The sequence below is a fragment of the Cognatishimia sp. 1_MG-2023 genome (assembly GCF_030548175.1).
In the GTDB taxonomy this organism is placed as follows: domain Bacteria; phylum Pseudomonadota; class Alphaproteobacteria; order Rhodobacterales; family Rhodobacteraceae; genus Cognatishimia.
In genome coordinates, this window is sequence record NZ_JAUORX010000008.1 from 57,143 (window position 1) to 99,122 (window position 41,980).

A 41,980-nucleotide genomic window follows, 5' to 3' on the forward strand; every position below is an offset into this window, starting at 1 on the left:
GTTGATGCCTTTCCGGGGCTGACAGAGTCCGAAGGCTGGCAGCGTGTGGCTGAAAGTATTCTTGCGACACCTGCCGAGGTATTCCCACTAACGCGAGGCGCGGCAGACAAAAGGATGAATAGTTTGCAGCGATCCTTGGAGAATTTATCAAATTCTGGGCTATAATTCCGGCAATTTAGCTAGTGAGTATGGTCCTCAAGGATAAATTTGTCTGTATTTGTAGGGTTTTGGCTATTCTTTAACTCTCCTTAAAGGATCGTCGTGTAATTCTTTTAGTAAGACCAACAAAACAAAAAAAGAACTGAGGCTACCGTTATGTCGATTTCCAGCGCATTGCAGACCGGGGTCAGTGGACTCAAGGCAAACTCCCAGGCAGTTGGGGGAATTTCAGAAAACATCGCAAACGCGAACACAGTAGGCTATCGCCGCGGGTTCGCGCAAATGGTTACAACAACGGCGTCTGGGGGCAACGGCTCTGGCGTGTTGTCTGTGGAAGCTCGCGAAACATTGGACATCAACCGATCAGGTGGTTTGATCTCTACAAACTCTTCAACAGATATGGCCGTTAGTGGGAATGGTTTCTTTGTGGTTTCCGTAAATCCGAATGAAACTGTGCAGACAAATTACCATCTAACGCGCGCTGGGGCCTTTTTGCCCGATGCTGATGGTAACCTGAAAAATGCGGCAGGCTTCTTCCTATCGGGTTTTCCTTATGATGCGAATGGATCGATCGGCAACGTTGATCGTAGCTCCTTTGGTTCCATGGAAACAGTTAACGTTGGTAACGTTAGCCTTTCCGCCGCCCAAACGACAACTATGTCGGTTGTGGGTAACTTGCCGTCACAAGATACCGGCCTAGCGACGCCGGGTGCGCCGTTTCAAACCTCATCTGAAATGTTCACGGGCTTGGGTGAGACCCAGCGCCTAGACTTTAGTTGGCAGCCCACGTCCAACGCCAATGAGTGGACCGTTACATTAAACGACCACACGGGCACGGCGCTTGGATCCGTTACCGTGGAATTCAATGACTCCGGTTCACTTGCTGGTTCACCAGCAACGTATTCTGGTGCAACATCCGTTGCTGTTGCTCCATCGGCGTTTGCTTTTGATGCAGCAACCGGACAGGCAACAATCACCATAAATAACGGCACAACTCCGCAAACCATTACGGTTGATCTGGGTGAACCTGGTTCTTTTAACGGTGTAACCCAGTTTGCTGGTGACTTCTCTCAATCCTTTGAGCGTGATGGTTCCAGTGTTGGCGAGTTAATCCGGACAGAAATTGATGAAGCAGGTACGCTGTTTGGGGTTTTTGACAACGGCATTCGGCGTCCATTGTATGAAATCCCGGTTGCGGTTGTAGACAACCCAAATGGTTTGCTTGAAGAAAAGGGCAACGCGTATAGCTTGTCTGGTGAAACTGGTGCCTTCTTTGCGCTGCAGGCAAACAGCGGTTCTACCGGGGCAATCAATTCGAATGCACTAGAAGGTTCGAATGTTGATATTGCAGAAGAAATGACCGATTTGATCCGAGTCCAACGAGCCTTTTCAACCAACGCAAAAGTCATCACCACCGTTGATGAAATGATGGATGAGACAACCCGTCTGAAGCGATAAGCGGGAATGACTAACGGACGTTCCAAATGAGCCTTTCAGGTGCCCTTTATACCGCCGCAGCGGGATTGAACGCGAACCAGAGCTTGTCTCGGGTGACAGCGGGCAACGTGGCCAATTCCATGACCGAAGGCTACGCGCGCAGGAATGCGGTGTTGGTCAGTTCATCATTGGGCACGGGTGGCGTTTATGTCGCCGAGGTGCGCCGCGAGGTGGATTCGGCTCTAATTCGCATGTCGCGCAACGAAAATGCCAAAATGGCCGAACAACAGGCTGTTCATGAGGGCCTGCGCGATTACACATTGTTCTTAGGTCAGCCCGGCGATGGGACGTCTCCTGCAGAAAAATTTGCAGGGTTTAACAGCTCAATGACAACATTGGTGAATATGCCATCCTCGACTGCGGCGCAGCAGGGGGTGATCTATGCCGCCGAGGACATGGCGACCTCTATTCGCGATGCAAGTGACAGGCTGGCGGGCATCCGTGCCGATGTTGATATGGAGATCCGATACGAAGTTTCTGATCTAAATGATCTTTTGTATACGTTGCGCGATTACAACCTTCGAATGCGCGACTTTGAGCCGGGAAGTTTTGAGGCGGCAGCATATCAGGACCAAGTTGATCAGGCCTTGGATAAAGTCTCTGGCATCGTTGATATTCGCGTGACCAATACCTCAGATGGTTGGGTTAACGTCTTTACCACTGGTGGTGCTGCACTATTGGAGGGGGACCGCGTTCAAGATGTCACCTATAATGCAGGTGACGGAACTCTTTTCGCCGGGACGCAGGAAATCACTGCGCATGATCCGTCTGTACGCGGTATCGAACATGGGAGTTTGGCTGGGTTTTCTAGTCTAAAGCGTGACATTATTCCCGAGTTCCAATTGCAGCTGGATGAATATGCACGCGGCATCATCGAAGCCTTTGAAGGTGCAGATGCATCATTGACAGCTGGTCAGGCTGGCCTCTTTACGGACAATGGATTTGCTTATGATGCCGCTAATCTTGAGGGCTTGGCCTCGCGCTTGCGGGTGAATGAGGCTGTGCATGCTGGCTCTGGCGGGTCTGCTTGGTTGGTGCGTGATGGTCTTGGTGCAACGGCTCCTGGTGCGGCGTCTAGCGTTGTGCAAATTCAGGCGTTTATTGACTCGTTGAATGAACCAATGGGTGCGGCTGCCGGGACCGGTATCAATAGTAACGTCACGCTCGCTGACTACGGTGCAGAGGTCGTGACCGCACAGGGCACTGCCACCTCTCGCGCAGAAAAGAACTTTAATGCGGCGCGTTCTGCAGCTGAAGTTATCCAAGCGTCACGACAGAATGTCGAAGGCGTGAATATTGACGAAGAAATGCAAAACTTAATGATGATCGAGCAGAGTTTCGCGGCGAATTCTAAGATGCTAACTGCGGTCGCCGAAATGCTCGATACATTATTAGCAGCGGTATAGGGAGGGTCTTATATGACCTGGCTAGCGACAAGAATGTCGACCTATCAGATGAACTATTTCCTGCGCAGCGGTGTGTCTGAGGCCTCGCTTGAATTGCAACGTGCGGGGCAGGAGTTATCGACTGGGCGTCGTGCAGATATTTTCGGTGATCTGGGGCCGCGGGCCGGTGTCGCGATCACGATGCGCGCACGCGAAGAAAGCACGCAATCCTATCTGTGGTCCAATAATGTTCTGGAAAACAAGCTAGAGGCGACTTTGGCTTCTGTGGAAACGATCAGAGATTCCGTTCAAGACGTGCTTGAAACAGTTATCCTGAACAAGTCCAAGCCGACGACAAGTGCTGACGCAATGCAGTCACAAGCACGCGCCGCTTTAGAGACTGTTCTTGCAACGTTGAATGTAAACTATAACGGTGAACATCTTTTTGCAGGGATAGCGAGCGATAGCCCTCCGATGAACCGATGGGACGCTGTAAATGCAACCACGGGTTTGTCTCCAGAAGGGGTTATGAATGCAATCGTCGGTACAGGTCCGACCGATCAAGCCACTGCCCTTAGTATGATTGCCGAGTTGGATTTGGCGTTTAGCTCGCAGCATACTGGTAACCCCAACTACAATTTTGAATCGACATTCTACCAGGGGACACCTGAATTAGATGGTCTCGGCCAACCTAGCGAGCGTATTTCTGGTCGCTTGGATGTGGGGCAAGTGCTGCCTTATGGCGTTCAGGGGAATGACGAAGGCATTCGTGATATCATCAAGGGGTTGGCGATGGTTGTGTCTGTTGACCTATCAACCATGACCGATGAAGACGCGTATGGTGCTTGGATGGATGAGGCGACAAGTGCTCTTGCTAATGGTGTCCAGAGCACATTGGATGATGCAGCGCAGATAGGTTTTAACCAACAGGTTGTGGAAAAGGCCAAAACCCGACTAGAGGCCCTTTCGGTAATCCAGCGTACTCAGATTGCGACCTACGAAAACATAGACCCTTATGAGGTCGCAACAAAAATGTCGGCCCTCGAAACGCAACTCCAGGCGAGTTATAGCGTTTCAGGCCGACTTTCTGGTCTCTCAATACTGAATTGGTTGAGGTAACTGGTTAGGGCGCGCTAGGCGCGCGCCTCAACCGGTGCGATTTGAGCAAGGTTTTCAAGTGGAACGTCAATTGTTTCGGGCGTGCTCAGTTTATAGCCGCGGCCATGAATAGTCTCGATGTACTGCGCGCCACTTTCGGCTGCGGCAGCAATCTTTTTACGTAGTTTGCAGATGTAGACATCAATCACTTTGTCAAAAGGCTGATCCGCGCTCATTCCATAGACCGCATCATAGATGGCGTTCTTTGAAATCACCTTGTTCGAATTCAAAGCAAGGTGCTGAAAGATCGAATGCTCACGCTTGCTGAGCTTGATCCGTGCGCCAGAAACCAATGGATCGCGACCATCAAAATACGCCGTGACTTCACCCACGATCACGCTCTCGGACGCGTGGCCATGAGAGCGGCGAACGATTGAATTTATGCGCGCAAAGACTTCGGAGCCTTTGATTGGACTAACGATAACGTCATCCGCACCCCGATCAAGAGCGGCTGCCGTATCGGCTGAGTTTCGAAAATCTCGCAATACAATCAACGGATTGTCACATCCAGAGGTGCGGATGGCGCGGATTTGTTTGTGTGTGTTGGGCGACTCTCCAATTAGGATCGCTCGATGTTCACATCCGGGCTGCGTCAATGGCGCAAGCCCAGTTTCAAAAAATTCCTCGCCGACAAAAAGTGGCTGTAAGCCGACATTTTCTAACTCTGACGCGAGGGATGCCCGACGCTTTTCACGTGGTTCAAAAACATAGGTACGCATGGCGACCGCAGCTCCACTTTATTTATGTTATTCATTATCGCTAGCAAGGATAAAAAATCTATTCAACAATAAAAGGAAAAATAACCAAGATTAATTTTTAATTAAAGCAAGGTTAAAGAAAGATAATTCAAGTTTAAGTGCGGGTTAATATAGACGAGACAAGAATAAATTGTTAATCTTTGGGTGGGCATAGAGGAAAGATCCTATGGAGCAGTACCAAAAATTTCCCAAACGCCTGTACGCAGGGTTAGGGCGCATTCTAATGGTGGTTGGAATGCTCTCCTTCGCCGTGTCTGCGGCAGCAGAGGTGCGGATCAAGGATATTGCGAGCTTTGAAGGTGTGCGCGAGAACCATCTGATCGGTTATGGGCTTGTTGTTGGCTTAAGTGGAACGGGCGATAAGCTGTCTAATAGCCCGTTTACCCGTGAATCCATGCGCGGGATGCTGGAACGCTTGGGTGTTGCCAACATTGATGCGAACCTGCTGAAAACCAAAAACACTGCGGCCGTCATGGTAACGTCCAAATTACCACCGTTTGCACGCCGAGGAGCGCCAATTGATGTCACTGTTTCTTCGTTAGGTGATGCATCCAGTTTGCGCGGGGGTACGCTTTTGGTGACCCCGTTGTCTGGTGCGGATGGCGAAGTTTATGCAGTTGCTCAAGGGGCCATTGCCGTTTCAGGTTTCAGGGCCGAAGGCAACGCAGCAACGATTACCGAGGGAGTGCCAACAATGGCACGCATCGACAATGGCGCCATTGTCGAGCGCGAAGTTGGCTTTAGTTTGAGCGAGCTTAATAGTTTTCGGATAGCCTTGCGGACCCCCGACTTTACGACAGCCACGCGTATGCGTGATGTGGTCAATATGGAACTGGGTGCGCAATACGCTAACGTCTTGGATCCTGGCACTGTGGAAGTACAGGTCGAAAATAAGGCGAATGTTGCAGAGTTTGTTTCTGTTATTGAAAACCTAACCGTTACTCCCGACTCCGTCGCACGTGTTGTTGTAGATGAGAAATCAGGTACAATTGTAATTGGGTCAAACGTGCGGATTGGCCAAGTTGCCATCAGCCAGGGTGGCCTAACAGTCAAAGTGCGTGAACGGTTTAATGTTAGTCAGCCGGAGCCTATTTCGATTGGCGGAACAACTGTTGTCATCCCGGACACCGAATTGGATGTCGAAGAGAAAGATAGCAAGTTCACGATCCTAGAAGGCGATGTCAGTCTGCAGGATTTGGTCGACGGCCTGAATGCGATTGGGGTTGGCGCGCGGCAAACCATTTCAATATTGCAGGCTATTAAGTCCTCTGGTGCACTGCATGCGGACTTGGAGATTATCTAATGGTTGAAATTACCGGAATGTCCACGCTGTCGCAGGCCAAAGTGCATCAGCAGTCGCAAGCATTAAGTGAAAAAGAACTGGAATCTGCAAAAGAATTCGAAGCAGTGTTCCTAGCCCAATTCGTTGATGAGATGATGAAGACTGTTGATGTTGGTGTGTCCACAGGCGGCAAAGATGGTGAGATGTGGCGTTCTTTCATGTCAGATGCATTGTCCCAGGGTTTGGTTGATCGGGGCGGCTTGGGTTTGGCTGCGAATATTGGTCAGGTGATTTCAGCTTATAAGCGGCCTTAAGAGTCTGAAGGAGGCTTAACAATGATTGCAGCGCGTCAATTCAGACTAGGTGAACGTCAGAAAAAAGGCGGAGTAGGTGAGCCTACCGAGCGAGACATTCAAAACATCGACGATTTCACTGGCAAAATTTCTGAAGCGATTGATTTGCTGCGAAAGGAAATCAACGCAATAAATGAGGGCAACTTAAATATTGTCAGTGACCTATTTGAGGATAAATCGAATATCCTAAAATGGTTAGAGTTGAAGATGCCTTTGGTTGAGCCATTTATTCGCAAAGATGCTGCGTTGGCACGCAAGCTTCCGGACCGGTTGGATGAATTTAAATCCGCTGTTGAAGAAAATTCATCGCTTTTATCGAGAATGGCCACCGCAGCAGGAACCGTTGCTCGTGAAATCGAAAAGGCTACACAAAGGCATAGTTTAAACGGGCTTTATGGAAAATCCGGGCAAAAGATTTCTGATCCAAATGCTCCGAAAATGACAATTGATCGGGAGTTTTAGGATTTGGCCACAAAAATGCCAAATTCGTAAACCGCGCTTTAATCGTGATTCCTATATTGTCAGTATTGGTAATAAACCAAGTTCAGTCAGAAGACTGATTTTATAACCCGAGATATGAGGAGAACATTAAATGTCGTCCATTCTCACAAACCACTCCGCAATGAACGCCCTTCAGACCTTGAACATGGTCAACAAGGGTTTGAACCAAACACAAGACCGCGTTTCCACGGGCTTGCAAATTAGCTCTGGTAAAGACAACGCCGCTTACTTCGCGATTTCTGAAACGATGAAGGGCGACAGCGGCATGCTGAAGGCCATTAACGAAGGTCTCACATCCACCAAGAACTCAGTTTCAACTGCACGCTTGGGTGCTGAAACGGTGAAGGACCTGGCTAACCAATTCTCAGAACGTGTTGCTTTTGCGCAAGGTGGCGGTATTGATCTAACAGAAGTCCAAGCAGAATTGGACGGTTTCGTTGATCGTATCGACGCCGCAATTACTCAAGCCACATTTAATGGTGAAAACCTCGTCGAAGGTACGGCCACTCAGACAGCTGTAACTGGTATTACGCGTTCAGCGACTGCTTCGGATTTTGAAGTGACAACCGTTTCGTTTGACGAAGTTGATCTTCGTGCAATTCATGCTGCTCTTGATGCGATTGATATTTCTGGCGGTGTTACCACCACTGACTTACAAACATCTGAAACACAGTTAGGTAATGCGATTTCCGCAGCAACGTCTTTGGGCGTCACTGAGAAAACTCTCGAAGGGCAGCAAGAATTCTTGAGCGCGCTAACGGACACACTGGACACCGGTGTTTCTGCGATGGTCGATGCAGATATGGAAGAAGAAGCGGCGCGTTTGCAAGCGTATCAGGTTCAGCAGCAGTTGGCGACACAATCGCTATCTATTGCGAACCAAGCGCCGCAGAACATCATGTCGCTATTCCGTTAATCGGTTAAGGGGTTGGTTCTTTACAGGGCTTTCCGAAACGATTGATTCTCTTAAATTCTCCATTTTTGGAGATAAGCCGGCTGCCGAAAGGTGGCCGGTTTTTTGCTTTCTTGTATTTTTGCATCGCTTTTTTGGCGATGTTTGACGGGTAATATGGCGTGATTTAGGCGCCTAGTGCTCATTTAAGTTTTTGAAATTAAATGGCTAAATCTAGAAATTTATCAGTTACACCGCAGCTGCCATATTCTGGTCATATTTGCCATTAAATGAACAATTTGCGTAAACTGGGCTTTAACCTCGAGGCCTGTACCTTAACTGCAGGTTAACAAAACCGACTTCAGTCAGAAGATTGAACAAAACTCGAGAAAATGAGGAGAGCATTAAATGTCGTCCATTCTCACAAATAGTTCTGCAATGAACGCCCTTCAGACCCTTCAAAACGTGAACAAGGGTCTTAACGAAACTCAAAGCCGTGTGTCTACAGGTCTGCAAGTCAGCTCTGGTAAAGACAATGCCGCCTTCTTCGCAATTTCTGAAACGATGAAGGGTGACAGCGGCATGCTGAGCGCCATCAATGAGGGCCTCACATCTACTAAAAACTCTGTCTCCACGGCGCGTCTAGGTGCTGAGACAGTTAAAGATTTGGCGTCTGATTTCTCTGAGCGCGTTGCATTCGCACAGGGTAGCGGTGTTGATCTAGCTGATGTTCAGTCCGAGTTGGATTCACTGGTGTCTCAAATCGGTGCCGCGATTTCACAATCGACGTTTAATGGCGATGATCTGGTGTCTGGCGCTGCGGCAACGCAAACTGTCGTGTCTGGTGTAACTCGTTCAGGTGGTACATTTGCAGCAACGACAATTTCCTTCGACTCTGTTGATTTGGGTGCAATTGAAACCGCCCTTGGTGCAATTGACCTGACAACTTCTACCGATCTCGCAGCAGACCTAGCGTCTGCAGAAGGCCAACTAGGCGCAGCGATTTCGGCGGCCACATCTATGGGTGTTGCTGAGAAAACGCTTGAAGGTCAGCAGGAATTTCTAGGTGCACTTACAGATACGCTAGACCAAGGTGTATCTGCGATGGTTGACGCGGATATGGAAGAAGAAGCAGCACGGCTGCAAGCGCTTCAGGTTCAGCAGCAGTTGGCAACACAGTCATTGTCTATCGCGAACCAAGCGCCGCAGAATATTCTGTCGCTGTTCCGATAATGACTTAGCGCGAAAGCTCCTTCAAAGGCTTTCCGTAACGATTGATCTAAGTAAATTCTCCTTTGATGGAGTTTGGTCGGCTGCCTTGTGGTGGCCGACTAATTGGTTAACTGGCTACACCAAGGTCAATGGGAACATCTATTCCTGCTTCTAATAGCATCCGAAATAATTCCGCAAAGCTTTGATCTGATGGCAGTTTTTCGGACTTTCTTTGTGCAAGGAAGGTATCTGCCACCTTGTGAAACTGGGCCGCCGCGTCAATTTCAGGATCGGTTCCGGGCTTGTAGGCACCAACGCGGATCAGATCTTCCATATCTGCGAACTTTGCCAGTGATTTCCGTGCTTCATGCATGATTTTGTATTCTTCATCTGAATGACACGCGGGCAGCATGCGTGAGATCGAGCGTTGAATATTGATTGCCGGATAGCGATTTTTCTCGGCAATGTTGCGATCCAAAACCAGATGGCCGTCTACGATGCCGCGGATTGCATCGGCTATCGGTTCGTTCATGTCGTCTCCATCCACGAGGACGGTGTAAATTGCGGTGATGTCGCCTTCGCCCTCTCGTCCCGGACCTGCGCGCTCGAGTAAGTGGGGGAGTTCCGAGAAAACCGTTGGCGGGTATCCTTTGGTGGTTGGTGGCTCGCCACTGGACAAGCCAATTTCACGCTGAGCCATGGCGAAACGGGTCACACTGTCGAGTAGTAGTAATACCTGTCGACCTGTTGAGCGGAAATGTTCAGCAACAGTAGTTGCAGTTAGGGCTGCTTGCTTGCGCAACAAGGGGGCTTCATCACCTGTAGCAACGACCACGACAGACCTGGCCATGCCTTCTGGGCCGAGGTCTTCCTGTATGAATTCCTGAACCTCGCGACCACGTTCGCCAACTAATCCGATGACAATAACGTCGGCATTTGTGTTGCGAGCAAGCATAGCCATGAGAGTAGATTTACCAACGCCGGATCCTGCGAAAACGCCCATGCGCTGGCCTTGGCAGAGGGGTGTGAAAACATCTATGCATTTGATTTGCGTCTGTAATTTCTGACCGACACGTCGACGGCCAAATGCCGGTGGGGGGCCGTTGCGCCCTGTTGAGCGATTGCGACCTCGCTTAAAGTTCGGGGCTAGAGACAGTGGTTTTCCTAGGCCATCAACGACTGTTCCGATCCAGCTGTCGTCTGGGCAAATCCCCTGTTCGTGCTGTATCAATTCTACGGGGTCACCGACGGCCACTCCGTCCCAAGTGCCAAATGGTAGCAGTCGTAAGCCGTCATGGTTTGCGCCTACGACTTCTGCCAAAATGGGGCCGCGTGACCCGTTAACCATGCAGCGCTGTCCGATGCCTACAGCACGTTGCAGCCCGGCTACGGTAAGTGACATGCCGACAATGGATTGAACCCGCCCGCAGATGGATGTGCATTCCAGCGAGGCGATCTTGTTTTTCAACTCCAAAAAAATCTTGGACACAAGAATAAATCCTCTGTTAATCTTTGCTATACTTGCTATAATCCATAATAAGCAGCAGGAGTCCATGATGAATTTGGATGCACCCAATCTATTTGAACTTGCGTCACACCGTCTAAAATGGCTCTCGGACCGGCAAAAAGTTGTGTCCGAGAATATCGCGAACGCGGACACGGCGGGGTATCGGGCGCGGGAGGTTGAGGGGTTTGATGAATATTTGAGAATTGCGGATGGGGTTGGAGAATCCCCGGATGTTGCGATTTTTGAAGCTGAGACCGTTTGGGGCGAAGATCTTTCGGGGAACAACGTTTCGCTCGAAGAACAATTGCTTCAAGCCACTGAAACTGCAGGGCAATATCGTGTTGCCGCCAACCTTTACCGCAAGGCGCACGATATGATCCGTGCAGTCAGCGGTTAATAAACGGAGGGACACATGGATTCATTAACCTCTATCGCCGCAATCGCCTCGAGTGGTTTACGGGCACAGGGCGAGCGGATGCGCGTCGTGTCAGAGAACGTCGCGAATGCTGGCTCTACAGCGAATGAACCCGGTGGCGAACCGTATCGTAGAAAGCTTATTTCTTTCAGCGAGTTGCTGGACGATGGGACGGGTAATTCCAAAGTCGAAGTCGCGGACATTTCCCGCGATATGTCGGATTTCACAGTGCGGTATGAGCCACATCATCCGGCCGCGGATGAGGCCGGTTTCGTTAAGCTACCGAACGTGAACCCTTTGATTGAGATGAGCAATATGCGGGAAGCATCCCGGTCCTATGAGGCCAATATGTCGATGCTCGAAAATGCGCGATCCATGCGTAACCGTTTGATAGATTTGATGGAATAGGGCTGAATTATGAGTGACTTCTCTTCGATCCGCCCAAATGCGATTGTTCAGGGCGCCTATGGCAAGGCGCAAAACCTTAACGATGCGACCTCTACCCAAGACTCTGAAAAGAAACAAAATTTCGGAGACATGCTGCGCGATGCTGCCGCACAATCGGTGCATAACGTGCGCCAAGGCGACGAAGTTGCGACGCAAGGGTTAACGGGGCGGGCGGGCATCCAACAAGTGGTCGAAGCGACCATGACCATGGAAAGCACTGTGCGGGTTTCCGTTGCCGTGCGCGACAAAATTGTTGAGGCATATCAAGAAATTATGCGGATGCCGATCTAAGGATCGCAGCTGTAATTCCCAGGAAGGAACACGGGGTTGGACACCGCAAGCGCATATGACATTTTGCGGCTGACGATTGATACAATCCTCATCGCCTGCGCGCCGGTTTTGGCCGTCGCATTAGGCGTAGGCCTAATTATTTCGTTTATTCAGGCACTTACGCAAATTCAAGAAATGACGCTGACCTTTGTTCCAAAGATCATCGCGATTTTTGGCGTCTTGGCGTTAACACTTCCATTCATCTTCGGCACATTAACCCGTTTGTCGGATCGGGTATTTGATCTGATCGTCAGCGGGGGCATCTGATATGGCCGGTTCGTTACCTAAACGAATCGTACGTTTCGTACGTTTCACGGCTCGAATTGTACAATTCAGTTTTTTGCTTTTGGGTGCGGGAATCGCGCAGGCTGACCTATTTTCCGGCTTTTACACCAGCAAGGCTCCCCAAAATCAATCCTTGGCCGTTCCAGTCCAAACCGAAACAACAGGTGCAAGGTGTATTGCGGCTATTCTTGGTGCGCAGCAGCGCTATGGCATTCCTGACAATTTGCTGTTGTCGATTGGTATTCAGGAAGCGGGCCGCAAAGGTCCAGCGGGTTTGGCTGTGTGGCCATGGACGGTTAACGCAAATGGTGAAGGCGCATTTTTCAAAACACGCCAAGAGGCGCAGGATTGGGTGCGGGAAAAGCAGGGGCAGGGGATCAACAGCATTGACGTTGGCTGTATGCAGGTCAATTTGCGCTGGCACGGCGATCAGTTCCCGCATCAAGACGCCGCGTTTGATCCTATGTTGAATGCCGATTATGCGGCGCGGTTTTTGCTGAGCCTGAAAAAACAAACAGGCAGCTGGCAAAAAGCGGCGGGGCGCTACCATTCGGCAACTGAGAAATATCAGAAACGCTATTTGGCTAGCTTGGCCCGAAACCAAGGCGTGGTCGCGCGTGACTTTGCGCGCCTAAGCGCGCTTGCCGGCCAAGTTGGTGCGGTACAAGTGGTTCAAGCCGTCGTGCCAGAAGTGAAAGCACCACCCGTTTTCTGGGGTGGAGAAGCTGGTTCTAACTATTCAATTTATTCCAACGCTCCGCTGCAACCGATCTTGCCGCAATATCGCGAGGCGTTCTGAGGTATTATGGCCGTAAGTGATACAGATACCCCAAAAGCCGGCGGCAATATTGCCGGTCTGATGGCAAACCGCGACGTCGCCTTTGCGCTTGGCGTTGTGATGATTTTGGGCATGTTGTTTGTGCCGCTGCCCCCGATCCTGTTGGATTTCGGATTGGCGGCGAGCCTGTCTTTGTCTGTCTTGATCTTGATGGTGGCCTTGTGGATTCCACGGGCGCTGGATTTTAACTCTTTCCCGACGCTGTTGCTGGTTGTGACCATGTTACGGCTGTCGTTGAACGTATCGTCAACGCGGCTGATCCTTAGCGAAGGGCACAACGGAACGGCGGCGGCTGGTAAGGTTATCGAAGGGTTTTCGCGGTTCATCGTTGGTGGTGATTTTGTCATCGGGATCGTGATCTTCTCGATCCTCGTGATCATCAACTTTATCGTTATTACCAAGGGTTCGACCCGAATTGCCGAAGTCGCGGCACGGTTTAGCTTGGACGCGATGCCGGGTAAGCAGATGGCGATTGATGCCGACCTTGGCGCGGGCATGATTGACGAGCACCAAGCGCGGGCGCGGCGGACGGAGCTTGAGGAAGAGAGCTCTTTCTTCGGTGCGATGGACGGTGCGTCGAAGTTTGTGCGCGGGGACGCGGTTGCCGGCCTGATCATTACGTTGATCAACGTGGTGGGCGGTATTTTGATTGGCGTCACCAGCCGCGGCTTGTCGATTGGCGAGGCGGCGAATAACTACACGGTTCTGACCATTGGTGATGGTCTGGTGTCGCAAATCCCAGCGCTGATCGTTTCGTTAGCGGCTGGTTTGTTGGTGACAAAGAGCGGCACCAAGGGTGCAGCGAACGAAGCGGTTCTGAAGCAATTGGGCAACTTCCCACGGGCTTTGTACATGGCGTCGGCGTTGTGCTTTGCGGTTGGGTTTATGCCGGGGTTTCCGTTCCTTGTGTTTGCGGGATTGGCCGGCGCCATGGGGGCGTTGGGCTATTTCATGCAGGGCCAATTGGCGGAGCAGGAAAAAGACCGTGTTTCTGAAGAGGCGGACAAGGCAAAGGCGGGCGAAACGCCGGTTGATCCAATTCAGGAAATGCTGAAGCTGGATGATCTGCGTTTGGATTTGGGGGCGGCGTTGGTGCCGCTAATCACCTCGGCCGATGCGGCACTGCCTGGGAAGGTGAAGAGCCTGCGCAGTCTGTTCATCAAGGATTTTGGCTATGTGATCCCGCCTGTGCGGATCAAGGATGACACAACGCTGCCGGCGATGACCTATGCGATTTCCTTGCATGGTGTTGAAACGGCGCGCGGTGAATTGCGGCCGGGGGCGATGATGATCATTGAGCCGAATGGTGCGGATGTGGATATTCCGGGTGAACGCACGCGGGAGCCGACGTTTGGATTGAACGCGATTTGGGTGGATCAGAGCCGTGCTTCGGAAGCGGAAGCGCGGGGGATGACGGTGGTTGATCCTGAGAGCGTGGTGACGACGCATCTGACGGAAGTGATCAAAGAACACATGCCGGAGCTGCTGACCTATGCGTCAACGCAGGAGTTGGTTGAGGGGCAGACGAAGGAATATCAGAAGCTGCTGAGCGATATTTCCAACAACGCGCCGATGGTGTTGATGCAGCATGTGTTGCAGGCGTTGTTGTCAGAGCGGGTGTCTATTCGGAACTTGCCGAAGATTATTGAGGCGGTTGCCGAGGCGTCTGGGACAACGAAGAACGTGAAGATCATCGTTGAACATGTGCGGGCGCAGTTGAGTAAGCAGATTTGCCAAGCGCTTGTGGATGAGAACGGGTATGTGCCAGTTGTGACGCTGGGACAGACTTGGGAAATGGAAATGCAGAACGCAATTTCGCGGAACGGTGAAGAGGTGAACTTTATTATGTCGCCGCAGCGGGTGCAGGATTTTGTGCTGGCGGTGCGTAAAGAGATTCAGCAGTTCGCGGCGAGTGATCAATGGCCGGCTTTATTGGTGGCGCCGGATACGCGGCCCTATGTGCGGTCGATCCTAGAGCGGGTTAGCCCGATGACGCAGGTGATTTCGCATAACGAAGTGCATCGTAAGGCCTCGTTGAAGACCGTGGCGACGATTGGTCCATAAGCGATGACGCTGGACAGCTACATTGCGACGCTGATTTTCGGATACATTTTGGTCGTCGCGCGCATTGGCAGCGCGATGTTGTTCCTACCGGGGTTTGGCGAGACACAAATTCCGCTGCGGGCACGGCTGTCGTTTGCTTTGGTTCTGTGTCTTGCGCTGTATCCTGTGGTGCCCGTGGTTGACCGTCAGCCGGATACGCCATCGGCGATGTTCTTGTTATTGCTGGCCGAGGCAACGATTGGCCTTTGGATTGGCCTGACCGCGCGAACGCTTTTGTCAGCGATGCAATTCGCGGGCTATCAGGTGGGGCAGGTGTCGGGTTTGGCGAACGCTTTTGGCCCATCGCTTGGATCGTTCGAAGGCGCGACGTTGATGGCGACGCTGCTGCTGGTCGCCACGGTCGCCTTGTTGTTCATCACCGACACGCACCACATCATTCTGCGTGGGTTGATGGAAAGCTATACAGTCTTTCCGCCCGGCGTGATCATGGCGGGTGATTTGGCACAGCAGATTGTGCATGCGGCCAGTCGCAGCCTTTACATTGGGGCCTCTATTGCGGCACCCTTTTTTGTGATGGGTGTGATCCTGAACCTTGGCATGGGCCTTGCGAACCGGATGATGCCGCAGTTGCCAGTTTTCTTTGTCGCAGCCGCCATTTTGATTGGCGTAGGTTTGATCGTCCTTGCTGTGGCTGCACCCTCTATGATCGAGTTTTTCTTGGCTGAACTTGTTACGTGGTTCGGCACCTTTAGGTTCTGACGCATGTCTGACGAAGACCAAAGTAGTAAGACCCAGGAGCCCACCGAGAAAAAGCTCCGTGACGCGCGCAAGAAAGGCGACGTGCCCAATTCGCGTGAGACCGGCAACATGATGGTTGTCGTTTCGATGATCGGGATTGTGACCTTTGGCCTGCAATGGCAAGCACCGGCTTTGGTTGATGCATTGGCGACATTGGTCGACAACGCGGGCCGTATTCATGTGGGTGTTGAACGCCCCGGCGTGGCGACCTTGGGCACAGTGTTCTGGGAGTTCATCGCACGGGTGACAGCCGCCTTGGTGCCGATCTTTGGCCTGTTGATTGCCGGCGCGTTGTTTGGGGTGTTGATCCAAGGCGAAACAGTGTTTGCGCTGGATCGGATAAAACCTAAATTATCTAAGATTTCGGTGAAAGAGGGTCTAAAACGCCAGTTTTCGGCCAACACTTTGGTCGAGTTTGTGAAGAACTTGATTAAGGTTTTGGTTGTTGGTGGCTTGGCGCTGTGGGTGACGAATACTGCGGTGCGTGGGATTTGGGCTTCGCCCGGATTTATCCCAGAACATCTGCCCGGATATATGGCGGATGCTACGCGTAAGCTGCTGATCGCTGCTGCGATGTTTCTTGTGCCCGTGGCAATCGTGGACATCCTTTGGCGGCGCTTTGATTGGCGACGTAAGCAGATGATGTCGATGAAAGAGATCAAGGACGAAATGAAAGAGTCCGAAGGTGATCCGATGATCAAAGGCAAGCGGGCACAATTGCGGCGTCAGCGGGCCCAGCAACGGATTGCGGCAGCGGTGCCGACCGCAAGCGTGATTTTGACCAACCCGACACATTTTGCGGTGGCCTTGAAATATGAACAGGGTGTCGATGTGGCGCCGGTTTGCGTGGCGAAGGGTACGGATTTGATGGCGCGGCAAATTCGAATTCTGGCGGCAGAACACGAAGTGCCGGTTGTTGAGAACAAGCCACTGGCACGATCGTTGTATGATGTGGTTGAAGTCGACAGCCCAGTACCTGTTGAACATTGGGAAGTTGTTGCCGAAATCATTAGCTTTGTCATGGCCTTGCAACGCGATCCAAAACGTAAACCGCCTGTGGGATCGAGTTTGCGGACTGATATTGACTAGCATTGTTTGGCGAGTGAATTAGGTATTAAATTCACATAATCATCATTATATGCGTAGCGTCGCCGAAGTTGTGTATGGCGCATTGCGGACAAGCCGCATAAGTTGGAGCTGTCTTTAGTATCGCCCTTTTGGGATCCATCAATGCGTCATTCTTTCCTTATTAAGCTGGCATTTGCCATCTGCCTTTTGGCGACCCAATCTATTGGGGACGTACAGTTTAAGGTTCAGTCTCCGGAGGCTTCGTTGAAAGGTGCGCTGATGGCGAATTCGCAATTGGCGTCGGCCGAACAAGTAGCGGCCATTCCTGCACAGGATTTGATTGCGACGGCGCGGGCTGAGTATAGCCGATTGTTGGCGGCCTTGTACGAACGTGGTTATTTTGGTGCGGTGATCTCGATCCGCTTGGATGGGGTCGAGGCGGCCTCTATTTCACCGTTTGCGAAAGTTCGGTCTGTGAAGAACGTCGATATTCGCATTGAGTCTGGTGAGCCGTTCAAACTGGGCCGTGCGGTGATTGCGCCGTTGGCACCGGGGACGGCCCCGGTAGAGGGATTTGCCACCGGACAAGTTGCGACGACGCCATTGTTGCGACGGGCTGTGGCGCAGGGCATTGAGGATTGGCGCGCACAGGGGTTTGCGAAAGCTGAAGTGGCTGGGCAAACTGTGACGGCCAATAATCGCCAAGCTGTATTGAACGCGGATATTCGATTGACGCCGGGGCAAGTGGCGCGGTTTGGGGAATTGAAGCCAACTGGGTTGGAACGGATGCGGCCCGCACGCGTGCGGGCCATTGCTGGCCTACCCAAAGATGAGCGGTTTCACCCCGATACGACCGAGCGTGTGGCAGAACGATTGCGCGATACTGGGGCGTTTTCGTCTGTGTCCCTGAGAGAGGGTGTGTTGTCTGCGGATGGCGTTTTGGATGTGGACGCGGAGTTTGTGGAAGCGCCATTGCGGCGGTTTGGATTTGGGGCTGAGCTTGCGTCAACAGAAGGGCTAACACTGAGCGGGTTTTGGTTGCATCGCAACGTGTTTGGCGGTGCTGAACGATTGCGGTTTGATGCCGAGATTAGCGGGATCGGGGGCGATAGTGGCGGTGCGGACTATGTGGCCGGTGTGCAGTTTTCACGGCCGGCGACGTTTACGGCGGATACGACGCTGGGTCTGGGGTTGCAGTTGGAAAGCTTGGATGAGCCGAGTTTTCAGCAGGACAGTATTGATGTCACGGCGACCCTAACGCATCGCTTTTCTAAGCAAGTGACGGGGTCTGTCGGCGTTGAGATTGACCGGTCAAAAATCACGGATTCCTTATCAACTCGGCGGGTGACGTTGATTTCATTTCCAACCGAAATCACGTGGGATACGCGGGATGTGGCGCTGGATGCGCGCAAGGGTTGGTATTTGAGTGCGGGTGTGCAGCCATTTGTGATTGCATCAAGCAGTGGTGGCGCGCGGGCGACGTTGGATGCGCGGAGTTATGTCTCGCTTGGGGCGTCGGGAAAGACACGGTTGGCGGGACGGTTGCAGTTTGGCACGATTGAGGGGGGCGATGTTACCTCCCTTCCCCCGGATTGGTTGTTCTTTTCGGGTGGGTCCTCCACGGTGCGCGGGCTGAGCTACCAGTCACTGGGCGCGACGCAGGCGGGTGTTCAAACGGGGGGGCGCAGCTTTGCTGGGGTTTCGTTGGAAGTGCGCCGGGATATTACGGATAAATGGGGTGCGGCGGTGTTTACGGATGCGGGCTATGTCGCAACGGATTCCTTTTTGGCGGGTGCCGGTGATTGGCACGCAGGTATCGGGATTGGGGCGCGGTATAAGACCCCGATTGGGGCTATTCGCGTGGATGTGGCAACGCCGATCCGGCGGGCTGGGTCTGGCGGGAATGTTGCCTTGTACATCGGGATTGGACAGTCGTTTTGATGCGGGTTTTGGTCATAGGTTTGATCTGCCTTGGGGGTAGCGTGGTTTGGGGGCAAGAGCCGGCCGAAGAGCGGTCTCGGCTGGTGTTGTTGCTTGAGGATACGCTTTCAGATGGCAACGCGCGCGAGGTGCGGATTGAAGGCTTTCAGGGCGCTTTGAATTCGACTGCCAGCCTGACAAAACTGACGATTGCTGATGCTGATGGGATTTGGTTGACGATCACGGATGCAGAGCTGGTTTGGACGCGATCTGCCCTGCTGCGCGGTGCGTTGGAAATTGACAGCCTGAAGGCCAAGCGGGTTGAGCTGACGCGTTTGCCAGTGAGTGACGCGGCTGCCGTTTCGCCAGAAGCCACGCCGTTTGCTTTGCCAGAATTGCCGGTTTCTGTGCGGTTGGGTGCGCTGGAGCTTGAGGAGTTAGCGCTTGGCGTGGATGTCATGGGTTTGGCGCTATTGGCAACGGCGTCTGGTAACGCCGACCTTGCCGAAGGAAACGGCAGCGCGGCTTTTGAAATTACGCGATTGGATGGCCCCGAGGGGCAATTCACTTTGGCGGCTGCCTATGACAATGCCACGCAAGATCTGGACCTGTCCTTGAAGATCAAAGAGGATGCTAAGGGTGTTTTGGCGACCTTGGCAAATCTTCCCGGAGCACCAGCGTTAGAATTTGTGGCCGAGGGTGCGGGTCCGCTGGATGCTTTGACGGTTGATTTGGACCTGTCAACAGATGGCGTTTCGCGGATGGCGGGTGAGATCGTTTCAACGCGGGTTGAAAGCGGTGATCAACGGATTTCTGCGCGGGTTTCGGGCGATTTGAGCGCGCTGTTTTTGCCGGAATATCAGGAGTTCTTTGGGCCTAAAGTTTCGTTCGAAGGTGATGTTGTGAACATCGCGACGGGCGGAGTGTCGGTTGAGTATTTCGCCGTTACGACGGCAGCGATGGCTTTGACTGGTGCTGCGGAACTGAATGCAGATGGGCAGCCGAAAAGCTTTTCTTTGCGCGGTGGATTGGGTCGGGCTGACCAAGGATTGATCCGGCTACCTTTGTCCGGATCGCCGGTTGATGTTGGGGCGGCCAAGGTCGATCTGCGGTTTGATGCGGCCCAAGGTGCGGCGTGGGATGGTCAGTTTTCATTTCGTGACTTACGTACAGCGCAGGCGAATGTCGCGACCGGAACCTTGGCGTTTGATGGTACAATTGATCCGGTCGATGCCTCATCCGTTAAGGCCTCTGTTGCGGCGCAGTTGGCGGGGTTAGCGTTACAGGATAATGCACTTCAGGCTGCAATAGGGTCGAATGCAGAGTTGCGCTTGTTGGCTGATTGGCAACGTGGTGATCCGCTGAAATTGCAGAATATTCGGTTTTCTGGCGATACCGCATCCTTTACCGGCGATGCGCGGATCACTGCGGCGGATAGCAAGGTTTCAGTCGGGCTGGAGGTTGATGGTTTATTGCCTGACCTAACGCCATTTTCGGATGTTGCTGGACAGCGTTTATCTGGTGCTCTGACGGCGCAGCTGGCGGGTGATGTTGAGCTATTGTCAGGTGGGTTTGACGTGACCCTGACGGCCGAGGGGCAAGACCTGAGTTTAGCGCAGCCAATTGCGGATCAGCTTCTGGCCGGCAAGAGCACGTTGCAGGCAGATGTTGTGCGTGACGAAAACGGATTGGAATTGCGAAGTTTAGCTGTTGATAGCCGCGAGCTGTCTGCACAGGCGAAGGGTGTTTTATCCTCGGGCCCGAGCCGATTGAATGTGACATCGGAATTGCGGCGTGCAGCTGTGATCAGTGAGGCCCTGCCCGGCGGTGTTTCGTTGACGGCGGCCTTGTCGCGCGCTGCAGAGGATATGCCGTGGAATGTAAGCGCCGAGGCGCAGGGTATTAGCGGATTGCGAGCGGATGTTTCGGGGCGCATTGGGCTGCCGAACCAAGCGGTCGCTTTGTCAGCGGTTGGATCGTTGCCTCTTGCGTTATCTGATCCAATTGTGGCGCCGCGGTCTGTGCGCGGGGTTGCGAATTTTGATTTGAATGTGTCCGGGGCCCCTACCCTTGCGTCGACTTCAGGGACATTTACGGGCCGAGGTCTACGGTTGTTTGATCCGTCTTTGGGTGTGAGCATTGATGATGTTTCGGTAGATGGCCGTATTGATGGCGCGCGGGTGCAAGTGTCTGTGGATGGCACGCCGCAAGGCGGCGGTACGCTGTCGGTGAACGGATCGGTTGATGTGTCACGACCGGCCTTGCCGGGGTCATTTGACATCGCTTTGGCGGGTTTGCGGTATCAAGATGCAGATGCGTTTGAGACCGAGGTTGATCGCGGGTCGTTGCGATTGTCTGGCGAGTTGGCACAAAATAGCCAATTGTCTGGGCAATTGATCTTGGGCCAAACCGATATTTTCCTTGAGGGGATCGCGTTTGGATCAGCCGAACCGATCCCGGAGATCAGGCATATTGGTGAAACAACGGCGCAGCGGGCGACGCGGCGCAAGGCGGGCTTGTTGAAAAGCAAAGGGTCTGGGGCGGGGCCGCGGATTGGGTTGGATTTGGATATTCAATCGCCCTCTCGAATCTTCATCCGAGGACGTGGATTAGATGCGGAATTGGGTGGCGGTATTCGTATTGGCGGCACCAGTCAGGATGTTGTGGCCTCTGGTCAGTTTGATCTGATCCGGGGGCGGTTCATCTTGCAGGGTCAGCGGTTTGATTTGTCAGAAGCGTCGATCTTTTTGCGGGGTAGCTTTGACCCTTATGTGCGGTTGGTGTCGTCAACGACCGTTGAGGACACGGTTATTTCGGTGGTGCTAGAGGGGTTGGTGTCAGAGCCGGAACTGCGGTTTGAATCGGTGCCTAGCCTGCCCGAAGATGAAATTTTGGCGCGGTTGTTGTTTGGGCGGGCCTCGACCAGCCTGTCGCCGGTACAGGCGTTACAATTGGTCGATACGATCTCTGGTCTTGCAGGAGGGAAGACTCTGACGAGCGTGTTGCGCAAGTCTTTAGGTGTAGATGATTTTGACCTGACAACGGATGAGACCGGTGAGACACAGTTGCGCGTTGGTCGTTACATTTCTGAGAATGTGTATTCGGATGTGGAAATCGGGTCTGGTGGCGAAGTCGAGCTGCAGCTGAACTTGGATTTGACACCCGGCTTGACCGCGCGTGGTAGCGTGTCGTCAGAAGGTGATAGCAGTATTGGGATATTCTTAGAGCGTGATTACTAAGCGCTCTTGTGGAGTTAAAATAGGGCCGACTCTCTGTTGAGATGTCGGCCCTATTTTTTAGTTGTTTTGGCCGATTGATTTTGCAGCGGCTAGGGCTTGTTGGATGACGGCGTCGTCCCCGATGTGGTTAATCAGAACGAGGATGAGGCGTGCATTCAATGCTTGGCTTTGCTCGTCTGACAGGCCTTCGTGGGCGTCAATCAGTTGAGCATAGGTGTTATCAGCATTTACCAGGTTTGGGTCTGTGATCAGGTTAGACATGGTTTACTCCTTGCCACAGGCTTTGCGTAGCGCGGCGCGTACGGACGTTTCATCGAAAGTGCTCCAACGGGCCGCGACGTGTTGGTCTGGGCGGATCAAGTAAACACCTGACTTTGCTTCGCCGAGATAACGTTCCGAAAGCATGCCTGTTGCGTCATCTTCTGCAGTCAGAGCCACACGACGCATGGAAATCCCTTCGTCCTCTAGGCTATCGGGCGCGTCGGCGTTGATTGTCAGAAGGATGAACTCATCCCCCAGCAATGATAGCAAATGCTTGTCTTGTAGAGGTGCATCTGGGCAAGGGCTGCCAACGCGTGTGCGCGTTGGACCGCCCGTTAAGGCATCTTGGCCATTTAGAGACAGATCATCATATGTGCATGGCAGGGACAGACGACCTGAATTCACCATCGGGCGCGCAAAGGGGAACTGCTGCGCTAAGTCGAGAACCGCGTTGCGGAACGTGTGGCTGACTTTGGATTTTGGCGTGATGAAATCGGTCGCTCGCGTCGAGTTTAGGATATTTTCATCGGCGCCATAGACGCGCTCTTCGGAATAGCTATCCAACAGCGATTCAGGCGCTTTGCCGTTTATCACGAGTCCGAGTTTCCAGCCGAGGTTGTCGACATCTTGCATGCCAGAGTTTGCGCCACGTGCACCGAACGGTGACACCTGGTGCGCAGCATCGCCTGCGAAGAGCACGTTTGCATGGCGGAAGGTTTCCATGCGTTTGCACTGGAATGTATAGATCGAAGACCACACGATATCGTATTCGATCCCTTCGCCAAGCATGGCGTCCAGGCGCTTACGAATGTTCTCTTCTTTCATCTCTTCTTTGCGATCAGCATCCCAACCGATTTGGAAATCGATGCGCCACACGTCGTCCGGCTGTTTGTGCAGCAAGGCTGAAGCACCAGACTTGAAATATGGCTCAAACCAGAACCAGCGTTCTGTTGGGTATTCTGCCTTCATACGAATGTCGGCGATCAAGAAGCTGTCTTGGAAAATGCGGCCCTCGAAGTCGAGACCCAGCATGCCACGCAATGGCGAACTTGCGCCGTCGCAGCCAATCATCCAGTCAGCTTCAAGTGTGTAGGGGCCTTCGGGTGTCATGGCCGTGATTTCGACGTAGCCGTCATGTTGTTTAACAGCATCAACCCGGTTTTTGCCGCGGATATCAATCGGCGCGCCGTTGGCGACGGCCGCTTCGATTTGTTCGTACAAGAACTTTTCAAAGTACGGTTGTTGCAAGTTGATAAATGCTGGGTTCTTGTGGCCCTCTTCGGGCAACAAGTTGAAGTCAAATACTTGGCGGTCATCATGGAATACCTTGCCAACATTCCATACGACGCCCTTGTCGACCATAGCTTCGCCACAGCCGTAGCGATCCGCAATGTCCAATGTGCGCTTTGCGAAACAAATCGCACGGCTGCCCATTCCGATGCCCTCGTGGTCGTCCAGCAGGACAACTGGGACGCCTTGGCGCCCCAGATCGAGGGCGGTCCCGAGTCCAACGGGACCGCCGCCCATCACCACAACGGGATGACGTACAGGTGTTACCGCATCTTGATCGACCGACCGCTCATAGGGATAGAGTTTGAAGGCCAGTGTGTACCGATCTTGAATCATCTGAGATCCTCCCGTCATCGTGTTCTGATTAGCCTTGAAGTGCATTCCACATGTCTTTGTCGCGCTGAGCGGTCCAAACACGTGGGGTATCAATGCCTTGTGCTTCGTCATAGGCACGCGCAACGTTGAACGGCAGGCAATGCTCGTAGATTGCAAAGTCTTTGAACTTTGGATCGCATTCTGCGCGAACTGCATCCCATGCTTCTTTTAGGCTGCCGCCACGGGCCACAACGCGTTCAACTGGCTTATAGGTAGAGCGCACGAAATCTTCTGTTGCTGCCAATGCCTTTGCCACCATTTCTGGGCCAACCAGCGCGTCGCCGCGGCCTGGAGCGATGGATTTTGGCTCGAAGGATGCGATGTTTGCGAGCGTGTCTGCCCAGTCACCAAAGTGGCCGTCGCCGCAGTAGCATGCAGAGTGATATTCAACGATGTCACCAGTGAACATGACTTCCTGATCAGGAACCCAAACCACAGCGTCGCCTGCTGTGTGTGCACGACCAAGGTGCATGATGTCTACGCGGCGGCTGCCGAGGTACACTGTCAGGCTGTCGCTGAATGTTGTGGTTGGCCATGTCAGGCCTGGGATTTCTTCGTGGCCTTGGAATAGGCGTGGGAAGCGGTCAAATTCGCTGTCCCAATCTTCTTGGCCACGTTCCGCAACCATAGAGCGGGCAACGTCAGACATGATGATTTCACGTGCGCCGTAAGCGGATGCACCCAACACGCGAACGGCGTGATAGTGGGTCAGAACAACGTGGCTGATTGGCAGGTCAGTTACAGTGCGAACGCATTCGATAACTTTATTCGCCAAACGTGGTGTTGCTTGTGCTTCGACGATCATCACGCTTTCGTCGCCGATGATCACGCCGGTGTTTGGGTCACCTTCAGCGGTGAAGGCGTAAAGACCTTCGCCCACTTTGGTAAAGCTGATTTTCTTTTCTTCTAAGTCGCCTGCAGAGGCAAATGCTGTAGCCATTTCGGTCTCCATTCCCGGCGGTGCCGGTGTCCTAAGTTCGCTATGTGCCCCGTCTTTGGGGCAAGAGATTATTTTGCCCAGTCAGGCACGGCCGGAGCTGGTAAAATTTTGCCGGTAACGTCACCAAATCCGACACGGTAGCCGTCGCCTTTGGCAGAGCCGCGCAGGGCTACGGTGTCGCCATCTTCGAGGAAACTGCGGGTTTCGCCGGTGTCCAAAGTAAGTGGCTCTTTGCCGCCCCAGCTGAGTTCAAGGAATGAGCCGCGGTTGGTTTTTTCCGGGCCTGAAATTGTACCGGACCCCAAAAGGTCACCAACGCGCATGGAACAGCCGGATGTTGTGTGGTGACATAGCTGTTGAGCGGCGGAATAGTACATTTCGTTGTAGTTTGTACGCGCAACGATTGTCTCGTCTTTGCCTTCGGGTTGCAGGGCAACTTCGAGGTCGATGTCATATAGCATCGGTTTGGACTCGGTCAGATACGGCAGCAATGGGCGCTCGCGTTCTGGTGTTGTTGTGCGGAATGGTTCCAAGGCCGCACTTGTCACGATCCAAGGGCTGATTGACGTTGCCGTCGCCTTTGCCTGGAATGGGCCGAGCGGCTGATATTCCCAAGCTTGGATGTCGCGCGCGGACCAATCGTTAAGAAGGACATAGCCAAAGATGTTATCGTCTGCCTGATCGACAGAGATCATGCCATCAGAAGCTGTACCAACGATGGCACCCATCTCTAGCTCGATGTCAAAACGTGCACTTGGTGCGAAGCGAGGAAGCTCGTCATTCGGGCCTTTGAGCTGACCATTTGGACGCACAACGTCTGTGCCGGACACTACGACGGACGACGCGCGACCGTTGTAGCCGATTGGGATTGATAGCCAGTTTGGCGGCAATGCGTTTTCAGGGCCACGGAACATGGTGCCCACGTTCATCGCGTGGTTTTTACCTGCGTAGAAGTCGGTGTATTCTGCAACGGTAAACGGCATGTGCATTGTGGCATCTGCCTGTGCGACCAGGTTAGGAGCAAAAGTAGCTTCTTCTGCAGCGCCTTCAGCCAAAGCCGATTGCAATGTGGTGCGCAGGGCGTCCCAAACAGCAGGGCCAGCAGCCATTACGTCATTCCACGCAGCCTTTTGCAGCAATGGGCCACCGGCAAGTGTTAGTTTTCCAGCAGCTTCGAGTGCCGTTACGTTTAAGATTTGGTCGCCGATTGCGACGCCGCAGGCTGCCGCACCACCCGTTGAGAACACGCCATATGGCAGGTTGTTCAATGGGAATTCAGTTTCGGCACTATTTGCGCTGGATACCCAGCTTTTGAGCAAAGTCATCATATATCCTTATCGTTTCCAGTTGCCTTCAGGCGTGCCGTCAAAGTGCTTTTCTAGGTTGTCCCAGCAATCAATATAATCGTCTTGTAGGGGTGCTTCTTTTGCAGCGAATTCGGTCAAGTGTTGTGGGAAGCGCGTTTCAAACATGAAGGACATTGTGTTCTCCAGTTTCTCCGGGCCAAGGTTTGAGTGTGTTGCTTTATCAAATGCTTGTTTGTCTGGACCATGGGCTAGCATCATGTTGTGCAAGCTGATGCTACCGGGCGCAAAGCCGTCTGGTTTCGCGTCATATTCGCCGTAAATATTACCCATCAATTCAGACATGACGTTCTTGTGGTACCAAGGTGGACGGAAGGTGTTTTCCATGGTCATCCAGCGTTCACGGAACAGCACGAAGTCGATGTTCGCGGTGCCCTCGTGGCCTGATGGAGCTGTCAAAACTGTAAAGATTGATGGATCAGGATGATCGAACAAAATTGATCCGACTGGGCAGTAATCGCGAAGGTCGTATTTGCAAGGCGCGTAATTACCGTGCCAAGCCACCACATCCAGTGGAGAGTGGTCGATAAATGTTTCGTGGAATTGGCCCTGCCATTTGATCACAACGCGGGAGTGTGCATCGCGGTCTTCGAATGCAGCAACCGGAGTTTTGAAGTCGCGGCGGTTGGCCATGCAGTTCGCGCCAATTGGGCCACGGCCAGGTAGATCAAGTTTCTGGCCGTAGTTTTCGCAGACAAAGCCACGGGCCGGTCCATCAATAACTTCGACACGATAGACCAGCCCGCGTGGGAGGATGGCGATTTCTTTTGGTTCAATCTCGATCACACCAAGCTCGGTACAGAACCGCAGGCGACCTTCTTGTGGCACAACCAGCAACTCTGAGTCGGCTGAGAAAAAGTACTCATCAACCATGGACTCTGTGACCATGTAGACGTGGCTGGCCATACCAACCTGTGTGTATACGTCACCAGCGGTGGTCATGGTGTGCATACCGGTAATCCAAGTTGCACCCTCTTTCGCGTGTGGAATTGGGTTCCAGCGGTACTGACCAAGTGAGGTAATATCCTCAATTACGTTTGGAGCAGATTTCCACATTGGTACTTCGATTTTTTCGAACCGACCGATGTGTTTTACGGAAGGACGGATGCGGTAGCACCAAGAGCGCTCGTTTTGGTGGCTTGGGGCAGTAAAAGCTGTTCCAGACAGTTGCTCACCGTACAAACCATAGGCGCATTTCTGTGGGCTGTTCATGCCGACTGGCAGCGCGCCTGGTAGGGCTTCAGTTTCAAAATCATTGCCAAATCCTGGCATGTAACCAGGTGTGATGCCTTGGGTGTTTGTGGCCCGGATCAATGTTGATTCACTCATGATGGTCCTCTTGAAAATGCCGCGGTCAGCGCTGTGTATTTGTTGCCCCTAAAATTCGTTGCAAATGAAACGATGTCAAGTTTTTTGTTGCAAGTGAAACCATTTTTCCCGCAGTTTAGAGCTGACAGGCCTGCTATTGGAGCGTGACGATGAGAAAGAATCTGCCAGAATTTGATTTGGACAGTTATCTGCCATACCAATTTTCTGTTATTTCTTCGTATCTTAGCAACAACCTTGCAACTCAGTACCGAGAACGGCACGGCATTTCTGTGCCCGAATGGCGCATTCTGGTGAATCTTGCTTATTCGGACAGTCTCTCTGTTCGAGACATCCAATGGCGGGTCAGCATGGACAAATCCAAAATCAGCCGAGCGGTCACTCGCTTAGATTCGGCCGGATATTTGACGAAAAGAACTGACCCGGAAGACCGCCGTTTGCTTGAATTGGCCCTGACGGAAAAAGGCTATGAGCTGGTCGCTGATTTGGTTCCCATTGCGAAACGCTTTCAAGGAGAATTGCAGGAGCGCTTAAGTACCAAATTTGCACCGCTTAAATCCGCCTTGGACGACATAATGAAAGAGATAGAAAAATGATTAAACTTTATGACTACTGGCGTTCTTCTGCGAGCTATCGGGTGCGGATTGCCTTGGGGTTGGCAAATCTCGAATGGGAAACCGAAATCGTAAATTTGCTGGATGGGGACCATAAGAGCGATACCCATTTAGCCCGTAACCCCCAGGGTCTGGTTCCTGCACTTGAGATAGACGGGCTGATGATGACGCAGTCCGTCGCGGTCATCGAATACTTAGATGAAACGAGATCGCTCGGCCTATTACCACAGGCACCAGCAGACCGTGCAACAGTGCGTGCGCTGGCATTTGCTGTCGCAATGGAAATCCACCCCGTCTGTAACTTGAACGTGGTAAAATTCGCGGTGAGCCAATCCAATGAGAACATTGAAACCAAACAATGGATGCAACATTTCATTACCAAGGGATTGGTCGCTTTGGAAAATATGCTAGATGGATCTAAGTATTGCTTCGGCGAAACCGTGACTTTGGCAGATATTTGCCTTATGCCGCAGCTGTACAACGCAGAACGTTGGGGTGTTGATTTGACTGAAATGCCAAAAATACGCGCTGTTTCTGCAGAACTGGCCAAATTGCCGGCCTTTGACCAAGCCCACCCCGATCAGTCTCCACATTAGGGGGCTAACGGACACAGAAAGACGCCCGATGAATAAACAAACCAATTCTGGATCCTATGACCTAAGCGACTTCCTGCCCTATTTAATGACGCAGGCTGCGGATCAGTTGAGCATGGAATTTCAAACGTATTACCGTGAGAAATACAAAATGCTTCGCACAGAATGGCGGGTTGTCTTTCATCTGGGCACCTTTAGTGAGTTGACGGCAAAAGATATTTGCGAGCGTGCTCGCATTCACAAGACCAAGGTATCTCGCGCTGTAAGCGCATTGGATGAAAAAGGCTATTTAACCCGCAAGATCGACACGAATGATCGGCGTCATACTGTTTTGCACCTTACAAAGGCCGGTGAAGAGGTCTTTGTCGACCTGCGCGATGCGGCCATGGGGTTTGACGCGAAATTGCGTGAAGAGCTGAGCGATGAGGACTTTGAAGTCCTTCATCGCCTGCTTTTAAAGTACGCTAAGCTTTAACCCAAATAGGCTTGTTCCAAGATCGAACGATCTTCTTTTAATTTTTCCGGTGTGCCAGAAAATTTCAAACGGCCTTGGGCAATAACGTGCGCTTGATCTGCCACGTCCAATGCAAGTTGGGTGAATTGTTCAATCAACAAAATGCCCATTCCTTTGGCCCGTAGATTGCGTACGACACCCACCAGTCGTTCAATGATAACCGGCGCAAGGCCAAGGCTCATTTCATCAAGCAACAGGTATTTGGGGCGCGACACGAGTGCTTGCGCAATAGCGACCATCTGCTGTTGACCACCGGACAGGGATCCGGCCGCCTGCTGAGACTTTTCACGCAATTCCGGGAAAATTTCTAACGCGTCTTCGACTGAAGCCTCTAGTTCTGCGTCGCTTAATTCAGGACCAGCGGCGCGTAGGTTATCAATGACCGAAAGACCAGGCAGTGTTTGATGCCCTTCTGGAATGGCTGCGACGCCTTGCGCACGGATGGTTTGCACCCCTTTGCCGGTAACATCGGCGTTTTCGACCAGAATTTGACCGGTCACCGGCAATACCCCCGCAATACCAAGGACCAATTCAGATTTCCCGGCGCCGTTTGGCCCAAGCAAGGCAACGATTTGTCCCGGTTCAATTGTTAGGGACACTTGGTCGATAACGCGTCGTGTTGGGCCTTCGATAGTGACATCTTTGAGTTCTAACATTTGGCTCTCCTTAGCGACCCAGATAAGCTGTTTTCACAACTTCATCGGCCAAAACTTCATCTGTCTGACCAAAGGCAATGAGTTTGCCGAAGTCCAAAACAGCGGTCGACGCGCAGACATCGCGGATGAGATCAACGTCGTGATCCACAAGCAAAACCTGTGCACCAAATTCCGGGTGAATGCCTGTGATAACTTCGCGCAGATGCTGCATTTCAGATTCAGAAAGGCCACCACCCGGTTCATCTAGCAAGACGATGCGTGGGGCACCTATTAGACATTTCGCGATTTCGGTCATGCGCCGCTGATAGGGGTTCAATGTAGACCCTTTGCGGAAGCGGATATCAGAAATACCTACGTATTCGAGTGCTTTGGACACGGCACCTTTGCGCTGGGACGCGGGGATGCCTTTGCCGTCGAGCACCGCCTTTAGGTGATCTTCGACTGACAGGTCCGGCACAATTTGGACCTTTTGGAATGACCGGGCTAGGCCCCAGCGCGTGCGCAGGTGTGGCGCGAGGTCGATAAGGTTTGTGCCATTGACCGTGATGGAACCATTTGCGACGTTCACAAAGCCCGAAAAGGCGTTTGTGAGGGTCGTTTTTCCGGCTCCGTTCGGGCCGATTAGCCCAACTACATCATCTGCAATTTTGAGTGTGACTTGATCCAGCGCAACAACGCCACCGAATTTGACCGTGATATCTTGAATCTCAATCATCGGATTTTTCCTTATTGAATGCGCCGAGGATCTGGCCCGCGATGCCGTGTGGCGCGGTCATGATGGCGTGCATCAAGGCGCCGCCAAAAATAATCAGAGCAATATCGGCACTTAGCCCCCAATCGTTGAACAAAGCTGGCAGCAATTTGTACAGCAAGCCCGCAAACACAGCCCCGAGCCAGCTGAATGCTCCGCCAACTACGGCGAGGGCGAAGAGGAGAATTCCCTCGCCGGCGAGAAAGCTGCGTGCATCCAACTGGCCAAGTGCTCCGGCTAAGAGTGCGCCCGCGATACCTGCGAGCAAGCCCGACAAGGCAAAGGCCCAAAGTTTGTAGAACGTGACATTGATCCCTGCCGCCATTGCATTGGCTTCTGATTGTCGTGTCATTGCCCACGCGCGACCTGGGCGGCCTGCTTTATGAAGACCAATCAAGGCAAAAGATAATCCGAGAGCGATCAGTACATAGCGAAAATAGGCTTCATCTGTTTCAGCGAACGCAGGTCGTCGAATAGATGCCGCAGATTTTTGTGCGACACCCCAGAAACCTTCGCCACCATTCGGGAATTGAAAGGCGTTGAACATGATCTGAAAGAGTGCTGCGACCATCAAGGTGACGAGCGCGAGGTATAGGCCCCGCATGCGTAATGCTGGCAGCGCAAAGAGCGCACCAATAAGACCCGTTAAAATACCCGAGCCTAGAACAATTAAAGTGACAGGAAGTGCAGTGCCGTAGTTCAGGCGCAATGCGATCCAGCCGCCAATACCGATTAGGGCGATTTGTGCCAAGTTGATTAGACCGAGCTGGGCGTAGACCAAGGATACACCGCTCGCCGCTAGTGCGAAAATCGCAGCTGACGTCAGGACTTTGACCCAAAGGGCGCCCGCGAACATGGGTAGTAGGATCACTGCCAGTAATAAGGCTACGAGACCGACAAGCGTGGATTTATGCGTAAGGAGTTGCATTGGATTAATCCTTTGTCGCGAATGTTAAGTTGGTGCCGCGTTGCATCCAAAGGATGACCAAGCCAGCGATCACAAAGGGTGTCATGGCCCGTAACGGTGCGAGGGGTTTGTAGAGTGTCAGCATCGCCTCAACGACACCGATCAGCAGGCCGCCCAGCAGGGTCATTGGCAATGAATTCAATCGTCCAACAATCGCCGCAGCTGTGGCTGGAATAACCATGAAGGTGATGACAGTTGGTTCTAGGCGCACAAGGCTACCAAAGAGTAAGCCGGTTACGCCGGCCAGTGCGCCAGAGATACACCAAGCGATTGTTTCCACGCGCACAATAGGAATACCGAGCAACGCGGCATGATCGCGATCATCCGCCAATGCGCGCATGTTTAGACCCATGCGGGACCTATCTAGATACAAAATCATAGCGATCACTGCAGCGACCGAGAGGCCGAGTGCAATCATACGGGTCACGGTGACGCGAACACCCAATAACGTGGTCGCCATCTTATCAGTCGGCAGGCTGAGCTTGCGGAGTTCATCGTCCCACAATAGCCCCATGACGCCCAGAAGAATAAGCATGTAGCCCAGCGTTGCGACCGCCTTGACTGCCGGCTCGCGCCAAGCCAGAGACGGCGCAATGATACGTCCATAAGCGACACTTAGGATGACACCGGTGAGCAATGCAGAGAGCCAAGCAATTGGGCCCCAAGCGCCCCAATCTGCGACTTGCCAAGCCACCATCGCTGCCGCGGCTGCAAGGGCGCCGTAGGCAAAGTTTAAAAACCCAGTAGAGCGGCGCAAGATCACCAGACCAATGCCAGCGAGCGCGTAAAGCGACCCTACTGCAAGGCCAGAGACCAGAAAGAGACCGTAGACTTTCAGCATGAGACTTTCCTTAATTGGGGCGGGCAACCTAGGCCGCACCGCCCCTCTTGGGAGGTGGTTACTTCAGACCCAGAGCAGCTTCCTGCGCACGGATCGGATCGAGGTAATTGGTGTCGATGTCATAGCAATCACGCACCAGTTCAAAACCGCCGTCTTTAAAGACAACCATACGGCCAGCGTGATTTGGCATGTGACGATCTGCTTCGCCGACATAGTAAGGTTTGCACAGCAAATCAGACTCTGCGCCAACGATGCCTTGGATGGCCTTCGTGACAGTTGGACGATCAATTGTAGCTGGATCCAACTTCAGCAATGCGTCGACAAAAAACTTAGCTGAGATGTAGCCAGATTGGCTGAACGTGTCCTGACGGTCGCCGTCTTGGCCATAAGCCTCGACCACTTTGGCCCAGTTTTGGTTGTCCGCACCTTCGCTGTCGAACTCGTTCAGCTCGATGTTGATGTACAGGTTTTCAGACCAGTACTCACCCAGGATTTCGCCGACACCTGGTTCATACAAAGGCGTTGGAGAAACCCATTTGAACAAGTCACGGCCACCTTGTTCTTCTGCGACTTTCAGAAGACCAATTGCAGGGCCTGCTGGCAGCATCAACAGAATGGTGTCTACGCCTTCGGCGAGGGCTTGTAGATAGACAGAGTTCAGATCAACGGCTGTTGGGTCCATTAGGATCGAAGTGCCTTGCAGGCCCTTGCTTTCCATATACTCGTTCATCCAGTCACACGCCCAACCGCCATTGTTTGGGATATTGAAACCGATGCAGGCTGCGTTTGTTGCACCAAGCTCTTCGATTGCGAATTTCAGTGCGCCGATGCCTGAAGGCAATGGGCCTTGGTTCGTGGAAACGATATGGCTGCTTTCGTAGCATTCAGAGATCGCGCAACCGGATGCCATGACCATGACGTCTTCGGATGCATAAAGTGGGGCATTTACCGCCATTTCAACGACAGAACCGTTGCCAACCAAGGCTACCACGTTTTCGTCTTTGACGAGTTTGGTTGCCACTTGGCCCGCCAATTCTGGATTCCACTGATCGTTTTCAACGATGTATTCGATTGGACGGCCGTTGACGCCACCATTCGCGTTTACACAGTCGAAATACGCGGCAGCACCGTCTGTCCCACCAGAGAAGTCACCCGGAGGGGCGTTCCCGTTGATGCCCCCCACTTTAATCGGGTCACCAGTCGCAGCGGTACCAGTGTTCAGACCACAAACTGGTGCGTGACCATCTGCTTTCGCTGGTTCAGCCATAAATGCAGCACCGGCCATAAGCGTGGCTGCAAAAAGAAGTGTCGTTTTCATTATTGTTCTCCCTATTGTTGGTTAAAGGTCAAAGACCGCATTCTGTGTGCAGCCGTTTGTTCATTGTTGCCGTGGGCAGATAACGTGCCGCCAACGGTGTTTCTGTGGTGACGTAGGCCGCCACGAAATCGGTAGTTAAAAGGTTCACTTTTAGGGTCCGAGGGCCCTCTTTGGTGCCTCGAATTTCTTGTGAAAAGCATTCGGTTTAGGTCGCTATGAACTTCCTTTGAAAGAGCTCAGGACGTGCCCTTAATTACCTTTTCAAGGTATTCCTCTTCGGAAATTGTGCCGCCTTCGCTTTCGGCACGGCCCTGGTCATCCGGGTGCAAGAAAGGTTGCAGCGGATCAATGCGTTTCCAAGCTGGGAAGGGTGCTTTGCCTTCGGCATCCGGCACATATGGCGAAGTTTCAACACGGGTGTGTTTGTGAATATAGCGCGCGCAATTTTGGAAAACTGAATCAACATGAACATCAATGACCATGTTGGCACCGGGGAATTGGCCAACAAGCTCCGGATCACGGCTTAGTTTCGCAGTGCCTTGCACGCGAATACGCCATGGTGTGACCATATCCATGAACAGCATCCCAACCTTTGCGGTTTCGTCGATGTTGCCGAGCGAGAACCACATTCCGTTGCCGTCATAGTTCGGAAAGATCAGACGGTTGTTGGACAGGACTTTGACAAATCCTACGTCGCCACCTTTGTACGACACTGTCGGTTCGCCTTTGGAGCTCACGCTGGACAGGAAAAAGTAATCGCGGCTGGTGATATAATCGGTGTGAATTTCTTCAAGCTCGTCGCGGACAATGGCATGCACCACAACCTGCGCCAGCTTGTCTTGTTTTCCCTCTTCCTGAAGAGCGCGTTGAGAGTCGGTGTAAAATTCCTCTGGCGTTGGCATTTTGGCCTCCAAGTGTTGATTGCATCGTGTGAAATGTCCCCGGCGCTAAAATACCGGGGACACACTGAGACTTATTCTGCGTCTTGGAGTTCAGCAGTTTCAGAGTCGTCTACCAGCGACAAACCTGAGGTTTCGTCAAATGCCATAACTGGACGTTGTGCTTTGCGGTTGATCATAAGGCGTGTGACGTCTGGGCGCGCATAGTGGCCCGCTGGGTCTGCCGCCGCTTTCGCATAGGCGATCATACCCAGATCAATGTCCGCAAAGACGATGCCTTCTTCGGTGTCAGGAATGACGTTACCGATGGACTGCCCGTCTGGTGCATAGATTTTAGTGTAGCCACCGCCGACAGGGCACAATGACTCTTTCATTGGATCGCCTTCACACAGTATGTCTTGCTGTTCTTTGCTGACCAATGCGCAGGCGGCGATAACGAAACAGCTACCTTCTACAGCGTACAACATAGATGCGCCGTTGTTCACTTCGTGGCCAAGGGCATATGCTCCGCCTTTGTACAATGAGAGGTTTGGCCAAGCAGCGCAGTGGATCTGCTCATTGTCTGAATACATCGCGTATTTAGAAAGCGGCTGAAGGTGTTCCCAGCAGCTAAGCTGACCAATACGGCCAAGTGATGTTTCTGCGACGTGCAAGTCTGAACCATCGCCACTGCCGAATACAGTACGCTCTACGTGGGTTGGTTTTAGTTTACGGCGGCGTTTGATGACTTCGCCATTTTCATCGTAATGCCATTGAGCAATGTACAACGAACCGCCTGCGCGCTCGGACAAGCCCATGGACACTTGAATGTTGTTGTCACGCGCCGCTTTCGCAATTGCTTGATCTTCTTCGGAACCCGCTTCGATGGAATTTTCAAAATAGCGGCCGACAAATTGCATTTGCCATGCCACAGGGCCAAGCCAAATATGGTTTGGATACCCCGGCAACCATGTTTCCGGAAAGACGACAAGTTTCGCACCGGCCTTAGCGGCTTCTTCGATGTACTTAACCGCTTTTTCGATCCCAGCTTGAAGGTCGAGGTAGCAAGGCGCAGCTTGAACCGCGGCAACTTTGAATTGTTGTGACATGTGAATTCTCCCAATTGATAAGCTTAGTCTGGAGGCGAAAACTGTTGGTTGCTTTCGAAACTGGGCTTAAAAACTTGCGTTTTTGGGTCATTCACGCAAAATTAGATGAAAATAGGACTAGTTTTTAATGGATCTCACAGCTCGATACGATACGGCGAAAGTTGCCGCTTTAGATCGCTTCGCCTACTGGCGTGACGTGATCTGCGAAAGCTATGTCCAGCTGGGATGTGACACGAAAAACGTAAACGATTTCAACGGCTCGTTGGAAATACACCGTCACTCTGTACTTTCTGTTTCTCATGTCTCTGGCATGGCGCATACGGCCGAGCGACGGAAGCGCGATATTAGAAGTGCGACTGACGAATATTTTCTGCTGAGTTTGCAAACTGCCAAGACTTCGCGAATCACGCAATTTGGTAAAACGTCGGTCCTAAACCCGGGTGACATGGCACTTTATGCAAGTTCAGACCCTTACAAGCTGGAGTTGTCTGACGACTTTTCAAAGACGGTTGTACAGCTTCCGAAAGACAAACTGATTGCGCGATTGCCGAATGCACATGCGCTGGTCGCGCATAAGATTGATGGGCAATCTGGCATCGGTAAATTGGTAAGCGAAAACATTATCGAATTTTCAAAACACGCCAATGAAAATAATCCAGCGTTGCGCGAAATGGTTCAGGCCACTTTGATAGACCTAATCGCGACCGGCCTAGCCAGCGAGATTGGCCAAAGGGTCGAGCTGTCCTCGCCAGAACAGCACGTCATGATGCGGGCAAAGAGTTTTATTCGCGGAAACTTGGGAAACCCTGATCTGGATCGCACCATGGTCGCAGACGATATTGGTATGTCCGTTCGGCGACTGAATGCGATTTTCGCGAAAGAAGATAACTCTATCGCGGAATATATTCGTGCGGAACGGTTAAAGCGTGTCGCATTGGAATTGCGTGATCAACGGTATGCAAGTTTATCGATTAGCGAAATTGCGATGCGAAACGGCTTTTCTAACCTTCAGCATTTTTCAACACTGTTTCGCAGCACCCAAGGTATTACTCCCAAGGGATACCGCCAAACATAGTGCGCAATCTGATTAATCAGATCCTTCCAAAGCTTCCCGGATACCTGGTTTCATTTTCCAAGCAGGAACAGGCTGTTCCTTACCTTCTTTGGGAAGGTGAGCTGACTCTTCTACAAGGGTCATTTCGGGGATGTAACGACCGCAATTCAAATAGATGTGCTTCGTATTAATTTCGATCAATCGCTTTGCACCTGGAAATTCGCCTAGCATTGGATGTTCATCGTGAAGCGTTGCGACGCCGTTGATCCGAACACGCAGATACCGTTTACCTTCTTCGTTTTCAAAGCGGACAAACAGCATGCCCACATTCGGGTTTTCGATTATGTTGCCAAGCGATTTGTACATGCGATTGCCGTCATAATCAGGGTAAACCAACGTGTTTGGACCGGTGATTTTGATGAATCCCTTGGGCCCGCCTTTGTAAGAACAATCCGTGTTTTCACCCGAAGATGTCGCGAGAAAGAAATACGACGACTCTTCGATAAATTCGCGATAGCCGAACTTATCGTCATCAAAATTTGAAACAGTTGTAGCGCCTACGACTAGGTCTGCGACTTTGCGAGCATTGTACCGATCCTGCAGTTTACGGCTGCCCTCTCCAAACATTTCCATGAAATTCTCCCACTTTAGATGTCAAAATAAATGGGCCAGGGTTAACGCCCTGGCCCAGTTTTTTTATTGAGCAGCTATTTCAGCATCTGTTTCCGGCTCAGCGTTTTCAGAAGCGTCGCGCATAACCTGACCTGCTTCACTTGGTGTCAAAACCGGCTTAAGCGGCTTTTTATTGTGCACCAGAGCCAAAGCATCTGCTCGCGAATAGTGACCTGCAGGATCATGGGCAACTTTGGCCAACAGAATGCGGCTGAGGTCGATTTCTGCAACGACGAGGCCTTCTTCTGTTGGTGCAAGGTTCTCACCAAGTGTCGCACCATCTGGACCCCAAATACGAGAGTACCCGCCACCAACTTCCATGAACTTCTGTTGTTGCTCTGACGTTACCAACTCATCATAGATTTCCTGCGAAATCACGGCGCAAGATTGAATAACAAATACTTGGCCTTCCATCGCATAGGTTTGGTTTACGTTGGTATTGACCTCTGCACTGAAGCCATGAGTCAGCTTGTCGTACAGGCTAAAGGCTGGCCATGCCGCACAGTGAATTTGTTCGCCCTGTGCAAACATCGCGTATTTGGACAGAGGCTGGAAGTGTTCCCAGCAGCAAAGCCCACCGATTTTACCAAGCTCAGTATCGTTTACAATAATGTCACTGCCGTCACCTTCGCCAAACACCGAACGCTCGACATGCGTTGGTTTCAGTTTCTTACGGCGTGAAATGACTTCACCTTCAGCATTGATGTGCCACTGCGCGATATAGAGACTACCGCTAATACGTTCAGACACACCCATCTGTACGTGGATTTTGTTGCGGCGCGCTGCATTACAAATCGCTTTTTCTTCGTCGCTACCAGCAACAATCGAGTTTTGCATATAAGCGCCGAAATAATGAATGGCGAAAGCCGGTGGCCCCATCCAGATTTGCCAAGGATAGCCCGGCAACCAAGTCTCTGGGAAGACAATCAACTGCACGCCTTGTGCGCCAGCCTCGTCGATCAACTTAATAGTCTTTTCAACGCCAGCCTTTAAATCAATCCAAGCTGGGGCTGCCTGAACAGCAGCCACTTTGACGATATTTGGTTCCATTTTCATAACATAATTTCCCTGATGGATTTAGTCTCAATTGTAATTGTGTTATTAATTCCCCAAGCGTGCTTGCTTTTGCCGGACAGAAACTTTGTGATTCCCGGACAATTGCCCTGCCCGCACACAAAAAATGAGCGATGCGATGCAAATGCTTTTTGATACGAAGAATGTGATGCAAAGAGATCGATTCTCTTATTGGCAAGATGCGGCCTGCGATGCGTATTTGCCGATCGCCTGCGAAGCACCCGATCCCAGTTCGTTCAACGGTAGTATCTCGCTAGAGCGCTTGTCGCGACTGAACCTCTCATTCATCAAAGCAAGTGCGCAAACCGTGTCGCGCAACAAAAGCCAGATCAGCCGTGATTCTGAACGCTTTTTTATGGTGAGTGTGCCGCTTGGAGAAAGCTGCAACGTCACGCAATCGCACCGCCAAGCGTTCTTAGAGCCAGGTGATTTTGCGCTTTATTCCACAGCTGAACCATACTCGGTAGAATGCGTAAACAAGGTTGATCAACTTGTCATTCAGTTGCCCTACAAGGACCTGATCACCCGACTGCCAAACGTTGAAATGTTAACCGCAAGACGCGTTGACGGGAACAGCGCATTGGTACGGATGGCCCATGCGCATTTATGCCAATATGCAAGCATGATTGGCACGCAGACTGATGAGGTAAAGCACCTCCTACAGGATACAATTCTGGACCTTTTGGCTGCATCTCTAGCGACCTTAACACCGGAGCAACACCAGCTATCGCGCCCTCAATCTATGATGCTATTGCGTACCAAAGCCTATGTACGTGAAAACCTTAGAGAACATGAGCTTAACCCTACTCAAATCGCCGTGGCGATGGGTGTGTCCCGCCGTTCACTACGCCGTTTATTTGCTGACAGTAATGAAAGTTTATCTGCTTACATCCGTGACGCACGTTTGGACAAGATTGCAGAAGAGCTGCGCAATCCATTGATGGCCAACATGTCCATTTCACAAGTGTCAATAAAGTGGGGAATGGGCAACTTTCAGCATTTCACGCGTCTGTTCAAAGCCCGATTTGGCATGACCCCCAGCGCATACCGCCAAGGGTCATAAGTTCTTAAAGATCTAGTTCGATGACACCGTCAGCTTCGGCGGCACGAGACTGACATGTCACGATGGCCGTTTCACGCTGTGCCTTAGACAAAACGTAGTCACGATGCTCCACATCGCCTGATTTCAGGCCACACTTACACACACCACAAATTCCGTCGGCACACTTAATATCAATCGGAATACCGTTTTCTACTAAGACATCCGCCGCAGATTTATCGGCTGGTACTTGGAATGTTTTTCCAGACTTTGCCAGCTTGATGGTGAACGGGTGATTTTCATATTCCGGAGCTTCAGGAACGCTGAAGTATTCCAAATGACGATTGTCCTCTGGAAAGCCACCTGCTTCAGCGGCATCCATAACGGCCTGCATATAAGGCTCTGCACCACAGGTATAAACATGCGCGCCTTTGGAGTATTTTAGAATATCATCCATGTCCGCCCGGCTGCCTTCTGAAGAGACATGCAGCTCCACTTTGTCTGCCCAAGGGAAAGCGGCGAGGTCTTCGAGGAAGCCCATGGTTTCACGAGATCGACCTGAATAGTGCAACTCAAAGTCGCCGCCGATTGCATGCAAACGATGCGCCATTGCGATCATCGGCGTGATGCCAATACCCCCGCCCATCAGGAACGACTTGGTCCCATCCTCATGCAATGGGAAATGGTTGATCGGTTTTGACACAAAGATCTTACGACCCTCTGCGAAAATACGGTGCAACAGTGCTGAGCCCCCGCGCCCACTATCTTCCCGAAGTACTCCAATCTGGTACTTCGAACGATCCGCCGGGTTACCACTCATGGAGTATTGGCGCAGAAATTCTGGGGCAACAACGATATCGAGATGCGCACCTGCGGTCCATTCTGGTAGGTCCGAACCATCAAGGCTTTGCATTTCGTACTTGGTCACACTGTCAGCTTGGGCCTCGGCTTTTGTGATCAATACCTGCAACACCGGACTATCCGAGAAATCCGGGCGCTTATGTACTGCGCTTTCGTCACCATTCGCCAAACGTTCCTGATATTCTTCCGCCGTAACCATCGCTTGGTAGGCTTCAATCCCAGCTTCCCGATCCATTGGATAAGGATATGCATAAGGGTGCGGGGCCAAGTTCGCAGGATAAACTGCCAAAGTTTGATCTTCGTATTTAAGGTCGAGATCTTTTTGTAAGTTACGTGCGTTAACAGGTTTATCGGTTGGCCGGTATCCACCGTCTTCTTGGATCTCGAGATCCCACCACCATTTTTTGAGCGTGTTTAAGCTACCACGATCCATCATGTCATCGAGCTTGGCCAACGCTGGGGCTGTGCCGGGTACTTTCATTGCAGCCCAACGGAATGCGCTGTCTGCCAAAATACCCTCTAAGTTCCATGGGCATGTTTTCATGCATCGCCCACACATTGCACCGCCCGGAGTTGTGATCCGATACGTTGTACATTTTTGGCTATCAGATTTCCAAATCTCATAACCATTAAACATCAATTTTGGACCGGCGGTAATGGCACCAGACGGGCATTCTCGCGCGCATTTCTTGCAGGCATCACAGAATTTCTGCAGACCGAAATCAATGGGCTTATCGTGCACCATTGGGAGGTCTGTCGTGACCACACCGGATTTCAATCGTGGGCCAAGGTAAGGATTCAAAATCACCTCGCCAATGCGGCTAACTTCGCCCAACCCTGCCAAGAGCAACAATGGTGGTTGCAGCACTTCACCATCCATAACCGAATGCGCTTTGGCTTTGTAACCAAGGTTGCGCAACTGCCGTGCCATGACCCCGCCAAGCAAAGAAAAGCGCAGATAGGCCCGCATTGACATCGCAACAGCGATCCAATCGTCGCCTGACGAGCCTTCCATGGTGTCAAAGCCTTGGTCAACGATCATGCTAATAGCATGATCATGAGGCGGATCAATCGGCTGGCCAGCGGCGTCATGTGAATACCATGTCCAGTCAGGACAGCGCGAAATGCCGACGGCGTCGATGCCAAGGAAATAGCTTGTCGCTTTGACCAGATCATGCGCCTTTTGTGCGTCTAACTCAGTTTGAGTTTGGATGCTTTCGCCGTCTTGCAACAGAGTAAAGGCACCCAAGGCGCGGCGCTGCGCCATAGATGGCGCAGATTTGCGAACATATAATCCACCTTTCGCGCCCTCTTGAACGGGTTTACCCATGTCGCCGAACAAGGCGCGGCTAAACATGTCAGTCCTTTTCGGCAC

General features: G+C 52.0%; 41 protein-coding genes (1 of these 41 only partly in view). 24 read left to right on the top strand and 17 right to left on the bottom strand.

Annotated features, from left to right (window positions below):
* The 4 genes from Q4544_RS13405 to Q4544_RS13420 form a co-directional block, all read left to right on the top strand.
* Positions 1-165, top strand: the 3' portion of a protein-coding gene (locus Q4544_RS13405) for a hypothetical protein (RefSeq protein ID WP_303507056.1). It extends 1,668 nt beyond the left edge of the window; only the last 165 of its 1,833 coding nucleotides appear in the window; its start codon lies beyond the left edge, outside the window; the stop codon is at positions 163-165.
* Between the two features lie 150 nt (positions 166-315).
* Positions 316-1,617 carry a flagellar hook protein FlgE gene (locus Q4544_RS13410; protein WP_303507057.1) on the top strand — a complete coding sequence of 434 codons (1,302 nt, stop codon included), beginning with the start codon at positions 316-318 and terminating at the stop codon, positions 1,615-1,617.
* A 26-nt stretch (positions 1,618-1,643) separates the two neighbouring features.
* Positions 1,644-3,062 carry a flagellar hook-associated protein FlgK gene (gene flgK / locus Q4544_RS13415; protein WP_303507059.1) on the top strand — a complete coding sequence of 473 codons (1,419 nt, stop codon included), beginning with the start codon at positions 1,644-1,646 and terminating at the stop codon, positions 3,060-3,062.
* Between the two features lie 12 nt (positions 3,063-3,074).
* A complete protein-coding gene (locus Q4544_RS13420) occupies positions 3,075-4,160 on the top strand; it encodes a flagellin (RefSeq protein WP_303507061.1) in 1,086 nt (361 codons plus the stop codon).
* Between the two features lie 14 nt (positions 4,161-4,174).
* Here Q4544_RS13420 and Q4544_RS13425 read toward each other — a convergent pair whose 3' ends face one another.
* A complete protein-coding gene (locus Q4544_RS13425; protein WP_303507063.1) occupies positions 4,175-4,918 on the bottom strand; it encodes a response regulator transcription factor in 744 nt (247 codons plus the stop codon).
* A gap of 262 nt (positions 4,919-5,180) precedes the next feature.
* Between Q4544_RS13425 and Q4544_RS13430 the strand changes: the two genes are divergently transcribed.
* The 5 genes from Q4544_RS13430 (at position 5,181) to Q4544_RS13450 (ending at position 9,218) form a co-directional block, all read left to right on the top strand.
* A complete protein-coding gene (locus tag Q4544_RS13430) occupies positions 5,181-6,260 on the top strand; it encodes a flagellar basal body P-ring protein FlgI (protein WP_407063048.1) in 1,080 nt (359 codons plus the stop codon).
* Complete coding sequence (locus Q4544_RS13435; RefSeq protein WP_303507065.1) at positions 6,260-6,553, top strand: hypothetical protein; 294 nt, start codon at positions 6,260-6,262, stop codon at positions 6,551-6,553. The genes Q4544_RS13430 and Q4544_RS13435 overlap by 1 nt, the downstream gene beginning before the upstream one ends.
* 21 nt (positions 6,554-6,574) lie before the next feature.
* Positions 6,575-7,054 carry a flagellar biosynthesis protein FlgI gene (locus tag Q4544_RS13440; protein ID WP_303507066.1) on the top strand — a complete coding sequence of 160 codons (480 nt, stop codon included), beginning with the start codon at positions 6,575-6,577 and terminating at the stop codon, positions 7,052-7,054.
* Positions 7,055-7,184: 130 nt separating this feature from the next.
* Positions 7,185-8,009 (top strand): flagellin, encoded by an 825-nt coding sequence (locus tag Q4544_RS13445; protein WP_303507067.1) that lies wholly within the window; start codon positions 7,185-7,187, stop codon positions 8,007-8,009.
* Between the two features lie 384 nt (positions 8,010-8,393).
* Complete coding sequence (locus Q4544_RS13450) at positions 8,394-9,218, top strand: flagellin (RefSeq protein ID WP_303507068.1); 825 nt, start codon at positions 8,394-8,396, stop codon at positions 9,216-9,218.
* A gap of 106 nt (positions 9,219-9,324) precedes the next feature.
* On the opposite strand, the gene Q4544_RS13455 is transcribed toward Q4544_RS13450, so the two are convergent.
* Positions 9,325-10,686, bottom strand: a complete 1,362-nt coding sequence (locus Q4544_RS13455; RefSeq protein WP_303507070.1) for a FliI/YscN family ATPase — start codon at positions 10,684-10,686, stop codon at positions 9,325-9,327.
* Positions 10,687-10,753: 67 nt separating this feature from the next.
* Between Q4544_RS13455 and Q4544_RS13460 the strand changes: the two genes are divergently transcribed.
* The 10 genes from Q4544_RS13460 to Q4544_RS13505 all read left to right on the top strand — a co-directional run bounded on the left by Q4544_RS13460 (position 10,754) and on the right by Q4544_RS13505 (position 22,108).
* A complete protein-coding gene (locus Q4544_RS13460) occupies positions 10,754-11,101 on the top strand; it encodes a flagellar basal body protein (RefSeq protein ID WP_303507072.1) in 348 nt (115 codons plus the stop codon).
* Positions 11,102-11,116: 15 nt separating this feature from the next.
* Positions 11,117-11,527 carry a flagellar basal body rod protein FlgC gene (gene flgC / locus Q4544_RS13465; RefSeq protein WP_303507074.1) on the top strand — a complete coding sequence of 137 codons (411 nt, stop codon included), beginning with the start codon at positions 11,117-11,119 and terminating at the stop codon, positions 11,525-11,527.
* A gap of 9 nt (positions 11,528-11,536) precedes the next feature.
* Entirely contained in the window at positions 11,537-11,857 is a 321-nt protein-coding gene (locus tag Q4544_RS13470) for a flagellar hook-basal body complex protein FliE (protein ID WP_303507075.1), read from the top strand.
* A gap of 36 nt (positions 11,858-11,893) precedes the next feature.
* Entirely contained in the window at positions 11,894-12,163 is a 270-nt protein-coding gene (gene fliQ, locus Q4544_RS13475) for a flagellar biosynthesis protein FliQ (RefSeq protein ID WP_303507077.1), read from the top strand.
* 151 nt (positions 12,164-12,314) lie between these two features.
* A complete protein-coding gene (locus tag Q4544_RS13480; protein WP_303507079.1) occupies positions 12,315-12,980 on the top strand; it encodes a lytic transglycosylase domain-containing protein in 666 nt (221 codons plus the stop codon).
* A gap of 6 nt (positions 12,981-12,986) precedes the next feature.
* Positions 12,987-15,083: a flagellar biosynthesis protein FlhA gene (flhA, locus tag Q4544_RS13485; RefSeq protein ID WP_303507082.1), complete on the top strand. Its 2,097-nt coding sequence runs from the start codon at positions 12,987-12,989 to the stop codon at positions 15,081-15,083.
* Positions 15,084-15,086: 3 nt separating this feature from the next.
* A complete protein-coding gene (locus Q4544_RS13490) occupies positions 15,087-15,842 on the top strand; it encodes a flagellar biosynthetic protein FliR (protein ID WP_303507084.1) in 756 nt (251 codons plus the stop codon).
* 3 nt (positions 15,843-15,845) lie between these two features.
* Positions 15,846-16,970 carry a flagellar biosynthesis protein FlhB gene (locus Q4544_RS13495; protein ID WP_303507086.1) on the top strand — a complete coding sequence of 375 codons (1,125 nt, stop codon included), beginning with the start codon at positions 15,846-15,848 and terminating at the stop codon, positions 16,968-16,970.
* A 141-nt stretch (positions 16,971-17,111) separates the two neighbouring features.
* Positions 17,112-18,890, top strand: a complete 1,779-nt coding sequence (locus Q4544_RS13500) for an autotransporter assembly complex family protein (protein WP_303507088.1) — start codon at positions 17,112-17,114, stop codon at positions 18,888-18,890.
* A complete protein-coding gene (locus Q4544_RS13505) occupies positions 18,890-22,108 on the top strand; it encodes a translocation/assembly module TamB domain-containing protein (protein WP_303507090.1) in 3,219 nt (1,072 codons plus the stop codon). Before Q4544_RS13500 ends, Q4544_RS13505 begins: the two co-directional genes overlap by 1 nt.
* Before the next feature lie 57 nt (positions 22,109-22,165).
* Here Q4544_RS13505 and Q4544_RS13510 read toward each other — a convergent pair whose 3' ends face one another.
* The 5 genes from Q4544_RS13510 to hmgA form a co-directional block, all read right to left on the bottom strand.
* Positions 22,166-22,369, bottom strand: a complete 204-nt coding sequence (locus Q4544_RS13510; protein ID WP_303507092.1) for a DUF2783 domain-containing protein — start codon at positions 22,367-22,369, stop codon at positions 22,166-22,168.
* Between the two features lie 3 nt (positions 22,370-22,372).
* Positions 22,373-23,995: an FAD-dependent oxidoreductase gene (locus Q4544_RS13515; RefSeq protein ID WP_303507093.1), complete on the bottom strand. Its 1,623-nt coding sequence runs from the start codon at positions 23,993-23,995 to the stop codon at positions 22,373-22,375.
* 28 nt (positions 23,996-24,023) lie between these two features.
* Complete coding sequence (locus Q4544_RS13520; protein WP_303507095.1) at positions 24,024-24,974, bottom strand: MBL fold metallo-hydrolase; 951 nt, start codon at positions 24,972-24,974, stop codon at positions 24,024-24,026.
* A gap of 68 nt (positions 24,975-25,042) precedes the next feature.
* The gene (gene fahA, locus Q4544_RS13525) at positions 25,043-26,299 is read right to left on the bottom strand and encodes a fumarylacetoacetase (protein WP_303507097.1); all 1,257 of its coding nucleotides are present in this window, start codon (positions 26,297-26,299) and stop codon (positions 25,043-25,045) included.
* 9 nt (positions 26,300-26,308) lie between these two features.
* Positions 26,309-27,667, bottom strand: coding sequence for a homogentisate 1,2-dioxygenase (gene hmgA, locus Q4544_RS13530; RefSeq protein ID WP_303507100.1), 1,359 nt, complete (start codon positions 27,665-27,667; stop codon positions 26,309-26,311).
* Between the two features lie 149 nt (positions 27,668-27,816).
* Between hmgA and Q4544_RS13535 the strand changes: the two genes are divergently transcribed.
* From Q4544_RS13535 to Q4544_RS13545, 3 genes are read left to right on the top strand one after another with little or no spacing between them, the layout of a single operon-like run.
* The gene (locus Q4544_RS13535; RefSeq protein ID WP_303507103.1) at positions 27,817-28,260 is read left to right on the top strand and encodes a MarR family winged helix-turn-helix transcriptional regulator; all 444 of its coding nucleotides are present in this window, start codon (positions 27,817-27,819) and stop codon (positions 28,258-28,260) included.
* On the top strand, positions 28,257-28,874 hold the full coding sequence (gene maiA / locus Q4544_RS13540) for a maleylacetoacetate isomerase (RefSeq protein WP_303507105.1): 618 nt from the start codon (positions 28,257-28,259) through the stop codon (positions 28,872-28,874). The genes Q4544_RS13535 and maiA overlap by 4 nt, the downstream gene beginning before the upstream one ends.
* 28 nt (positions 28,875-28,902) lie before the next feature.
* Positions 28,903-29,346, top strand: a complete 444-nt coding sequence (locus Q4544_RS13545; RefSeq protein WP_303507107.1) for a MarR family winged helix-turn-helix transcriptional regulator — start codon at positions 28,903-28,905, stop codon at positions 29,344-29,346.
* Here Q4544_RS13545 and Q4544_RS13550 read toward each other — a convergent pair.
* From Q4544_RS13550 to Q4544_RS13580, 7 genes are all read right to left on the bottom strand, one after another.
* A complete protein-coding gene (locus Q4544_RS13550) occupies positions 29,343-30,041 on the bottom strand; it encodes an ABC transporter ATP-binding protein (protein WP_303507108.1) in 699 nt (232 codons plus the stop codon). The two genes, Q4544_RS13545 and Q4544_RS13550, sit on opposite strands and share 4 nt — an antisense overlap.
* 10 nt (positions 30,042-30,051) lie before the next feature.
* On the bottom strand, positions 30,052-30,756 hold the full coding sequence (locus Q4544_RS13555) for an ABC transporter ATP-binding protein (RefSeq protein ID WP_303507110.1): 705 nt from the start codon (positions 30,754-30,756) through the stop codon (positions 30,052-30,054).
* Positions 30,749-31,720, bottom strand: a complete 972-nt coding sequence (locus Q4544_RS13560; RefSeq protein WP_303507112.1) for a branched-chain amino acid ABC transporter permease — start codon at positions 31,718-31,720, stop codon at positions 30,749-30,751. The genes Q4544_RS13555 and Q4544_RS13560 overlap by 8 nt, the downstream gene beginning before the upstream one ends.
* A gap of 4 nt (positions 31,721-31,724) precedes the next feature.
* Complete coding sequence (locus tag Q4544_RS13565; protein WP_303507114.1) at positions 31,725-32,600, bottom strand: branched-chain amino acid ABC transporter permease; 876 nt, start codon at positions 32,598-32,600, stop codon at positions 31,725-31,727.
* Positions 32,601-32,658: 58 nt separating this feature from the next.
* A complete protein-coding gene (locus Q4544_RS13570) occupies positions 32,659-33,918 on the bottom strand; it encodes an ABC transporter substrate-binding protein (RefSeq protein WP_303507117.1) in 1,260 nt (419 codons plus the stop codon).
* A gap of 236 nt (positions 33,919-34,154) precedes the next feature.
* Positions 34,155-34,820 carry a pyridoxamine 5'-phosphate oxidase family protein gene (locus Q4544_RS13575; protein ID WP_303507118.1) on the bottom strand — a complete coding sequence of 222 codons (666 nt, stop codon included), beginning with the start codon at positions 34,818-34,820 and terminating at the stop codon, positions 34,155-34,157.
* Between the two features lie 71 nt (positions 34,821-34,891).
* Positions 34,892-35,905 (bottom strand): carbon-nitrogen hydrolase family protein, encoded by a 1,014-nt coding sequence (locus Q4544_RS13580; RefSeq protein WP_303507120.1) that lies wholly within the window; start codon positions 35,903-35,905, stop codon positions 34,892-34,894.
* Positions 35,906-36,032: 127 nt separating this feature from the next.
* On the opposite strand from Q4544_RS13580, the gene Q4544_RS13585 reads away from it, so the two are divergent.
* Entirely contained in the window at positions 36,033-36,980 is a 948-nt protein-coding gene (locus Q4544_RS13585; protein ID WP_303507122.1) for a helix-turn-helix domain-containing protein, read from the top strand.
* A gap of 12 nt (positions 36,981-36,992) precedes the next feature.
* Here Q4544_RS13585 and Q4544_RS13590 read toward each other — a convergent pair whose 3' ends face one another.
* Complete coding sequence (locus tag Q4544_RS13590) at positions 36,993-37,592, bottom strand: pyridoxamine 5'-phosphate oxidase family protein (RefSeq protein WP_303507124.1); 600 nt, start codon at positions 37,590-37,592, stop codon at positions 36,993-36,995.
* A gap of 63 nt (positions 37,593-37,655) precedes the next feature.
* A complete protein-coding gene (locus Q4544_RS13595; RefSeq protein WP_303507126.1) occupies positions 37,656-38,687 on the bottom strand; it encodes a carbon-nitrogen hydrolase family protein in 1,032 nt (343 codons plus the stop codon).
* Positions 38,688-38,853: 166 nt separating this feature from the next.
* Between Q4544_RS13595 and Q4544_RS13600 the strand changes: the two genes are divergently transcribed.
* The gene (locus Q4544_RS13600) at positions 38,854-39,768 is read left to right on the top strand and encodes a helix-turn-helix domain-containing protein (RefSeq protein ID WP_303507128.1); all 915 of its coding nucleotides are present in this window, start codon (positions 38,854-38,856) and stop codon (positions 39,766-39,768) included.
* Between the two features lie 4 nt (positions 39,769-39,772).
* On the opposite strand, the gene Q4544_RS13605 is transcribed toward Q4544_RS13600, so the two are convergent.
* Positions 39,773-41,980 (bottom strand): 2Fe-2S iron-sulfur cluster-binding protein (locus Q4544_RS13605; RefSeq protein ID WP_303507130.1); only part of this gene is annotated, 2,208 nt, incomplete at its 5' end.

What these genes read in the sequence shown, in the direction of transcription:
- Q4544_RS13410 (WP_303507057.1), top strand. Translation starts at nt 316, where the DNA reads ATGTCGATTTCCAGCGCATTGCAGACCGGGGTCAGTGGACTCAAGGCA.
- flgK (WP_303507059.1), top strand. Translation starts at nt 1,644, where the DNA reads ATGAGCCTTTCAGGTGCCCTTTATACCGCCGCAGCGGGATTGAACGCG.
- Q4544_RS13420 (WP_303507061.1), top strand. Translation starts at nt 3,075, where the DNA reads ATGACCTGGCTAGCGACAAGAATGTCGACCTATCAGATGAACTATTTC.
- Q4544_RS13425 (WP_303507063.1), bottom strand. Translation starts at nt 4,918, where the DNA reads ATGCGTACCTATGTTTTTGAACCACGTGAAAAGCGTCGGGCATCCCTC.
- Q4544_RS13430 (WP_407063048.1), top strand. Translation starts at nt 5,181, where the DNA reads ATGGTGGTTGGAATGCTCTCCTTCGCCGTGTCTGCGGCAGCAGAGGTG.
- Q4544_RS13435 (WP_303507065.1), top strand. Translation starts at nt 6,260, where the DNA reads ATGGTTGAAATTACCGGAATGTCCACGCTGTCGCAGGCCAAAGTGCAT.
- Q4544_RS13440 (WP_303507066.1), top strand. Translation starts at nt 6,575, where the DNA reads ATGATTGCAGCGCGTCAATTCAGACTAGGTGAACGTCAGAAAAAAGGC.
- Q4544_RS13445 (WP_303507067.1), top strand. Translation starts at nt 7,185, where the DNA reads ATGTCGTCCATTCTCACAAACCACTCCGCAATGAACGCCCTTCAGACC.
- Q4544_RS13450 (WP_303507068.1), top strand. Translation starts at nt 8,394, where the DNA reads ATGTCGTCCATTCTCACAAATAGTTCTGCAATGAACGCCCTTCAGACC.
- Q4544_RS13460 (WP_303507072.1), top strand. Translation starts at nt 10,754, where the DNA reads ATGAATTTGGATGCACCCAATCTATTTGAACTTGCGTCACACCGTCTA.
- flgC (WP_303507074.1), top strand. Translation starts at nt 11,117, where the DNA reads ATGGATTCATTAACCTCTATCGCCGCAATCGCCTCGAGTGGTTTACGG.
- Q4544_RS13470 (WP_303507075.1), top strand. Translation starts at nt 11,537, where the DNA reads ATGAGTGACTTCTCTTCGATCCGCCCAAATGCGATTGTTCAGGGCGCC.
- flhA (WP_303507082.1), top strand. Translation starts at nt 12,987, where the DNA reads ATGGCCGTAAGTGATACAGATACCCCAAAAGCCGGCGGCAATATTGCC.
- Q4544_RS13490 (WP_303507084.1), top strand. Translation starts at nt 15,087, where the DNA reads ATGACGCTGGACAGCTACATTGCGACGCTGATTTTCGGATACATTTTG.
- Q4544_RS13495 (WP_303507086.1), top strand. Translation starts at nt 15,846, where the DNA reads ATGTCTGACGAAGACCAAAGTAGTAAGACCCAGGAGCCCACCGAGAAA.
- Q4544_RS13500 (WP_303507088.1), top strand. Translation starts at nt 17,112, where the DNA reads ATGCGTCATTCTTTCCTTATTAAGCTGGCATTTGCCATCTGCCTTTTG.
- Q4544_RS13505 (WP_303507090.1), top strand. Translation starts at nt 18,890, where the DNA reads ATGCGGGTTTTGGTCATAGGTTTGATCTGCCTTGGGGGTAGCGTGGTT.
- Q4544_RS13510 (WP_303507092.1), bottom strand. Translation starts at nt 22,369, where the DNA reads ATGTCTAACCTGATCACAGACCCAAACCTGGTAAATGCTGATAACACC.
- Q4544_RS13515 (WP_303507093.1), bottom strand. Translation starts at nt 23,995, where the DNA reads ATGATTCAAGATCGGTACACACTGGCCTTCAAACTCTATCCCTATGAG.
- Q4544_RS13520 (WP_303507095.1), bottom strand. Translation starts at nt 24,974, where the DNA reads ATGGCTACAGCATTTGCCTCTGCAGGCGACTTAGAAGAAAAGAAAATC.
- fahA (WP_303507097.1), bottom strand. Translation starts at nt 26,299, where the DNA reads ATGACTTTGCTCAAAAGCTGGGTATCCAGCGCAAATAGTGCCGAAACT.
- hmgA (WP_303507100.1), bottom strand. Translation starts at nt 27,667, where the DNA reads ATGAGTGAATCAACATTGATCCGGGCCACAAACACCCAAGGCATCACA.
- Q4544_RS13535 (WP_303507103.1), top strand. Translation starts at nt 27,817, where the DNA reads ATGAGAAAGAATCTGCCAGAATTTGATTTGGACAGTTATCTGCCATAC.
- maiA (WP_303507105.1), top strand. Translation starts at nt 28,257, where the DNA reads ATGATTAAACTTTATGACTACTGGCGTTCTTCTGCGAGCTATCGGGTG.
- Q4544_RS13545 (WP_303507107.1), top strand. Translation starts at nt 28,903, where the DNA reads ATGAATAAACAAACCAATTCTGGATCCTATGACCTAAGCGACTTCCTG.
- Q4544_RS13550 (WP_303507108.1), bottom strand. Translation starts at nt 30,041, where the DNA reads ATGTTAGAACTCAAAGATGTCACTATCGAAGGCCCAACACGACGCGTT.
- Q4544_RS13555 (WP_303507110.1), bottom strand. Translation starts at nt 30,756, where the DNA reads ATGATTGAGATTCAAGATATCACGGTCAAATTCGGTGGCGTTGTTGCG.
- Q4544_RS13560 (WP_303507112.1), bottom strand. Translation starts at nt 31,720, where the DNA reads ATGCAACTCCTTACGCATAAATCCACGCTTGTCGGTCTCGTAGCCTTA.
- Q4544_RS13565 (WP_303507114.1), bottom strand. Translation starts at nt 32,600, where the DNA reads ATGCTGAAAGTCTACGGTCTCTTTCTGGTCTCTGGCCTTGCAGTAGGG.
- Q4544_RS13570 (WP_303507117.1), bottom strand. Translation starts at nt 33,918, where the DNA reads ATGAAAACGACACTTCTTTTTGCAGCCACGCTTATGGCCGGTGCTGCA.
- Q4544_RS13575 (WP_303507118.1), bottom strand. Translation starts at nt 34,820, where the DNA reads ATGCCAACGCCAGAGGAATTTTACACCGACTCTCAACGCGCTCTTCAG.
- Q4544_RS13580 (WP_303507120.1), bottom strand. Translation starts at nt 35,905, where the DNA reads ATGTCACAACAATTCAAAGTTGCCGCGGTTCAAGCTGCGCCTTGCTAC.
- Q4544_RS13585 (WP_303507122.1), top strand. Translation starts at nt 36,033, where the DNA reads ATGGATCTCACAGCTCGATACGATACGGCGAAAGTTGCCGCTTTAGAT.
- Q4544_RS13590 (WP_303507124.1), bottom strand. Translation starts at nt 37,592, where the DNA reads ATGGAAATGTTTGGAGAGGGCAGCCGTAAACTGCAGGATCGGTACAAT.
- Q4544_RS13595 (WP_303507126.1), bottom strand. Translation starts at nt 38,687, where the DNA reads ATGAAAATGGAACCAAATATCGTCAAAGTGGCTGCTGTTCAGGCAGCC.
- Q4544_RS13600 (WP_303507128.1), top strand. Translation starts at nt 38,854, where the DNA reads ATGCAAAGAGATCGATTCTCTTATTGGCAAGATGCGGCCTGCGATGCG.